The organism is Bacteroides gallinarum DSM 18171 = JCM 13658 (genome assembly GCF_000374365.1).
Classification (GTDB): domain Bacteria; phylum Bacteroidota; class Bacteroidia; order Bacteroidales; family Bacteroidaceae; genus Bacteroides; species Bacteroides gallinarum.
On sequence record NZ_KB894118.1, the window covers coordinates 57672 to 115342 of the forward strand.

At 49.4% G+C, this 57671-nt stretch carries 41 protein-coding genes and 1 pseudogene (2 of these 42 cut by a window edge); 21 read left to right on the forward strand and 21 right to left on the reverse strand.

Annotated features, from left to right (window positions below):
* From C233_RS0104005 to C233_RS0104015, 3 genes are all read right to left on the reverse strand, one after another.
* A protein-coding gene (locus C233_RS0104005; RefSeq protein WP_026314718.1) for a glycoside hydrolase family 28 protein crosses the window boundary here: on the reverse strand, positions 1–219 show its 5' end (the start). Its footprint begins 1140 nt before the window's first position; the window shows 219 of its 1359 coding nt (coding positions 1–219); its start codon is at positions 217–219; its stop codon lies beyond the left edge, outside the window.
* Positions 220–365: 146 nt separating this feature from the next.
* On the reverse strand, positions 366–1214 hold the full coding sequence (locus C233_RS0104010) for an exodeoxyribonuclease X C-terminal domain-containing protein (RefSeq protein ID WP_018666129.1): 849 nt from the start codon (positions 1212–1214) through the stop codon (positions 366–368).
* A 37-nt stretch (positions 1215–1251) separates the two neighbouring features.
* Complete coding sequence (locus tag C233_RS0104015) at positions 1252–2307, reverse strand: porin (protein ID WP_018666130.1); 1056 nt, start codon at positions 2305–2307, stop codon at positions 1252–1254.
* 490 nt (positions 2308–2797) lie between these two features.
* On the opposite strand from C233_RS0104015, the gene mnmA reads away from it, so the two are divergent.
* The 19 genes and pseudogenes from mnmA (at position 2798) to C233_RS0104110 (ending at position 27117) form a co-directional block, all read left to right on the forward strand.
* Entirely contained in the window at positions 2798–3871 is a 1074-nt protein-coding gene (mnmA, locus tag C233_RS0104020; protein WP_039747274.1) for a tRNA 2-thiouridine(34) synthase MnmA, read from the forward strand.
* A gap of 35 nt (positions 3872–3906) precedes the next feature.
* On the forward strand, positions 3907–5304 hold the full coding sequence (locus C233_RS0104025; protein WP_018666132.1) for a S8 family peptidase: 1398 nt from the start codon (positions 3907–3909) through the stop codon (positions 5302–5304).
* 57 nt (positions 5305–5361) lie between these two features.
* On the forward strand, positions 5362–6606 hold the full coding sequence (xseA, locus tag C233_RS0104030) for an exodeoxyribonuclease VII large subunit (RefSeq protein WP_018666134.1): 1245 nt from the start codon (positions 5362–5364) through the stop codon (positions 6604–6606).
* 10 nt (positions 6607–6616) lie between these two features.
* Positions 6617–6826 carry an exodeoxyribonuclease VII small subunit gene (gene xseB / locus C233_RS0104035; RefSeq protein WP_025068945.1) on the forward strand — a complete coding sequence of 70 codons (210 nt, stop codon included), beginning with the start codon at positions 6617–6619 and terminating at the stop codon, positions 6824–6826.
* A gap of 157 nt (positions 6827–6983) precedes the next feature.
* Complete coding sequence (locus C233_RS0104040) at positions 6984–7472, forward strand: sigma-70 family RNA polymerase sigma factor (RefSeq protein WP_018666136.1); 489 nt, start codon at positions 6984–6986, stop codon at positions 7470–7472.
* Positions 7473–7551: 79 nt separating this feature from the next.
* Positions 7552–8697: a FecR family protein gene (locus C233_RS0104045; protein WP_034777952.1), complete on the forward strand. Its 1146-nt coding sequence runs from the start codon at positions 7552–7554 to the stop codon at positions 8695–8697.
* Between the two features lie 161 nt (positions 8698–8858).
* Positions 8859–12446, forward strand: coding sequence for a SusC/RagA family TonB-linked outer membrane protein (locus tag C233_RS0104050; protein ID WP_025068943.1), 3588 nt, complete (start codon positions 8859–8861; stop codon positions 12444–12446).
* A 20-nt stretch (positions 12447–12466) separates the two neighbouring features.
* A complete protein-coding gene (locus C233_RS0104055; protein WP_018666139.1) occupies positions 12467–14044 on the forward strand; it encodes a RagB/SusD family nutrient uptake outer membrane protein in 1578 nt (525 codons plus the stop codon).
* A 13-nt stretch (positions 14045–14057) separates the two neighbouring features.
* Positions 14058–14990 (forward strand): zinc-binding metallopeptidase, encoded by a 933-nt coding sequence (locus tag C233_RS0104060; protein ID WP_018666140.1) that lies wholly within the window; start codon positions 14058–14060, stop codon positions 14988–14990.
* A 13-nt stretch (positions 14991–15003) separates the two neighbouring features.
* On the forward strand, positions 15004–16350 hold the full coding sequence (locus C233_RS0104065) for a DUF4302 domain-containing protein (protein WP_025068942.1): 1347 nt from the start codon (positions 15004–15006) through the stop codon (positions 16348–16350).
* A 7-nt stretch (positions 16351–16357) separates the two neighbouring features.
* On the forward strand, positions 16358–17407 hold the full coding sequence (locus tag C233_RS0104070; protein WP_018666142.1) for a BACON domain-containing protein: 1050 nt from the start codon (positions 16358–16360) through the stop codon (positions 17405–17407).
* 22 nt (positions 17408–17429) lie between these two features.
* The gene (locus C233_RS0104075; protein ID WP_018666143.1) at positions 17430–17816 is read left to right on the forward strand and encodes a hypothetical protein; all 387 of its coding nucleotides are present in this window, start codon (positions 17430–17432) and stop codon (positions 17814–17816) included.
* A gap of 33 nt (positions 17817–17849) precedes the next feature.
* Positions 17850–19400, forward strand: coding sequence for a hypothetical protein (locus C233_RS0104080; protein WP_018666144.1), 1551 nt, complete (start codon positions 17850–17852; stop codon positions 19398–19400).
* Positions 19401–20329: 929 nt separating this feature from the next.
* Positions 20330–21349: a branched-chain amino acid aminotransferase gene (locus C233_RS0104085; RefSeq protein ID WP_018666145.1), complete on the forward strand. Its 1020-nt coding sequence runs from the start codon at positions 20330–20332 to the stop codon at positions 21347–21349.
* 3 nt (positions 21350–21352) lie between these two features.
* Complete coding sequence (locus tag C233_RS0104090; protein ID WP_018666146.1) at positions 21353–22162, forward strand: MBL fold metallo-hydrolase; 810 nt, start codon at positions 21353–21355, stop codon at positions 22160–22162.
* Between the two features lie 10 nt (positions 22163–22172).
* Positions 22173–22931, forward strand: a complete 759-nt coding sequence (trmB, locus tag C233_RS0104095) for a tRNA (guanosine(46)-N7)-methyltransferase TrmB (RefSeq protein WP_018666147.1) — start codon at positions 22173–22175, stop codon at positions 22929–22931.
* A gap of 395 nt (positions 22932–23326) precedes the next feature.
* On the forward strand, positions 23327–24427 hold the full coding sequence (locus C233_RS0104100) for an Mrp/NBP35 family ATP-binding protein (RefSeq protein ID WP_018666148.1): 1101 nt from the start codon (positions 23327–23329) through the stop codon (positions 24425–24427).
* Positions 24428–24458: 31 nt separating this feature from the next.
* Positions 24459–26009: pseudogene (locus tag C233_RS22275) on the forward strand (Gfo/Idh/MocA family protein).
* 40 nt (positions 26010–26049) lie between these two features.
* Entirely contained in the window at positions 26050–27117 is a 1068-nt protein-coding gene (locus C233_RS0104110) for an SGNH/GDSL hydrolase family protein (RefSeq protein ID WP_018666151.1), read from the forward strand.
* Positions 27118–27205: 88 nt separating this feature from the next.
* Here C233_RS0104110 and C233_RS0104115 read toward each other — a convergent pair whose 3' ends face one another.
* The 9 genes from C233_RS0104115 to C233_RS0104155 all read right to left on the reverse strand — a co-directional run bounded on the left by C233_RS0104115 (position 27206) and on the right by C233_RS0104155 (position 42618).
* Complete coding sequence (locus C233_RS0104115; RefSeq protein WP_018666152.1) at positions 27206–27682, reverse strand: lipocalin-like domain-containing protein; 477 nt, start codon at positions 27680–27682, stop codon at positions 27206–27208.
* Positions 27683–27704: 22 nt separating this feature from the next.
* Positions 27705–28520 carry a DUF1573 domain-containing protein gene (locus C233_RS0104120; protein ID WP_026314719.1) on the reverse strand — a complete coding sequence of 272 codons (816 nt, stop codon included), beginning with the start codon at positions 28518–28520 and terminating at the stop codon, positions 27705–27707.
* Positions 28521–28533: 13 nt separating this feature from the next.
* Entirely contained in the window at positions 28534–30639 is a 2106-nt protein-coding gene (locus C233_RS0104125) for a S8 family serine peptidase (protein ID WP_018666154.1), read from the reverse strand.
* Positions 30640–30687: 48 nt separating this feature from the next.
* Positions 30688–32661, reverse strand: a complete 1974-nt coding sequence (locus C233_RS0104130; protein WP_018666155.1) for a BACON domain-containing protein — start codon at positions 32659–32661, stop codon at positions 30688–30690.
* A 23-nt stretch (positions 32662–32684) separates the two neighbouring features.
* Entirely contained in the window at positions 32685–35477 is a 2793-nt protein-coding gene (locus tag C233_RS0104135; RefSeq protein ID WP_018666156.1) for a DUF4458 domain-containing protein, read from the reverse strand.
* Between the two features lie 63 nt (positions 35478–35540).
* Positions 35541–37190, reverse strand: a complete 1650-nt coding sequence (locus C233_RS0104140; RefSeq protein ID WP_026314720.1) for a BACON domain-containing protein — start codon at positions 37188–37190, stop codon at positions 35541–35543.
* Positions 37191–37207: 17 nt separating this feature from the next.
* Positions 37208–38107, reverse strand: coding sequence for a DUF4984 domain-containing protein (locus C233_RS0104145; protein ID WP_026314721.1), 900 nt, complete (start codon positions 38105–38107; stop codon positions 37208–37210).
* 18 nt (positions 38108–38125) lie between these two features.
* A complete protein-coding gene (locus C233_RS0104150) occupies positions 38126–39658 on the reverse strand; it encodes a RagB/SusD family nutrient uptake outer membrane protein (protein WP_018666159.1) in 1533 nt (510 codons plus the stop codon).
* A 26-nt stretch (positions 39659–39684) separates the two neighbouring features.
* Positions 39685–42618, reverse strand: a complete 2934-nt coding sequence (locus tag C233_RS0104155) for a SusC/RagA family TonB-linked outer membrane protein (RefSeq protein WP_026314722.1) — start codon at positions 42616–42618, stop codon at positions 39685–39687.
* A gap of 431 nt (positions 42619–43049) precedes the next feature.
* Here C233_RS0104155 and C233_RS0104165 point away from each other — a divergent pair, with 431 nt between their 5' ends.
* The gene (locus C233_RS0104165; RefSeq protein ID WP_025068892.1) at positions 43050–45005 is read left to right on the forward strand and encodes a hypothetical protein; all 1956 of its coding nucleotides are present in this window, start codon (positions 43050–43052) and stop codon (positions 45003–45005) included.
* Between the two features lie 368 nt (positions 45006–45373).
* Here C233_RS0104165 and C233_RS0104170 read toward each other — a convergent pair whose 3' ends face one another.
* From C233_RS0104170 to C233_RS0104190, 6 genes are all read right to left on the reverse strand, one after another.
* Positions 45374–45649: a hypothetical protein gene (locus C233_RS0104170; RefSeq protein WP_018666162.1), complete on the reverse strand. Its 276-nt coding sequence runs from the start codon at positions 45647–45649 to the stop codon at positions 45374–45376.
* Between the two features lie 6 nt (positions 45650–45655).
* Complete coding sequence (locus tag C233_RS25020; RefSeq protein WP_341833454.1) at positions 45656–45793, reverse strand: Fic family protein; 138 nt, start codon at positions 45791–45793, stop codon at positions 45656–45658.
* A 76-nt stretch (positions 45794–45869) separates the two neighbouring features.
* Entirely contained in the window at positions 45870–47081 is a 1212-nt protein-coding gene (locus C233_RS22280; protein WP_025068893.1) for an ATP-binding protein, read from the reverse strand.
* Positions 47082–47682: 601 nt separating this feature from the next.
* A complete protein-coding gene (locus C233_RS0104180) occupies positions 47683–48984 on the reverse strand; it encodes an alkaline phosphatase family protein (protein ID WP_018666164.1) in 1302 nt (433 codons plus the stop codon).
* A gap of 7 nt (positions 48985–48991) precedes the next feature.
* The gene (locus C233_RS0104185; protein WP_018666165.1) at positions 48992–50422 is read right to left on the reverse strand and encodes a tetratricopeptide repeat protein; all 1431 of its coding nucleotides are present in this window, start codon (positions 50420–50422) and stop codon (positions 48992–48994) included.
* A 31-nt stretch (positions 50423–50453) separates the two neighbouring features.
* The gene (locus C233_RS0104190) at positions 50454–53450 is read right to left on the reverse strand and encodes a TonB-dependent receptor domain-containing protein (RefSeq protein ID WP_018666166.1); all 2997 of its coding nucleotides are present in this window, start codon (positions 53448–53450) and stop codon (positions 50454–50456) included.
* A 244-nt stretch (positions 53451–53694) separates the two neighbouring features.
* Between C233_RS0104190 and C233_RS22285 the strand changes: the two genes are divergently transcribed.
* Positions 53695–54645 carry a DMT family transporter gene (locus C233_RS22285; protein ID WP_018666167.1) on the forward strand — a complete coding sequence of 317 codons (951 nt, stop codon included), beginning with the start codon at positions 53695–53697 and terminating at the stop codon, positions 54643–54645.
* Between the two features lie 332 nt (positions 54646–54977).
* Here the strand turns inward: C233_RS22285 and C233_RS0104200 are convergent, their stop codons facing one another.
* The 3 genes in view from C233_RS0104200 to C233_RS0104210 are tightly spaced (at most 57 nt apart) and all read right to left on the reverse strand, a layout consistent with a single transcriptional unit that may run on beyond the window.
* Positions 54978–56243 (reverse strand): sugar MFS transporter, encoded by a 1266-nt coding sequence (locus C233_RS0104200; protein WP_018666168.1) that lies wholly within the window; start codon positions 56241–56243, stop codon positions 54978–54980.
* 1 nt (position 56244) lies between these two features.
* Positions 56245–57195: an ROK family protein gene (locus C233_RS0104205; protein ID WP_018666169.1), complete on the reverse strand. Its 951-nt coding sequence runs from the start codon at positions 57193–57195 to the stop codon at positions 56245–56247.
* A 57-nt stretch (positions 57196–57252) separates the two neighbouring features.
* Positions 57253–57671 carry the 3' portion of a CehA/McbA family metallohydrolase domain-containing protein gene (locus C233_RS0104210; RefSeq protein ID WP_025068894.1) on the reverse strand. Its footprint extends 1210 nt past the window's final position, so the window shows 419 of its 1629 coding nt (coding positions 1211–1629); its start codon lies off the right edge, out of view; the stop codon is at positions 57253–57255.

Here is a 57671-nt window from a genome sequence, read left to right on the forward strand (position 1 = left end):
AGCTTCGAGAATGGCGGGGCGGCTGTCTACCGTCGTGTCGTCTTTTGCACCGTAGTCGGTTACGTTATAAATCGTATCGGCGAAGGTGGGCGGCACGATGTTTTTCAATATTCCGGGAACTTTGCCCCATTCCCCGGTTTCTTTCCGGGTAGATGTGGTGGTGCATGCCCCTACCGTCAGCAAGAGGAATAAGCACCAGAGCGCAGATTGTTTTTTCATGGTATTTACAGTATCTAAAATGGTTTTACAGTATCTAAAATGGTATTTACAATATCTTAAATATGTACGAAGCAAAAATACGTGTTTCTATCCGGAGAGAGGTGGATGAATTGATGTTTGAAATGGAAATTTTGACTGGATTTGCCCTATTGGAGCTTTACATAGTTGAGCCGCGTCCACTTATGCCTACCGATAGTATATGTGCCGGCAATGCGTGCCGAGGCGATGTGCACGGTTTCGTCCGCGCGGTAGGCATGCTCCACCGCGGGCAACCGGCATGAATGCCGGCTCGCCGTGCGGGAGCCGATGCGGAAAGTCACGAGGTTGCCCGAGGCATCCTTCAGCTTCAGTACCTGGCGGACGTAGAAGTAGGGAGTCGTACCCTTGACCTGCGTCTTGTAAGGGTCGTCCTCCAGGCGTACGCTGAGAACCGTCAGGGTCAGGTTCTCTATCTTATCCCCTTCCTTGCCCAAGAAACGGCCTCCGGACGGCTGTTTGGCCTTCCGTTGCAGGATATCGAGATATACGGAATGGTATATCCTGGCAATCTGTGCGAAACGTTCCTGCTTGGGTATGCGTGGTGTAAATTTGAAGGCTATCCAGGTAAGATAACCGGGGTCTACCTGGAGGATTTCGTGCAGGTAATGCCCGTGATACTTCCCGAAGGAGATGATGTCGTCGCCTCTGTTCTGCATCCGCTTGGCGTTGTATTCTACCAGGAATAGGGGGCGGGGGGAGTAATAGCACAGGGTACTCGCCATTCGCAAGGCTTCGTGCACATCCTCGCTCAGCTCGAATAGATAGAATATGGACTGTCTTTCGGGCAGGGGAGAATAAACCCAGAGGGAATACCGGGGATGCCCCGGCCGCGGTAATACCGCAAGATAGGCGCCCGCTTCTTTGAAAGAAGCTTTCTTCTGGTTGTACACATTCAGTTTCTGATACAACGAGTCTTGCTCTGCGGCGCTGACGCCTGGAATAAGCGGGTTTGCCATACATCCGGTTGCTTATTCCAAATATACGGAATTTTATTTAGAACCGCACCATTAATTCCAATACAATTTTGTCCTGTTCAGATTCTTTTGCAATGCTGTTCCTGGCATAGAAGTACTTTTCGTAATTCAGGCGCAGGTCTGTGCGGAATGCTTTGCTGAGGCTCAGGGTGATGCCGCCCGTCAACCGCTGGCGTTTGTAGTCGGTGATGATTAATGCGCCGGTTTCTTCGTCGGCGGTCTTGGCGTCGCTCTGGTCTGTCATCATGTCGTAACGCAGCAGGAAGGACATCTTGTTGAACACTTTCCGCAGGGGCAGGTCGTAGTTGACGAATGTGTTCACCGCTTGTACGTCTCCGAAAGCGTTGTCGGAATATTGCTTGTACAGATACTCCCCTTCGATGTGGAAACGGCCGGATTCATAGTACGCGCCGATGTCGTACGATTGCATCCGCACCTCCGCCGGCTGGATGCTTTGCACGCTCAGCGTCAGGTTCAACCCTTCGGTGAACAGGAACTGGGCTTTGGCGGAGTAGTTTACCTCCTTATGCCACTCCTTCTGGTTGGTCAGTCCCGAACCGTTGTAAAGCCCGCCTTCCAGCGTAATGGGCAGGTCGGTAGGCAGGGTATATCCCAGCGTGATACCTACGTCGCGCACGTTGCCCACCTGCTTGGCAATGAACGAGCGGTTGGCGAAGTATTGCTGGTGCGGCGAGCGGTGCGCGTCGATAGTGAACGGTACACGCATCTGGCCGGCGGTTACGGTCAATCCTTTTGCCGGGAACAGGCGTGCATAGGCATCCAGCATCTTGATGCTTCCTTCGTCCGAGAGGTCTATTTCGGCTTTGTAGGCAACGCGCGGCAATATATTGCCGGTAATGCTGACGCGCGCGTTGCGCACCTCGAAACGTCCGGCTCCCATGCTGGTCTGGTATTCGTATTTGGAACGGATTGTCCCGTGTATTTCGGGCAGGTAATCCTTGCTTTCCAGCTTTTCCTTGTCTATTCTCTTTCCGTCCTCGTTGTTGCCGGAACTCTGTGCTTTTGCCGTAAACGGCAGCATAGCGGCGAGCAGTATCAATGCGCCTGTTCTCATAAGTTGTCGTCGGTTTATTTACGGCGGCAAAGATACGGTAATACGTGTTGTATTTTTATGTCATACGTGTTTCGTTTCTGTTACAAAAGGGGCGGTTTGCCCTATGCTTGCGGCAAGCGGTTTGTTTTGCCCTGCGAAACAAGTTGTTTTCCTATGCGAAACACTTTGTTCCACCGTGGAGAACACTTTGTTTCCTTTAGGTGAACACTTTGTTTCACCGGTAGAGAACACTTTGTTTTTATAGGTGCGAACACTTTGTTTTATCACTATGTAACAAAGTGTTCACCCCTATGAACTAATGGTTTGCCTACGTTGCCGGTGAAAAAAGGGCGCAGGTCGCCGCCCCCGCCTAAGGGGGTGTCCTTGCCGTTGCTTTATAGGAGAGAAATGCAGGCGGCTGTGTGAAGGCATGCTAAAAAGGTGTGCCTTTTCTCTCTCTTCTCCCCGAAAACCAGTATTTTTGTAGACTGAAGCAATGAATGTCCGTGAAATGAAGAAAGCAGAGAAGCGAGTGTTGGTAGGCATGAGCGGCGGTATCGACAGTACCGCTACATGCCTGATGTTGCAAGAGCAGGGTTACGAAATAATCGGTCTTACGATGTGGGTGTGGGGAGACGAGCCGTCGGATGCCCGCCAGCTTGCCCGTAATATGGGTATCGAGCATTATGTGGCGGACGAGCGCGGGGTCTTCCGCGAGGTGATTGTCCGGAACTTTATCGATGAATACCGGCAGGGGCGTACACCCAATCCTTGTGTGATGTGCAACCCGCTGTTCAAGTTCCGTATCCTTACGGAGTGGGCGGACAAGCTGGGCTGCCGGTATATCGCCACCGGGCATTATACCCGCCTGGAGGAGCTGAATGGAAAGATATATATTGTTGCCGGGGACGATGACAAGAAAGACCAGTCCTATTTTCTCTGGAAGCTGGGGCAGGATGTTTTGAGGCGTTGTCTTTTTCCGCTGGGTGCTTATACCAAGTTGCAGGTACGCGATTACCTGCGCGATAAGGGCTATGCGCTGAAAGCCGCGGAGGGCGAAAGCATGGAGGTCTGTTTCATAAAGGGAGATTACCGGGACTTCCTGCGCGAGCATTCTCCGGAGATAGACCGCGAAATCGGTACGGGGTGGTTTGTAAGCCCGGAAGGGGTGAAGCTGGGAGAGCACAAAGGCTTTCCTTACTATACTATCGGGCAGCGGAAAGGGCTGGAAATAGCATTGGGCAAACCTGCTTATGTGCTGAAAATCAATCCGCAGAAGAATACGGTCATGTTAGGGGATGCAGAACAGCTCAAGGCGGAATATATGCTGGCAGAGCAGGATTGCCTGGTCGATGAGGCGGAGGTTCTCGGCAGCGGAGAACTGACGGTGCGTATCCGTTATCGCAGCAAGCCTATTCCCTGCTCGGTAAAACGCTTGGAGGACGGGCGTCTGCTGGTGCACTTCCTGGCGGAAGCATCCGCCATTGCTCCCGGGCAATCTGCGGTGTTCTACATCGGGAAGCGGGTGGTAGGCGGTTCGTTCATTGCTTCGCAGCGCGGCATCGGCATGTATTTGGGGAATTGAATTAAGAATCGGAAATTAAAAATAAAGGGAAAGAAATGGGGAAGAAATGGATTATCCTTTCGGTTTTAGTGCTGCTTGCGGCGGGTGCGTCGGCACGGCAGGATACATTGAAGTACCGTATCAGTTTAAGGGACAAGGCAGCCACTGTTTATTCACTGGAACGGCCGGAGCAGTTTCTTTCGCAAAAGGCCATTGAAAGGCGTCGGAAGCAGAACCTGTCAATCGACTCTACCGACCTTCCGGTGTGCGGTAAGTACATCGATGCGATACGCAGGCAGGGGGTGCATGTCATTGTTACGGGCAAGTGGGAGAATTTCGTTACGGTTTCCTGCAACGATTCTACTTTGATAAGCCGCATTGCTGCATTACCGTTTGTACGTGCCGTGGAGAAGGTGTGGACGGCTCCGGAGGCGGATAAGGAAACGGTGTCTGCAACGCGCGATTCTGTGATTAATGCCCCGAAGATATATACCGACAGCATTTACGGACCTGCCGTTACCCAAATCAGGCTGAGTAACGGGGATAAGCTGCATGATGCCGGCTTTAAGGGACAGGGAATGACGATTGCCGTAATCGATGCCGGGTTTCATAACCTGGATAGGATAACGGCGATGCAGAATATCCGTATTTTGGGAACGAAAGATTTTGTCAATCCCCAGGCGGATTTGTTTGCTGAGAGCAGCCACGGGTTGAGCGTGCTTTCCTGCATCGGCATGGATAGTCCCGGTATCATGACGGGTACTGCTCCCAAGGCTTCTTTCTGGCTGCTTCGCAGCGAAGATGAATATTCCGAACATCTGGTAGAGCAGGATTATTGGGCTGCCGCCGTGGAGTTTGCCGATAGTGTGGGCGTCGATGTCCTGAATACTTCTTTGGGGTACTATGCTTTCGATGACAAGTCGAAGAATTACAAATACAGCGATTTGGACGGACGTCATGCCTTGATGTCCCGCCAGGCATCGCATATAGCCGATAAGGGCATGGTGCTGGTGTGCAGTGCGGGCAACTCGGGTATGTCGTCGTGGAAGAAGATAACTCCGCCGGGAGATGCCGAGCATGTACTGACGGTAGGCGCCGTGAACAAGCAGGCGGTGCTGGCTCCTTTCTCCTCTATCGGCAATACGGCGGATAACCGGATTAAACCGGATGTGGTGGCTGTGGGCGAGGGGGCGGATGTTATCCGTACCAACGGAAACCAGGGCAAGGCGAACGGCACTTCTTTTTCATCGCCTATTATGTGCGGCATGGTGGCTTGTTTGTGGCAGGCATGCCCCGGGCTGACGGCGAAGGAGCTGATTGAACTTGTCCGCTCCTGCGGCGACCGTGCCGGCTGTCCGGATAATATTTACGGTTACGGTGTGCCGGATATGTGGAAGGCGTATAATAGTTATAAGTTGAAAACGGAAAATAACAGAACGGAAACGGGAAGGTAGGAGAATGGCAGATGAATGGATATAGCCCGTTATTGTTTAATCTTTTGATTCTTTGATATGGATGCATTATCGCTATACGACCTGAATGTCCTGGTGCGCCGCAGCTTGGAACAATGCCTGCCCGATACGTATTGGATACAGGCGGAGTTGAGCGATGTACGTACCAATAGTACCGGACATTGCTATCTGGAATTCGTGCAGAAGGATGCGCGTGGCAATAATCTGATAGCCAGGGCGAGGGGGACAATCTGGTCGAATGTGTTCCGCCTGCTGAAACCTTATTTCGAGGAGGCCACGGGGCAGGCGTTCGTATCGGGTATCAAGGTGCTGGTGCAGGTTACGGTCAGTTTTCACGAGCTCTACGGGTACAGCCTTACGGTGCAGGATATCGACCCTACTTATACCTTGGGCGATATGGCACGCCGGCGCAAGGAAATCTTGAAGCAACTGGAAGAGGAGGGTGTGCTCACGCTGAATAAGGAGTTGGAGATAGCCCGGTTACCGCAACGTATCGCCGTTATATCTTCTCCGACTGCCGCCGGGTACGGTGACTTTTGTCACCAGTTACAGAATAATCCGCGGGGCTTTTACTTCCATACAGAGCTTTTTCCGGCACTGATGCAGGGCGAGCGTGTGGAGGAGTCGGTATTGGCTGCTTTAGACAAGATTAATGCCCGCCTGGATAAATTCGATGCGGTAGTCATTATCCGGGGCGGCGGGGCTACTTCCGACCTTTCCGGGTTCGATACTTACTTGCTTGCTGCCGCCTGCGCGCAGTTTCCTTTGCCTATTATTACCGGCATCGGCCATGAGCGCGACGATACGGTACTCGACTCTGTTGCCCATACCCGCGTCAAGACGCCTACCGCCGCTGCGGAATTCCTTATAGACCGTATGAGCGATGCCGCCGATGAATTGGAGGTACTTGCCGGTCGTCTGTACGACGGTGTCAGGAGTTTGCTGGCGCAGGAGCATCAGAAGTTGGTAGCGTACAGGAACCGCATTCCTTCTGCCGCTTACAGGTATATATCGGATGCGAAACTGGCTTTGCTTACCGTGCGGAAAGACATTGTGCAGGCGTCGGCTTTGTCCTTGTCCCGCCAGCGTCATCGGCTGGAACTGCTTCGACAGCGGTTGGTAGATGCCTCACCCGAAAAACAGTTGTCCCGCGGTTACAGCATTACATTGAAAGACGGGCGGGTGGTGAAGCACGTATCTCTCTTGCACGAGGGCGATGAAATCACTACTCGTTTATACGGAGGAGAACTGATATCAGTAGTAACTAATAAATCATCAAAATAATAATACTCCTATGCCTACACCCAGAAAAAAAGAGACTTATTCCCAGGCAATGGAACGCTTGGAGAAGATTGTCAGCCAGATAGACAATAATGAGTTGGAAATAGACATACTTGCCGAAAAGATAAAAGAAGCGAATGATATCATTGCGTTCTGTAGTGATAAATTGACTAAGGCAGACCGGGAGGTCAAAAAGCTCTTGGCAGATAAACAGGAAGGATAGGACGTACCGGGGCTATCCTTTTATCAGCCCGATTTTCGTTGTATTAATATTATATAACTCTTTTGGAGATTGAAAGAGGTGATTCCGCTTTTTTGGTGTTATTATAATAATTATATTCGCCGATAATTTTCTTTAAGATAAATAATAATTTGCAAAAGTGGAGGACTTCGCCGACTTCGATTTCTTTTTTAAAGAGTATTATGTTCCTCTTTATTCCTATGCACATTCTCTCATTAATAACTGGGAAGTAAGCCGTGATATAGCGAGTGATGCTTTTGAGTATATATGGAAGAATTTCGGCAGGATAGAGAAGGCTACGGCTAAGTCGTATCTCTTTATTTATGTGCGCAACCGTTCTATCGATTATCTGCGGCATCAGGATATACACTATGCTTATGCTGAGTTTTCTCGGAAGTTGTACGAAAATTATACCGAGACAGAGTTTTGGGAGCAAGACGAGCGCATGCTGAAAATTCAGAAAGTGTTGGACGGAATGGCGCCGCATACGAGACATATTCTGGAAGAATGTTATCTGCACGAGAAAAAATATAAGGAGGTTGCCGCCGAGTTGGATATCAGTATAAGTGCGGTTAGGAAACACATAGTTAAAGCCTTGAAAGCGATTCGGGAAGAATTTACTAAATAAATCTAAAAAGTAGGCTAAACGGTTCAAAATAAGTTTTATAAACGCAATTATAATAGAGTATTAATTAATTAGCGGATTTATGAATAATCAGGATAGTACATCTGAATTTGAGAAAGCACTGGATTTAATGGAAAGTTCTGCCGATGTTTCCGATAAAAAGTGGGAGGAGTTGGAAGATGCGGAGACATTGGATGCTTGCAAGGATTTAATGGATGTCAGATATCTTTTGCATAAGCGCCAGGCTGCCGGTATGGTAAATGTAGAAGCGGAATTGGCGCGTTTGAAAAGCAGGCGGAATAAAAAGAAATATCTCAAAATGTTCTGGGTATGGAGTGGTTCGGTTGCAGCTATCCTGGTAGGAGCCTTTTTTTCATTTAATTATTTGTTCAATATACCGGCTGCTCCTCCGAAATCGGTCACGGTATTTGCTGCCGACCCGCACGAGCAACGTATTGTCTTGAAATTGAACGACGGTAAACAGTTCTTTCTGGACGATGAACCTAAAAAGGGGAATAAGCCGGTAGAAAAACGGCGGACTCTCGATTATACCAACCTGGCAACCGCTTCCGTTCCGGTAGTTAAAAAGATGTTGCAGACCCATTCTATCGTAATCCCCCGGGGGGAGACATTCAAGTTGATTCTTTGCGACGGTACGGAGGTTTGGCTGAATGCTAACAGCAAGCTGGTTTATCCGACGGCTTTCGTAGAGAAGGAACGTACGGTTTTCCTGGAAGGAGAAGCCTATTTTAAGGTTACTAAGGATACGAAACCTTTTATCGTAAAAACGGATTATTTGCAGACCAAAGTCCTCGGAACGGAGTTTAACGTGAAAAGTTATACGGCCGAGGATAGCCATGTAACCTTGATTAGCGGTAAAGTGCAGGTACGCAGCCGTGAAAATGAACGTTTTGTCGATTTGGAACCGGGCAAGGATGCCATGCTTCTTTCCGACGGCCTGTTTGAAGTGAAGGAAGTGAACAGCGAGGCCTACACTTACTGGAGAGACGGCTATTTCTATTTTGACGAGCTGCCTTTGGCGGATATTATGCAGTCTATCGGACGGTGGTATAATGTGAATGTCATATTCAGGAATAAGGAGGCCATGGCGTATCGTATCCATTTCATGTCTAACCGCCAGGGTGGAATTGAAGAAACTATCCGTCTGATGAATCGTTTAAAAAAGGTAACGTTAACACTTTGCGATAATACGGTCTATGTTGACTAAATGAGTGCATATTTTATGTAAGTTCTTCCATATTGTAGATGCTTTTTAGAGAAAAAGTTTCATGAACCGAAAAAAATAGGGAAAAGAGGTGTCTTGTTATTCAAGTCGTACGCACTATTAATAAATGAAGCTTCGCTAATATTATTAAAAATAAACGTATGATGAGAAGAAAGAGGTACTTATTATTTCCGCTTTTCTTTTTCCTATTTTGGCTTCCGTTCTATGCGGAAGCTCAAGTGAGTGAGAAGAAACTTACGGTAGAGTTCAAGAATGAAGAACTATCATCTGTATTTAAACAGTTAAGCAAAATTTCAGGTTATAAAATCCTTTTTACGTATGATGATGTGAAGCCATATACATATAGTGGCGTAATCAAAGATAAGAATATCCGTGAAACTCTGGATATCGTACTGTCCGGCAAGAAGCTCGAGTACAGTATCGATAAGGAGTTTATCACCATTACGACAAAAGGTCCTTCCAAGCAGGCAAAAGTGTACACCGTAAACGGAGTCGTATTATCTGCCGACGACGGTGAACCGCTTATCGGGGCTACCGTTATGGTAAAAGGTACTTCTACCGGTGTACTGACGGATATGGACGGCAAGTTTACGTTGCCCAACGTTTCCAGCCGTTCCAAGTTGGAATTCTCTTACGTCGGCATGCTTCCCCAATCGCTTTCACCCTCACCGACCATGAAAGTTTCCTTACAGTCGGATGTACAGACACTGTCCGAGGTTGTGGTAACCGGTATGCAACGCATGGATAAGCGTATGTTTACCGGTGCTACCGACCAGTTAAAGGCGGAAAACATAAAAATGGACGGTATGGCAGATATCAGCCGCGGCCTGGAAGGACGTTCGGCCGGCGTGTCCGTACAGAATGTGTCCGGTACTTTCGGTACTGCACCTAAGATTCGCGTGCGCGGTGCAACCTCTATCTACGGCAGTTCCAAACCTTTGTGGGTGGTTGACGGAGTAATTATGGAAGATGCTATCGAAGTAGGAGCCGACGACCTTTCCTCCGGCGATGCCGAGACGCTTATCAGCTCTGCTATCGCAGGTCTGAATCCCGATGATATTGAAAGTTTCCAAATCCTGAAAGACGGTTCGGCCACTTCCATTTACGGTGCACGCGCTATGGCAGGTGTAATCGTCGTTACAACGAAGAAAGGTAAAGCGGGAGTACACAAAGTCAGTTATACAGGCGAGTTTACCACCCGTATGAAACCCAGTTATAAGGAGTTCAACATTATGAACTCCCAAGAGCAAATGGGTATTTATAAAGAGCTGGAACAAAAAGGTTGGCTGAATAACAGCGATACCTATCGTGCAAAAAACAGCGGCGTATATGGCAAGATGTACCAGTTGATAAATCAATATAATGAAACCACCGGGCAGTTCGGCCTTGCCAATACGACAGAGGCACGCAATGCCTATTTGCGCCAGGCAGAGATGCGGAATACGGATTGGTTCGATGTCTTGTTCTCCAACAATATTATCCAGAACCATTCGGTCAGTATTACTTCCGGTTCGGAAAAAGCGTCTTACTATGCTTCATTGAGTGCTATGTCCGACCCGGGCTGGTACAAGCAGAGCGAGGTGAGGCGCTATACCGCCAATCTGAATACTACTTACAATATGTATCAGAATCTGTCTATAAACATGATTGCCAATGCTTCGTATCGTAAGCAGAAAGCTCCGGGAACATTGAGCTCGGAAGTCAATGCTGCAAGCGGTGAAGTAACCCGGCAGTTTGATATAAATCCGTATTCTTATGCATTGAATACGTCCCGTGCATTAGACCCTTCGGTAGACTATACCACAAACTATGCACCGTTCAACATTTTGCATGAACTGGATAATAACTACATTGATTTGAATGTCGTTGATGTGAAATTCCAGGGAGAGATGCGTTGGAAAGTAATTCCAGGATTGGAAATCAGTGCTTTGGGCTCGGTAAAATATCAGGCTTCTTCACAGGAGCATAATATAATGGATGCGTCCAACCAGGCAACCGCCTATCGCACCGGTATGGATGACGCAACTATCCGCGATGACAATAATCTGCTTTATACCAATCCCGACAATCCGTATGCATTACCGATAACTATTTTACCGGAAGGCGGTATCTATCAGCGTAGAGATTACCGCATGCTCGGAATAGATTTCCGCGGTACTCTATCGTGGAATCATCTGTTCAAAGAAAAACATATGACGAATTTGTTTGCCGGGCTTGAAGTCAACAACCTGGAACGTTCCCAGAATTATTTCCAGGGTTGGGGTATGCAATATACCATGGGAGAGATACCCTATTATGTATATGAATATTTCAAGAAGGGCATCGAAAGCGGCGAACCTTATTATAGTTTGAATCATTCAACTACCCGTAGCGTAGCCGGTTTCACTAATTTGGCCTACTCATACGACGGCCGTTATACATTGAACGGCACTTTCCGTTATGAGGGAACCAACCGTATGGGACGTAGCCGTTCTGCCCGCTGGTTACCTACCTGGAACATCTCGGGTGCGTGGAACGTGCATGAAGAAGATTTCTTTGATAAAGCCTTTGCATCTGCCTTGTCCCACTTGACGTTGAAAGCCTCTTACTCACTGACCGCCGACCGCGGTCCGGAATACGTAACCAATTCACAAGCTATCATCATGAGCTATTCCCCTTACCGTCCTTTTACAGACGGACAGGAAACCGGGCTGTACGTATCCGACCCCGAGAACAGCGAGCTTACCTATGAGAAAAAGCATGAGTTGAACATCGGTGCGGATATGGGTTTTCTGGATAACCGCATCAACTTCGCGGTAGACTGGTACAAACGCAATAACTACGACCTGATAGGTATCATAGCTACGCAGGGAGTGGGCGGTACTATTTATAAATATGCCAATATCGCATCCATGAAATCGCATGGGGTAGAGTTTACCCTCTCTACCAAGACCCTAAAAGCAAAGTCGTTCTCATGGAATACGGATTTCATCTTTTCATATGCCAAGAATGAGGTAACCGATTTGAAATCGCGTGCCAGCATGATGGAACTTGTTTCCGGCAACGGCTTTGCCATGCAAGGCTATCCTGTACGCGGCCTGTTTTCCATTCCGTTTGTAGGGCTGGACAAGAACGGTATCCCCCAATACTCGATTAATGGAGAAGTAACCAGTACGAATATCGACTTCCAGACCCGTGAAAATCTGGACTACCTGAAATACGAAGGACCTACCGACCCTACCATTACCGGTAGCTTGGGCAATATCTTTACCTATAAAGGTTTCAAGCTGAATGTTTTCATAACCTACTCGTTCGGTAATGTAGTCCGTATGAATCCGGTTTTCAGTTATCATTATTCGGATTTGTCCTCCATGCCCCGTGAGTTTAAGAACCGTTGGACGGTATCGGGCGACGAGACGCGTACCAGTGTCCCGGTTATCATTACCAAACGCCAATATAACGGAAATCAGGATTTGGAATATGCTTATAACGCCTATAATTATTCTACGGAACGCATTGCCAAAGGCGATTTCATCCGTATGAAGGAAATTTCCCTTGCTTATGAATTTCCAAAAGCTTGGATAAAGCCTGCCAAGATATCCAATTTGTCATTGAAGTTACAAGCTACCAACCTTTTCCTCATTTATGCGGATAAGAAATTGAACGGGCAAGACCCGGAATTCTTTAATACCGGCGGTGTTGCTGCTCCAGTGCCCCGCCAGTTTACATTGACACTGAGAATAGGTTTTTAATTATGATAAGGAGAGAGAAAATGAAACATAAACTTTTATATATAGCCGCATTCTATGCAATGGCTTTGTTTGCTTCCTGTTCCGATTTCTTGGACGAATTGCCGGATAACAGGACCGAGCTGACTACGGAAGAAAGCATCACCAGAATATTGGTTTCTGCCTATCCCACAACGACCACTTGTGAAATCGCTGAGTTGCACAGCGATAATATCGATGAAAACAGCAACCTGTACACTTACCTTTTCCGTTTGAACGAGCACATGTACCGTTGGCAGCAAACTACCGAGGAAGACCAGGATTCTCCTCATGCCTTGTGGATTGACTGCTATAATGCCATTGCTTCGGCCAACCAGGCATTGTACGCTACCGAAAAAATGGGAAATCCCGAGAACCTGCAACCGCAAAGAGGAGAGGCATTGCTCTGCCGCGCATACAGCCACTTCCTGCTTGCCACAATTTTTTGCAAAGCATACACATCCACTCAGGCCAGCCAAGATTTGGGTATCCCCTATATGGACAAACTGGAAACCACGGTAAATCCGAGCTACGACCGGGGTACACTGGCTACAACCTATCAACGGATAGCCGCAGATATCGAAGAAGGACTTCCCCTGATAGACGACAACATTTACGGCAAGGTGAAATATCATTTCAATAAGAAAGCGGCGTATGCCTTTGCCGCCCGTTTCTACCTTTATTATATGCAACCGGATTTTTCCAACTGCCGGAAGGTCATAGAATATGCCGAACGGGTATTGGGAAGCAATGCGGCAGAGAGCCTGCGCGACTGGAAATCGCTCGGGATGCTTTCTTCCAACCGCTCTGTACAACCTAATGAATATGTAAATGCTGATAATCAAGCTAACTTACTGCTGATTTCCGCCAATTCGTATTGGCCTCTGGTAGCAGACCCCGGATACGCCCCCTGCGAAAAGTATTGCAACAATGACGTTACAGCGGCCGAAACCTGTAAGTCTACCGGACCGTGGGGAGCACAGACCAATTATTGGCAAGAACCTTTCGCTCCGGGCGGTTCCATTAAGAACGGTTTCCGCCGTCTGGCTCTGTACCAGGAATACTCATCATCGGGCGATAGCTACATAGGACACATGATGCTGCCCGCTTTCACTACGGACGAAACGTTGCTTTGCCGCGCCGAGGCATATGCCCTATTGAAACGGTATGACGATGCCGCCGCCGATGTCGATACATGGCAAAAGGCGTTTACCAAAAACACGGTTACGCTTACCAAAGAGTCTATTCACAGTTTCTATGCGGCTTTAAATTACTATGAGCCGGAGAAGACGGTTAATCCTTCCGTAAAAAAAGAACTTCATCCGGCATTTGCGGTGGAACAAGGAATGCAGGAGAACCTTATTCATTGTATCCTGCATGCACGCCGTATCCTGACACTCGAGGAAGGATTGCGCTGGCAAGATGTAAAACGCTACGGAATCGTTATTTACCGCCGCTATTTCGAAGGGAGTACCCTGGTACGTATTACCGATACTATGGAAGTGGACGACCCGCGCCGTGCCATTCAGTTACCTTCCAATGTCATATCGGCCGGTATGGAACCTAATCCCAGAAACGACTAAAACATCGAAAAGTATGAAAAGATACATTGTATACAGCTTATTGGTACTGGCCGTTTCGGGGCTGTTCGTCTCCTGTAACCAAGATACGGACATCGACTACGGGAATAGTATTTTCGAAGGGGGGAGCGAAACTGCACAGAACGCTTTCGACCGGTGGATACAAAACAACTATACCGGCCCTTATAACATCCAGTTGAAATATCACATGGAAGATAAGGAAAGCGATATGACACACGTACTTGTTCCGGCTACCTATGAAAAGTCGGTGGTACTGGCAAAAATAGTTAAACACGTATGGCTGGAGGCCTATGATGAAACTACCGGAAATCCGGACTTCCTGCGTCACTATGTTCCTAAGATACTACATTTTGTAGGTTCCCCGGCTTTTGAGGATAACGGGACAATGGTGGTTGGCACGGCAGAAGGCGGCATGAAGATTACCCTCTATAATGTGAACGACGTAGACCCGAAAAACATCAGCATCGACATCCTGAACGAATATTACTTCCAGACCATGCACCATGAGTTCGCCCATATCCTGCACCAGACCAAGAGCTTCGACCCCTCTTTCGAGCGGATTACGGAAAATGCGTATGTGGGAGCCGACTGGTACATAAAAACCGACCCGGTAACCGGAGCATCGAGCTCCCGCTCCGATAAAGACGCCTGGTTGGAGGGATTTGTCACGGCGTATGCCATGAGTGAACCGCGCGAGGACTTTGTGGAGAATATCTCCATGTATGTCACCAATACGGAAACCTACTGGGACGATATGCTTACCAATGCCGGCGACACCGGCAGGGCACTTATCCAGCGTAAGTTCGATATCGTGTACAACTACATGCTGCAAACCTGGAATATCGATTTAGACCGGTTACGTGAGGCCGTTCTTCGCCGGCAGAACGAGATTGCAAAAGGCGAAGTCGATTTAAGTGTAATTCAATAAAACAAACGTGGAGATGAAACAAAGATTATTCTTTTATACCTTATTGCTTCTTACCGGCTTCTGTTGTCAGTCGTGCCTTTTCCAGGAAGACGATTTGTTCGGAGAACCCTCGGCGGTAAGGTCTGCAACGGCGGTAACCGGAGTGCAGGAGATATTGCAGAATGTACCGAACGGTTGGAAACTCGAATATTATGCAGGTACTGGCTATTCGTTGGGCGGTACTACCCTTCTGATGCGTTTCGCAGACGGACATGTCGATATGGCGGCCGGAACCGGGCCGAGCGCTTATAAACCGGGAACGGTGGTCGGGTCGTTATACCAGGTCACTGCCGAGCAGGCTACGATGATTACTTTCGACACCTGCAACCTGCTGCTGCATAATTATTCGACTCCCCTGGATGCCAACATGAGCCTGGAGGGAGATTACGAATTTATCGTAATGAGCGCTTCCGAGGACAAAGTCGTGCTACAAGGTAAGCGGTATGGAAATATAATGGAGATGACACCGGTTCCTAAGGACATTCCATGGCGTATCGTGCTGGACGATATAGACGTCATCGAACAGGATGCCGGCGGACGGGCATACCGGTTGGAGAAAGACGGAAAGCTGCAAAAACTCTTCCTCCGCAATAACGGTACGTTTGCCACGTTCTCGGCGTACGATGTCGCTACGGGAGCCGAAGAAATCGTATCGTATATATACACGGAGAAAGGGTTGAGGCTCTATACCGGTTATGATGCGGGCGGAACAAACGTACAGAATTTTGAATGGGATAAGAAAGAGCGCCGGTTCGTATGCGTAGATGCAGACGCTTCCGGTGTGGTCCTTGTGGAATATGCTTTGGACAACCGTACCCCTTACGAGACATATGTAGGCAGTTATGAGGCTGCGGTCAGCCGGGTGGGCGAGGATGCCCAGGTCGTTACGGAAAACCTTTCCGTTACCATAACTCCCGATGTTGCCGGAGAAAGTTATTCGCTGAAAGGGCTGGTCGTGATAGAAGACCTCAAATTGTCGTTGGATATACCGCTCTTGTACGATAAGACTACCGGCGAGCTGATACTGGACTCCCAGGTAATCGGCAATTATAATAACTATTACTACTTTGCCTGCGTGGCGGGCAGCGGCAATTACGCCCATACCGAGCTGAACATGCCTGCCCGTCTGCGTGGCGGATTGGTGAGCGTTGTCGACGACCAGTCGCCGTTGAAGCTGCATTTCGTTGATAAGCTGAGCGCTACCGATACTTCCATGCTCGTCTGGTTATATGATTCGGAAGAATTTTCCATGTCGTCCGCTATGGGATACTGGTACTATTACACATTTATTTCGCTTACGAAGAAGGACCCTCAAAATTAATACGATTATGACGAATAAGATAAATATATACTTGCTGCTTGCCGTCCTGGCAATAATATGGTCGGGGTGCGATAAGGACGAAAATTCCGTTCCCGGGCTGGAGGTCATCTCTGCTACGGTCAATTTCCAGGCAACGGGAGGAGAAGGAGTAATCGAGTTGCGGTCGGCGGGCGAGGTAACTGTACAGGCAGATGATACGGACTGGTGCTCCGTCAAGGAAGTAGAGGCATCCCGGATAACCTTCGGCGTGAAAGAAAATTACGGCATCGCAGGCAGGAACATGTCTCTCACGGTCAGATGCGGAACAGCCAGCGAAACCCTTTATATCAGCCAGGCGGGAGCCGTTTTCGGCTATTTGAATGATGAGTGGATACTCCGTACCTCCAACGAAGCGGCCGAAATACCGTTTACCCTATACGGGTCGTTGGACTTCGAAGTGAAAATCCCGACGGCATGCCAATCCTGGCTTTCGTTTGTGTGGGACAAAGATGCAAGGAAAGGCAAGTTCATTGTCGGGAAGAACGTATCGGGCTCTATGCGCGGCACTGATATCAGTGTGGTTTCCGGAAAACGCTCCGTTCGTTACCAGGTCATTCAGTACGATATGGATAATATGCTGGGAACCTGGCAGGGACAGTTCAGTGATATGGAAGCCGACTATGCCCTGACCGATGTGGACATACGGAAAGATGCCGACGGAACCTACACAGTGTCTAATATGCTGACAGGTTCGCCTTTCGTATTGCACGCATACGCTTCCGGAAACTGCCTGGCTTTTCCTGCCGGACAGAATACCGGTTCGGACGGCGGTTTGTATTTCTTCTTCGAACTGGTCGATGCAAAAGGCAATTTTGTAAGCAACCCGTCCCAAGCCATTACTTTAGGTCCGGTCATGCAGGCAGACGGCAGTTTCATACTTGCTTTCGGCGGAGTGAAGGAAGCCGACCCGCTTGCTTTCGTACTGCGGGCGTACGAGGATGAAAATATGGAGAACCTTTACGAAAGTCCTTTTATGCAGACCACCTTCTACTATATCCATTGCGCATTGTATAAATAAGAAGTTCAAATATATCCTGTTTATGAAACATACATTATCTATATTATTCCTGTTCTTCGTTAGCCTGTCGGTTGCCGGCTGCCACGACGACGATACGATAAGTTCCGAGCCCGTAACCGGGCAACACCTTACTTGCAGGATTTTCCTGCCGGAAGACGGTTCGGCGGTCAGCACGGACGAAAAGCTTATTATCCGCGGCGAAGGTACTGCCGATAACGGTAAAATCATTTCGGCCGAACTGAAAGTAGGCGGAATTACTATCTCGGATATCTCCTCCGTACCGTTCTATTATGAATATATCTTTACGAACACCTTGCCGGGAGAGTTGAAAATCGAGCTTCAGGTAAAGGGAGACGCAGATGCCGTTGCCGCTACTTCGGTAACGGTACATACGGTGGCGGGAAAATGAAACATTTATTATTAATCAAATAAAATTCAAGTTATGAAGAAGTTAAGCTTATTATTATGTATAGCCTTAGGGCTATGGGCGTGCGGTGACGATGACCCTACGACGGAACCGGTTCCCGCACCGGGTACGGAGACACATGCTCCGGCGGTTAAAATCGAGAAGGTAACACCCTCTGAAAACTCGGTAGACATAAAGTTTACAGTAGAAGATGCCGAGAAAGCTGTGTATAAGGTCCTTTTAAGCAACGCCGCGCAACCTACCGCTGCGGAGCTTTTGGCAGACAAGGAGGCATCTCCCGTTAATGTGGCGGGCGAAACCGTACAGAAGTCAGGGTTGGAAATCAATAAAGAGTATGTGATTGTTGCGGCAGCCTCATACGGCGAAACCGTTTCCAAATTGGCGGTACAGACATTTAAGACGGAAACCATAACCTTTGCCGTAGAATTCTCCAACATTAAGTGGAACAGTGCGCAATACAAGATTACGCCGTCTAAAGAGACAGCTACTTATGTACATCTGTATGCCAAGAAGGCCGATATGGATAAGTACGAGGGCAAGGACAATGAATTCCTTACGTTCTACATAGAATACCTGGAAGAACTGGCAAAAACACTTCCGGAACTGACTTTTGCCGATATGCTGGATACAGGAGTAAAGGGCGAAATGCTCGCAACCCTGGAAGAAGATGCGGAATACGTAGTGGTAGCGTTCGGTTTGACGGCCGATAAAGTTGTAACGACCCCGTTGTACAGATTCGATTTCCGAACGACTAAATTCGAAGTGGCGGATGACTGTACGTTTGAGTTCGAATTCTCGAATGTCCTTCCCAATAATCTCGATGTAAAAGTTACCCCGTCCAAGGAAACGACACGCTGGTATGTAAGTGTGTCTTCCGCCGAACGTTTGGACGAATATACTGCTGAGGCATGGGCCGACCGTCTGATATTGCAGGAAACAGGGTATTTTGGCATAGACTGGGCAGGCGATAACTATATTTATACCGGTACGCGAACCTTGAATGTCATGAATGATTTGAACCTTACGGAATTGAAACCCGAGCAGGAATATTTTGCTATTGCTTTCGGTGTGGATAAGAAAGGCGTACGTACAACCAGGGCTTTCGTTTCCGAAATGCAGAAAACACCGGCTCCGAGTACGGTTACAGGACTTACTATCGGCATTAACATCGATTTGAATGGAGCGTACGGAACAGCTATCACATATACTCCTTCCGACCTTTCGGCAGGGTATATGCTCGGAACGTTCTCAAAAGAAGATTTTGTAAAGCATGGAGCGACCGATGAGGAGTTCATCCAATATTTTATCGAAAACTTCGGATATCTGTTAGGCTATGCTTATACGGGGGAATACACTGACAATGTCACTTATGTAGGTACGGTTTATCCCGGAGAAGAATATGTTACATGGGCTTTCGGTTACACACAGGAAGACGGAGCTACGACAGGCTTATTTAAGCAAGAGTTTACGGAACCGGACAGAACCAGTACCCCGGCAACTTCATCATTAAAGAGCGCGAAGAAGAAAAATATGAATTTTACGGAAAAAATGCTTTTTCATTTTTAATACTCTCCCCAAAATAGCTTCGGCTATCTAATTTTTTTTTGACAAGTGACCATAGGATGTACCGGATGTGAATCGGGTACATCCTTTTTTTTCTCATAAACAGAAGCTATCCATACCGTTTGCTTATCCTACCGGAATTAGGGCTTATATCCTGGTTCACAGTATGAAACACTTTGTTTTCCCCTTTGGAACAAAGTGTTCACAGCATGAAAAACAAAGTGTTCACAACATGAAAAACAAAGTGTTCGCAGCGTGGAAAACAAAGTGTTCGCAGCGTGGAAAACAAAGTGTTCGCAACATGAAAAACAAAGTGTTCGCAGCATGGAAAACAAAGTGTTCATGCCTATGGAACAGTTTGTTTCAAAGGGTGGAACAAACTGTTCCGACAGGGCGAACAATTAGTTCCAACTGTTGAAACACCATTCACTCCACATGCCGAATCCGGTAGGAAGCCTATTCTTTTTGTCTTATTCAGTGCCGGCAACTCCATGATATAATGCTAAAGGATACGGATATCACGGTATTTATCAGCTTATATCCCGTTTCCATACACTTTTGTGTGCGGTGCGTTCCCTGCCTCTTGTGTAGTGGACGGAAAAAAAGGCATAGGCAATCTTGTGCCGGAAAAAATAATACTTCTTTAGGAAATATGAAGAATAACCATTACTTTTGTTGCAAATAGTTAGTTTTGAATAATTAATAGATAAATATCGAACGGACGGGTATTGATAAACGGACGATAAACGGACAATAGACAGACTATAAACGAATAATAAACGAGCAATAGATAAGGCAATAGACAGATATAAACAGGCAATAAACAGAATAAACGAACAATAACAGACTATAAACAGATAATAAACGGATATCTGAATACGCAGGTATTCGATAAGCGAATATAAATAACCGAATAATTAAATAAGCGAGATATGAAAGAACTGGATTGGGCTAATCTGCCGTTCGGCTATATGAAGACAGATTACAATGTGAGAATTTACTATCGTAACGAACAGTGGGGCGCATTGGAAGTATGCAGCGAGGAAACTATCCCTATGCACATGGCAGCCACCTGCTTGCACTATGGCCAGGAAGCATTCGAAGGCTTGAAAGCATTCCGTGGCAAAGACGGTAAGGTACGCATCTTCCGTCTGGAAGAAAATGCGGCGCGCCTGCAATCTACCTGCCGCGGTATCCTGATGCCCGAGCTGCCGACAGAACGTTTTAAGGAAGCCATTCTCAAAGTCGTGAAACTGAACGAACGCTTCATCCCGCCTTACGAATCGGGAGCCTCCCTGTATATCCGTCCGCTGCTAGTGGGTACGGGAGCGCAAGTCGGAGTACATCCGGCAAAGGAATACCTGTTCGTTGTGTTCGTAACGCCGGTAGGACCTTACTTCAAGGGAGGGTTCTCTACCAATCCGTACGTTATTATCCGTGAGTTCGACCGTGCCGCACCGCTGGGCACAGGCATTTATAAAGTAGGTGGTAACTACGCGGCAAGCCTGCGCGCCAATAAGAAAGCGCACGACTTGGGCTACGCCTGCGAATTCTACCTGGACGCTAAAGAAAAGAAATACATCGACGAATGCGGTGCAGCCAATTTCTTCGGCATCAAAGACAACACCTATATCACACCGAAATCCACATCTATCCTTCCGTCCATTACCAACAAGAGCCTGATGCAACTTGCCGAGGACATGGGCATGAAGGTAGAGCGCCGTCCGGTTCCGGAAGAAGAACTGCTGACCTTCGAAGAAGCGGGCGCTTGCGGCACGGCAGCCGTTATCAGCCCTATCGAGCGCATCGACGATGTGGAGAACGGCAAGTCGTACGTCATTGCCAAAGACGGCAAGCCGGGACCCGTCTGCACCAAGCTGTACAATAAGCTGCGCGCTATCCAGTACGGCGACGAGCCCGATGTACACGGCTGGGTAACTATCGTGGAATAACGCATGAATATAAAGATTACGACCCTCGTCGAAAATTCGGTTTACGGCAAGGGATTACAGGGAGAGCACGGGCTTTCCCTGCTTGTTGATACGGGTGGGCATCGCCTGCTGTTCGATACCGGGGCTTCCGACCTCTTTATACGCAACGCCCGGGTGCTCGGCATCGATTTGAGAGAAGTGGACTTCCTGGTGCTGTCGCACGGACATCGCGACCATACGGGCGGGCTGCACCACTTCCTTGCGCTGAACGATAAGGCGGAGGTTATCTGCAAGAAAGAACTTTTCCGTCCGAAGTTCAAGGAGGAACGCGAAAACGGCGTGATACAGCCCGATGCGTTGGATAGCACCCGTTTCCGTTTTGTGGAAGAAACCACAGAGTTGTGCCCCGGCGTGTTCATCTTTCCGCAACTGGCGATAACTGACGAGGAAGATACACACTTCGAGCACTTCTTCACAACAGCGGAAGGAGGAGGCAGGCAAGCCGATACCTTTGCGGACGAGCTGGCGCTGGTGCTGAGGCAAACCGGCGGAATATCCGTTTTGAGCGCCTGCTCGCACCGGGGGATTACGAATATCGTCCGCACGGTGCAGGACAACTTTCCCCAGCAACCGTTGAGGCTGGTGCTGGGCGGCTTCCACATCCGTAATACGGAGAGGGAGAAATTCGAGGTGATAGCCCGTTTCTTTGAAAACCGCCTGCCGCAACGGTTGGGCGTTTGCCATTGCACGGGCATCGATAAATACGCATTGTTCCGTCAATGCTTCGGCGACCGGGTGTTCTACAACTATACCGGTCGGGTAGAAACACTTTAATACATACCGAATGGGAAAGAATAAATTAGAGAAATTCGCCGATATGGCACGTTATCCGCACGTTTTCGAATACCCGTATTCGGCGGTGGACAACATTCCGTTTGACATGAGAGGGAACTGGCACGAACGGTTCTTCAAGAACGATAATCCGATTGTGCTGGAACTGGGTTGCGGCCGCGGAGAATATACGGTGGGGTTGGGACGCATGTTTCCCGATAAGAATTTCATCGGCGTAGACATTAAAGGCGCCCGCATGTGGACGGGAGCCACCGAGTCGCTGGAGGCAGGCATGAAAAACGTCGCCTTCCTGCGCACCAACATCGAAATCATAGACCGCTTTTTCGCACCGGGCGAGGTGAGCGAGATATGGCTCACTTTCTCCGACCCGCAGATGAAGAAAGCCACTAAGCGCCTTACCTCTACCTACTTCATGGAGCGCTACCGCAAGTTCCTGAAAGACGGCGGTACTATCCACGTAAAGACCGACAGCAATTTCATGTTCACCTATACCAGATACATGATAGAGAAGAACGGGCTTCCGGTAGAGTTCATCACCGACGACCTCTACCACTCCGGGCTGGTGGACGATATTCTCGGTATCCGCACCTATTACGAGCAGCAATGGCTTGACCGCGGTTTAACCATAAAATACGTCAAGTTCCGGCTTCCGCAATGCGGCGAACTGCAAGAACCCGATGTGGAGATAGAGTTGGATGAGTACCGCAGCTACAACCGTAGCAAGCGCAGCGGCCTCCAGACAAGTAAATAACAAACGGGTTAAGCACAAGCGTTTACCGTTGAATACAATTTTCGTCGAATAGCAAATAATCAATATCTATAAAGTAACCGCTACATAACAGATAATCAATTAATAGCAAATAACCAATATCTATAAAGTAACCATTACATAACAGATAATCAATTAATAACAAATAATCAATATCTATAAAGTAACCGCTACATAACAGATAATCAATTAATAGTAAATAACCAATATCTATAAAGTAACCGCTACATAACAGATAATCAATCAATAACAAATAATCAATATCTATAAAGTGACCGTTACATAACAGATAATCAATCAATAACAAATAATCAACATTTATAAAGTAACCGATACATAACAAATAATCAATCGTAAATCGTCAAATAGTAAATAACATGACTCTCTATCCTAAATTAATCTTAGACGCACTGGCAACCGTGCGCTATCCTGGCAACAAGAAGAACCTCGTAGAGGCGGAAATGGTTGCCGACAACCTGCGTATCGACGGGATGAAAGTCAGTTTCTCATTGGTATTCGAGAAGCCGACCGACCCCTTTATGAAGTCGATGATAAAGGCAGCCGAGACAGCGATACACACCTATGTATCGCCGGAAGTGGAAGTAACTATTACCACGGAAAGCCGTCAGGCAGCACGCCCGGAGGTGGGCAAGCTGCTGCCGCAGGTAAAGAACATCATCGGCGTATCCTCCGGCAAGGGAGGCGTGGGCAAGTCCACCGTTGCCGCTAACCTGGCGGTTTCGCTGGCTAAGTTGGGCTATAAGGTAGGACTGCTGGATGCCGACATCTTCGGGCCCTCCATGCCCAAGATGTTCCAGGTGGAAGACGCACGTCCGTATGCCGAGAACATCGGCGGGCGGGATTTGATTATCCCCGTAGAGAAGTACGGCATCAAACTCCTGTCTATCGGTTTCTTTGTAGACCCCGACCAGGCTACCCTGTGGCGTGGCGGCATGGCGAGCAATGCCCTGAAGCAGTTGATTGCCGATGCCGATTGGGGCGAGCTGGATTACTTCCTGATAGACCTGCCTCCCGGAACGAGCGATATCCACCTCACCGTGGTGCAGACGCTTGCCATGACGGGGGCAGTCGTTGTCAGCACCCCGCAGGCGGTGGCGTTGGCGGACGCCCGCAAAGGTATCAACATGTTTACCAACGATAAGGTGAACGTACCCATTCTCGGGCTGGTAGAGAATATGGCATGGTTTACGCCTGCCGAGCTGCCGGAGAACAAATATTATATCTTCGGCAAGGAAGGCGCCAAGCAACTGGCGGAGGAGATGAACGTGCCTTTGCTGGGACAGATACCCGTTGTACAGAGCATCTGCGAAAGCGGGGACAACGGCACTCCCGTGGCGCTGGACGAAAATACGGCGACGGGGCGCGCTTTCCTGCAACTTGCCGCTGCCGTCGTTCGCCAGGTAGACCGCCGGAACATGGAAATGGCGCCCACCAAAATCGTTGAAACACATAAATAAAAAGCAGTTATAAACTTTAAACCCCAGAAATATGAAAGGCTTGAAGGCATTATTACTCTCCGGCATGTGCATCGCACTGTGCGCATGTTCGTCCAATACATCCACTGTGCAGACAAACGACAAGGGAACCCGTTGGCAATGGGAGAACGGAACGATTGTCGTAGAAACTCCCCAACGCCCGGCAGACCAAAAAAGCGTAATAGGATTGGCACTTTCCAAAATGGAAGCCGTGCGTGTGGGCTTCGTAGGGCTGGGCATGCGCGGTCCCGGAGCGGTGGAACGTTTCACCCATATCCCCGGCACGCAGGTCGTGGCGCTCTGCGATTACGAACGCGAACGGGCGGAACAGTGCCAGGAATACCTTAAACGGGCATCCCTGCCGAAAGCCGCCGTATATTCCGGCGAAAAGGGATACGAGGAACTTTGCAAGCGCGACGATATAGACCTGGTTTACATCGCCACCGACTGGCTGCACCACTTTCCCGTAGCGATGTGCGCTATGGAGAATGGCAAGAACGTGGCTATCGAGGTTCCCTCCGCCATGAACCTGAAAGAGTGCTGGGCGTTGGTCGATATGAGCGAAAAGACCCGCAAGCACTGCATGATTTTGGAAAACTGCTGCTACGACTGGTTCGAGATGAATACGCTGAACATGGCGCAGCAAGGAGTGTTCGGCGAGGTAATCCGTGCGCAAGGCGCTTATATCCATAACCTGAGCCCCTTCTGGGACCATTACTGGAAAAACGGCGAAGGCGACAAATTAGGCTGGCGCCTGGACTATAACATGCGGCATCGCGGAGACGTGTATGCCACTCACGGGCTGGGCCCCGTGGCGCAGGTGCTCGATATTCACCGCGGCGACCGCATGCAGACTTTGGTTGCCATGGACACCAAGTCGGTAGTAGGGAAATCGTTGGTGGAAGCCAGGACGGATTCCGCCTGCAACAACTTCCGCAACGGCGACCACACTACGACGCTGATTCGTACCGCCAACGGCAAGGTAATCGAAATCCAGCATAATGTAATGACCCCCCAGCCGTACAACCGGCTGTACCAGTTGACCGGTTCGAAGGGGTTTGCCAATAAATATCCCGTCGAGGGCTATGCGCTCGATGCCGACCAGCTTACCGCTTCGGGGGTACAGCCTAAGGTAGACGACCTGAACTCGCACGGCTTCCTGCCGGAGGCGGAAATGGAAGCGCTTGTCGCTAAATACCAACATCCTATCTTGAAGAAATACGGCGATATGGCAAAAGAAGTGGGCGGTCATGGCGGCATGGACTTTATCATGGACAGCCGCCTGGTTTATTGCCTGCAAAACGGTTTGCCTTTAGATATGGATGTGTACGACTTGGCGGAGTGATGCTGCCTGGCAGAATTAGGCGAGCTTTCTATGGATAACAATTGTGCTCCGGTAGCATTCCCCGATTTTACCCGCGGCGAGTGGAACGTTGTAAAAGGGTACAAGCATGCTTATGCAAGCCCTGAGGAAGAAGCCGCCGCAATGGAAAAGGCGAAAGCGTTCACTGCCAAACTGAAAGAGCAAGGTGCTAAGGAATGGGCGCAGGTTGAGAAGAAATAACGCTTTTCGATTTTGGGAAATACTTGACATCATCTATCGCATGAAAACAAAATCTTTTCTTCTGTCCCTGTTCCTGGCTGTATCCGCTAATGCACAAATCGTCTATCACGACGCTTCCGCTTTTCCTCTTTTAGGAAAAGCCACCGGGACAGCCCTTACACGCTACGAACGTTTGCCGGACTCTTTACAGCATATTTCCCGTAAACCTTTATGGGAATTGGGGCGTAACAGTGCCGGACTTGCCGTACGTTTTCGCTCTAATTCTACCCGGATTGCAGCCAAATGGAATGTATTGCTCGACAGGAATATGAACCACATGACCCCCACAGGCATTAAAGGACTTGATTTATATTGCCTGCAAGACGGGAAGTGGGTATTTGCCGGGAGCGGACGGCCGCAAGGAAAAGCGAATGAGGCAACGATAGTGAAAGATATGCTGCCCGAAGAACGTGAATATCTTTTATACCTTTCTTTATATGACGGGGTAACCTCTCTTTCTATCGGTGTCGATTCGCTATCTCGAATTAGCAGACCGGCAGTGGAATTACCGGTACGTAAGAAACCGGTTGTATTTTACGGGACAAGTATTCTGCAAGGAGGCTGCGCTTCCCGTCCGGGTATGGCACATACCAATATCTTGGAGCGTTGGCTCAATCGGGAGTGTATCAATCTGGGATTTAGCGGTAATGCTTTGTTGGATTTGGAGATAGCGCATGTGATAGCGGGTGTGGATGCTTCGGTATTTGTATTGGATTTTGTTCCGAATGCCAGTGTGGAGCAGATAAAGGAGCGTGCAGATAAGTTCTATTCCATTATCCGTAGCAAGCATCCTGATACGCCCGTACTTTTTGTGGAGAATCCTATATTTACCCATTCCCGTTTTAATAGAACCGTTGCCAGGGAGGTGAAAGACAAGAACGAAACTTTGCACGCTGTTTTTCAATCCCTAAAGAAACGGGGAGAGAAGAATATCTATCTGCTCTCTTCTAAGGATATGATTGGAAACGATGGAGAAGCTACCGTAGACGGTGTTCATTTTACGGATTTGGGTTTTATGCGTTATGCGGAGATGCTCTACCCGATACTGAAAAAATACATGAAGGAGTAGAGACTATAAGCACCTGTGGGGAGTCCTCACGGATTCCCCACAGATTTTTGTTAGAATAAAATTTATGAAAAAAAAATACTAATACGTTTTATTCCTCCTTGTCCACCTTCGCTTCCGCAATGATGTCCTCGGGAACCGCCTCGCAACGCACGTATTTGTTTACGTCGTTTTCATTGTCTTTGGCAGTCCATATCATGGAGCCCGTTTCCAGTAAATCGGTTACGATGTACTTATTGTTCCATTCTCCGTTGCCATAATCATATACTCCGTCGATAACGGAACCCAGATAAGGGTCTTCCTCGATGCTGAAACCTCCGGTGATGTGCCGTGCGTACATGCTGTCGAATTTCTGGTACATCTCGAAAGTCTGCTCTTTCCTGTCGAAAGTCACATAACAGTACGTACCTTCCGCCAGGGGTTGCCCGTTCCATTCGGCAAGTTCCCATGTCCCGTTCAGGTTGGCAGGAGTTACTGCAAGTGTAGGAATTACCGCTTCATCGTCGTCGCAGGCGGAGAAGCAGCACAGGAAGGCAAATAAAGCCATTAAGTTGAAAATATTCTTCATATTCGTTTTCTTGTTTTTATCGTTACTTGATACAGTTTACTTTGATGTCGAGCGTCCGATCTGACGGCCGTGCGTCCAGTCCCTCTATTATAACCGGAAAGCTGAACTGCCCTCCTTTCCCGTGGGGAATCTTCGAGGCATCGACGGTTATTACGATGTCCGCCTCCTCTCCCGGGTTTATAACTTCGGGCTCTGTGCGGAACGTGGCGAAACCGGGTATGATTACTGCGGACAGTCTCAGTGGCTTTTCCCCGCTATTTCCGCATAAAATCCTTTCGGCCTGCCTTTTTCCGGGCGCTACTTCCTTGAACTCCATTCGCTTCTGTTTCAGCCTCAGTTTCCCCATTGCGTAAGGGTATCTTGCCCATTGTCCTGCCGCCGGCAATACGTTGCCTATGAGCGTCAGCTTCGCTACGGGGGCTTTTTCTGATTGTGCGAGATATACGAATGCATTCGTATCCACCGTTCCCGGATGATTTTTGGGGTTGTACACCAATGTGATGTCCCTCTTTCCTCCCGGTTCTATGTCTCCCGCCTCTACGTGTGCAACCGCACATCCGCAGGTTGTCCTCACTCTTTCCAGTCGGACGGTCTTTTCGCTGATGTTGGTGCATACGAACCTGTATGTTCTCGGTTCATCGTCCTCCGTCAGTGTTCCGATGTCCTGCACCGTCCTGTCGAAGCGTATTATCTGCTCCGCCTCTTTAGCGAGGAGAGGGTTTACCAGCGAATCCGCCCTCGACCGTGTAAGGAAGCGGGTATCCTGGGCATTGGCTGCCCAGGAATAACCGAATCCCATACAGAATATAAATAACTGTATTCTATTAACTGGTTTCATTAAATCGTGAAAATTACATCCAACCGTTGTCGTTTGCGTTCTTGCGCACCGTAACGGTGACTGTCTGTTCGCTTCCGCCGTTTACTTTTACGGTAATCTTGGCAGCTCCGGTTTTTACTCCGGTTACGCTCATAATCGTGCCGTCTACGGTTACCGTGGCTATTGCGGCATCGGATGATGTGCAGGTGTAAGCCAGTTGTTCGCCGTCTACGAAGTAGTAAGCCAGGTTGAGCCTCGATATGGCATTTTCCGCTACATATATGTTGGGAACCTTCATATCCGAGCCGCTTCCTGCGATGTTGTTCAGCAACGCTCCGGCATCCACGACTCCCGCACCCATTTTGCCGATGTACTTGGACAACTCCATGATAGTGGGAGAGGCGGCAGGCGAGATATGGTTCTGATAATAAACCTTCTTCTTACCGTTCTTGTAATAGTCGTCTACCGGTTTTGCCGAGCTTTTCAATAACTGTATGAACTCGCTCGCCTTGAAGTGGCGCCGCTGCTGTACGGCATACGACAGCCCCAATGCCACTACGCCGGAGGCGTGCGGGCATGCCATGGAAGTACCTTCCATATACCCGTAGGCAGCCCTGCCGTTCTGTATCAGGGTAGAGAGGATAGAGCCGGAAGCTGCTGCCGTGTTGTCCGACGGGTCGATGAACTCCGTATCTTCTTCTCCGATAGGATTATAGTATTCCGTATCTCCGCCCGGTGCGCAAACATCCACTTCCACACCGTAGTTGCTATAACAGGAAGGAGTAAAGTCGGCTGCTACGGCGCTTACGGTGAGGCATTTGGAATATGCTCCCGGATAACCGGGAAGCCCGGCGTATTCGTTGCCGGCTGCAAAAATGGCGATACCGCCGTCTATTACGCCGTTGGGCGAACCTGCGTTGTTGATAAAGTAATCCAGTGTCTCCTTTTCCAGCGGATAGGTGGTAGCCCATTCCTTTTCGGTGGCGGGGCCCAGGACGTATCCGTCCACCTCGTTGGCCTCTGCGGAGTTGTATCCCCAACTGCATTGCAGGATAACCGCTCCGTTGTCGGCGGCATACTTGATAGCCTTTGCCTCTCCGTTCAGCGAAACGCCGCTTTCACCGGAAAATACCTGGCACGACATGATTTTCACGCCGGAATTCTTCGAGCCGTCTCCTCCGGCAATGCCGCATACGCCTATACCGTTGTTATTGGTGGCGGCAATCGTTCCGGCAACGTGCGTGCCGTGTCCGCTGTCGTTTACATCCGTCCACGAGATGATTGCGGTGTTGTTTACAAAGTTATATCCATACCTGTCGTCCTTGTATCCGTTGCCGTCCGCGTCTTTCTCGGCATACAGCTCTTCTTCGGGGTTAGTCCAGATGTTGTCCTTCAGGTCGGGGTGGGTGTACATAACTCCTTCGTCCAGTACGGCAACGATGATAGAAGGGTCGCCTGTACACTTTTGCCATGCTTCGTAGCAGCCTACGTCGCATCCGGCTATCGAGCCGGCAAGCGTTTCGCCCTTGCTTACTTTATCGAATATATTGCTGCCCGAATTATGGTAGTGCCATTGGTAGGCAAGCCCCGGGTCGGAAAATACATTTCCCGATGCCCCGCTGCGGGTTACCGCTTTCCGTTGCAAAACTTTTTCGCTTACATAAGTGCGGTGCGCTTTCGTGCTGTAAGCGCGTTTGATGTGGGTATTGCCCTGCACTTTGGATATTTCTCCCAATTTACCGAGGCGGCCGGCAGCTTCCTGCAAGTCCGTGTCCTCGTCGAATTTCACCAGATACCACAGGTGAAGCCCGGCGATACGGGTACGTTCTTCGTTCAGGGCGTCTACCGGGAAGATGCGTTCGAAATGGTAACCGCCCAGTATATCCAGCACCTCGTCGGTGGAGGGGATACCCGAACGGGTCATTACACCGCCGCTCTTTGCCGCCCTTGTCATGGTCTGGTCGAGGATGTCGGTCATCTCCGGCTTGAACTTAATCAGCAACTCGCCCGAGGTGACATCTGCCGGAAGCCGAATTTCCGTCCCCCCCGTAGGGGTAGACGGTTGTTCTATGATTTCCTGCTCCGTACAGGCTGTCATCGCCAGGGAGAAGAGTGCTATATAGATGAATCTTTTCTTCATTGTTTCTTTTTAAAATTATTGCTTGTTAATGATTCCGTACCGGATTCCTTAGTCGTTGGACGACACGTATTTGTAATGATACAAGGGGTAAGCTACACCACTGACGACCGCACCGGAGGGTTTCTCCTTCGGATAATAGTAGTCGAAGCTGAACTTCTCGTCGTCGACGTTGCTGAATCCCACTTTCTGTCCGGCAGAGTTCTTTCCCTGGGTTTGCTGGGTGAAGAACAGACCGGTAGGATACCATTTCACGAAGTACGGGTGGAAAAGCACCCAGTTCGGAATCGGTCCTGTGAGGAAGTTCAGGTTGAGGTGGAAATCACGCATTCTCGGCAATACGCGCGGTACATCCTGCCCTATAACATCTTCGCTGCTCCCGTCTACGGAGGTAAATGTTACCGGGTTGTCGCTGGTCTTTAGCCATATGCAGGTGTCTCCAACCAGTTGCTCCAGGTAATCGTCCTCGTCGGTCGAGAAGTCGCTTTCGTCGTACCGCGTCCGTCTGCCTGCTGCTTTCAGTGCGGCATCCATTTCCGCATCCGTGGGCAACTGGCCTTCGATGTAGTTGTAGGAGAATTGCAGGGCTCTCAGGTTTTCCCATGTCATTAATTTCAGGAAGGCGTCTTTTTCCCTTCCGTTGCTGATGTTGATATCCAGGCCGAGCGGACGTCCTTTGGAACTGTGCCCCTGGCTCAGGTCGGTGTATCCATCGACACGCCGGCAAGTGGTCAGGGTAAACGTATGAAGGTGCGGGAAATTCTCTTCATTCACCACATCGATTAGGTCTGCAAGGCTTGTAAAGTTGTTGCTCGACATATTCAGTGTTTCCAGCCCTTTATAACTCTTGTCCGTGCCTCCGCCCAGCTTATAGAAGTCCTCGGGCAGTGTTTCCAACCCGTAAGCGCCTATGAACAGGTGTTTCAGGTTCTTCAACTCGCATATTTCATCGCATAAGGAGACGATACGCGTCTGGTGGTTGGTGTTGCTCTGGATTTCGAGGCTTTCCAGGTACTTCAGGTAACGTATCTCTTTGGGGAACGTTTCCTTGTCGCGCAGGTTAAACAGGTAGAATGTCACTGAACGTATACGTCCGGCAGCTCCTACGGGCATATCCTTGTCGGTGGCTTCCCATAGCGTTACATTGCTCCAGTTCTGTAGGTTCTCGCTGGTGTTGAAGATTATCATGCTCTGGATTTTCTCGTTGATAGTCACGATAGCCAGGGAGTCGCCGGCACGGTTGTCCTCAATCTTCACGGCGGGTTTCTGGGTAACGGTCAGGACAACGGCGTCAACCGGTTTGCCGTTGTCGTCTACCAACTGGTCGGTTTCCGGATTCTGTGCAACCAGCTTTATTTTGGCTATACGGGTATAAGGCGCCGTATTCATCTTCCAGCGGAAGCGCACTTTGATAGTACGCGGGCGCGCCAGGCGGTCGAGGTTCACTTTCAGGTCTTTGTCATTGGGCATTTCCAGCCAGGCGGTACGTTCGCTTTCCGCTTCCGTCTTTTCTTCGGGCGTCATCGTTTCCGTCTCGGCAAAAGAGTAGTCTATGTTTTCGCTGTCTATCCGGAAGTTGACGTTGCTCGAAATGGTGGCTTCAAGGTAGCGTTTCTCATAATCTGCCGAATTCTCTATTTCCACATCCGGTTCTTTCAGTATGATTTGCTTTCCGAAACCGAACTGGGTGATGCTGATAAGCTTCGCCTCCCGTCCTTCGGGAGCAAAACGGATTTGCGCCGTACGTTGCGTATTTTCCAGGGTAGAGTCTATGGCAAGGCTGCAATCCGCCGAGCTCGACCCGTTTGCCGGAGATACGAAAATCCAGGGCTGGGAGGAGCCTGCCACCCAGTTGGAGTTGGCGAGGACGGCAATCGTCTCGATACCCCCTTCGGGGCCGATTACGATTTCTTCTTTATCCACTGCAATGCCACCGGAGATGCTCGTTTCTTCATCATCCTTGCAAGAGGCGATAAGCCCTGTGCAAAGTGCCAATCCCAGTGTTATCTTACTTATGTATTTCATTGATAAAGTTTTTCTTGTTATTGTTATCGTTTAATATCCAACGCATCGCAACCGCGGATGTCCTGCGTCTTGTCGTAAATCAGCTTGTACATGCCTGCCTTGATATAGGGACATACACTCGTCATGTCGATAGAGATGTTGGGGTTGTCCTTGATATCTACAATCCAGAGCTTCGAAGTCATTGTTTCGTTCACCTTGCGGATGTCGTTCGAACCGATTTGCAGTTGCAACAGGCTGGGGCAGGTAGTGATACCTTCAGGCCATTCGCGCAGGATGCGGTTACCGTCCGCATCGCGCTGGTGGCGGATGCCGATAGCCTGCAACTGGCTGCTGTTCAGGGGAGCCTTCGGGAACTTGGAGAAGCAGTTGTAGCCGAGGTCCATGTTCCGCAGGTAAGGCAAGGTCGTCGCACGGAAGTCGTCGGACAGCTTGGTCAGCTTGTTAAAGCGGAGGTCTATCGCCATGAGCAGGTTCGTGTTCTTGTAGTTGCCCTCTTTGGGTTTCAGGGAGTTCTCCGGAATTTCTTTCATCAGGTTGTTGCTGATGATAAGCGTCGTCATCGGCGAGCCGGACGAGAACAGCTCTTTCGGGAAGTCCTTTATCAGGTTGTTGGACAACGTTACCGTAGCGGCGTTGATGCCCTTGAAGTCTGCCTGGCTGCACTCAATGTTCGTGCCGTTTACACCGATACGGTTGTACGAGAAGTCTACGGCTCCCATTATATATATGGATTTGGCGTCGAAGATGTTGGGGATGTACTCTATCTCGTTATGGGAGAAGTTCAGCGTTTCCACCTGGTCGGTGAAGCCGCAGAAGTTGTCCGGTATCTTGGTAATATGGTTGTAGTCCAGGTCCAGCGTCGTAATCTCTATCTCTTTGCCGAATGCCGATAGCTCGCCGGTCAGGTTGTTATGCATACAGTCCACCAAGCCCAGTTTACGCATCTTGTTCAGGGATGAATAAGGAGGGAATTCCTTCAGGTTGTTATACCCGAAGTATAGGATTTGCAGTTTGGCTCCTACGGGGGAGTCCGCCAGCTTTTTCCAGTCTGCGGTAAACTGTGCGCCCGTGCCGTCCTTAGCTCCGTTCAATCCGTCGATACCCTTGTTGCAGGCGAAGTTCAGCAGTTCCACATTGGGAAGCTCGAACAGGAAGTCGGGCATCCTCGTCAGTTTGGGACAGTTGTAGAGTTCTACGTCCTTCAGGTCTTCGAACTTCTTCCAGCTCCATGAGGCACTCTCGTCTTTATACAGGAGGGCGTACTCGGAGCCGGGGTTCTCCCAATCCGTGCAGATGTCTTCCGCTTCGAGGGGAGTATTCGCGATATAGAGCTGTTGCAGTTGCGTCAGGCGCTGCAAGGCTTTCGATACGAAAGTGATGTTGTTGGCTACGTAGCCTATCTGGGTATCCTTCAGGTGGATGCGCGTGCTTTTCGGAATTGCCTTCATCTCAGGGTCGTTGTTGATACTCTCTTTCAGGAAGTCGGACAACTGCTCCCGCGGGTCGTAGTCTATGAACTGCTCCTTGTAGTGCATGCGCATTTTCTGCCGCTGGGCTTCGCTCATATTCGCAGAGATGCCGCTGGTTCCGAACAACCTGCCGCCCAACTGCTCGTTGTGCGAACCCAGGGAAAGTATCCGCAGCTCGGTCAACTGCCCGATAGCGTCGGGTATTCTTCCTTTGGCTCCGAAACCTTCCAGGCTCAGGGTTACTACACGCCCCTTGTCGTTAATCTCTACGCCCGGCTGGTCGCCCCACATATCTATTTCCTTGTTGAAGTTCCAGGTCGAGCCGGCAGGCTGGGTGTCGCCGTGGTAGCTCCAGTGCTGTCCGTCCAATGCTTCCCAGATAGCTTTCAGTGCCATGTAGTCCTTGATGTACTCGGCTGTCGGAGACATCTGTACCGGTACGATAGCGTCGTCGGTCTGCTTGTTGTCCTCGATGCTGAACGTTTCGCCAGCAAGCTGGGTACGTTCCTCCAACTGCGGGTAGGTACTGCCGCTCTGCTTGTAGGTAATGTATCCCGTAACTTGGTAAGTTCCTGCAAGGAGCCACAGTATGGAGTCGCATTTGGCTGTGCCGATATCCATATACTTGTCCTTGTTCAGGTTGTCGTCGGTATAGTCGGGGTTCGGGTTTTCCTTATACTCCTCCTTATAGGTCACCTTCAGGTCTTTGAAGGTAGTCGAGGCGCGTGTGAAGGTGTTGGTTACGGTAACGTCTACACGGCTGATGTCGCTGAACAGGTACGACTTGTCCGTAGAGGCTGCCGCACGCGTAAGCCCCGACTTGATAAGCTTGAAGGTTACCGTTCCGCGCGATTGCGTATCGACAACGAGGTCTTTCATGGTCAGTCCGCGCGGTGTTACCTCGAACGTATTGTCGGAGCCTGCGGAAATACCGGTCACTACCTTATCCAACCTGTCGAGCAGCTTGTAGCCGATGATTTTGTAGTCGCCCGTAAGCAGTTGCAACTTGTCGCTGCGCATGCCGTATTCGGCGTTGTTTTCGCTGTAAGCATTCAGTACTAAGGTCTGGGTGATGCTCATGCCATTGTATTGCATTTCGATTTCCACCTTCTGCGCTTCGCTCAATTTGTCCAGCTCGTCTGCGGCACGCGTTCCGGCTGCCTTGGACTGAACGGACGATTCTCCTGCGTAGGATGTAGACTTATAAAGTTTGAACTGCACATAGCCGTACTGCTTTCCCTGCAATTCGTCTTTATCGTCGGAGCATCCGCCCAGCGCCATACCCGAAAGTATGGCGACCAGCGCTGCAAGAAGAATTTTTCCTTTTATAGTTCTCTTATGGTTCATTTATTTTTCCTTTTCTGTATTTTGGATTACAGTTATTTGTCTGCACTTTGCCGGATGCCGGGGTCAGTTGCTGGCAATCGTGATGATGCAGAGTGCTATGATATCGCCGTTCTCTCCCTTGACTATCAGTTTATAGTCGTTTGCGTAAGTGTCGGGATTGCTGAAATAGATACCCCAGCCGCTTATTTTCCTGGGATTTCCTTTCAGGTCGAACGTATTGCCTTCCAGTTTCAAGCCTCCGGCATTGTTATTGCTTACCTGCTCGGTTATCTGCTGGCCGGTTGCCATACCCACACCCTCGAACACCAGCTTAAAGCTATTGAGTGTGAAGTTCGAAACGATGCTTTTGGGAATGACGGCTTTCCATACGTTGTTCCCGGTTACGTTGTAATCGGTAACGTTGCTTGCGTTCTTCATATCCTCGAATGTTACTTTCGAACCCATATTACTTTCCAATTCGGGATATTTGATTTCGGTAGGATTGGTGGTTTCGGGGTTATAGTAATAATCCGCGCAGAACGTAATCCTGTCCGCCTGTTCCTGCCGTGCTTCCTGCTTCAATGTAGCCAGGATATTCACATCGTATATGGAGAGGAGGTCGTTGGTTTCGCTTTCGATAAGGCTGCCTTCCAGGTTTCCTTTAATCTTGTCGTAAACGGCCTGCGGGAACACCATGACGGTAGCTTCCCTTACTTCGCCGGTATTGTTGTCTACGCTCACCGTTACCTGGTCTTTGTTCGTACCCGTACCGATAGAGGCGTGTAGCCAGTCCATATTGCTGTTGAAATCGTAAACGTACTTGCCGTCCTGCTGTTTCTGGCTGAACGTTACCACCTGGAACGCGTCGTTGTAGGCGGTAATGGTGGATACCAGCTTGTCGGTCGTTTCCTTATCGCCTACAATCTCCTTGCCGTCCACGCTTGCCGTTACATTCATGTAAGTCGGGGCTGTTTTGATAGCATCCTGCTGCAATCCGGCATAAATCAGGGGGATTTCCACCTTGCGTACCTTGTCGGTCTTGGCGGTGGCGGCATCTGCCGTAGTGAAAGTCAGCACGTAGTTGCCTTTGGCAATCGGGTACTTCTCGCTCAGCCCGCTGGTGTTCTCCTGGTTGAAGGTGAATTTGTACGCTCCGTTCTCGTCGATAGTGAAGGCGAGCCATTCCGGGTTGGTGAAACCGATTTTCATGCCGGCTTCCGCCTGTGCCTTGACTACCGTGTAGATAGCGGTAGCGATGCTGTTACCCTTAATCGTGAGCGGGTGGTCTTTATCGTATACATTACCGTCCTCGTCGGTAACCGTGAGGTCGGTATATTCTTTGGCGGCACGCGTCACCTTACAGATAACCTGTGACTGGCTTCCCATTTTCAGGGTGATTTCCGCTACGGCAGCCTCGTTGTAGTTCTGCCCGTCGGCGGATGCCACAATGGTAATCGTCTGCTTCCCGGCTTTGCCGTTCATCAGGCTTTCAGAGAACTCGCCGTTCTTGAACTTGCACCACCCCGCATTGCTGGAGATTTCCCATTCCGTGTTCGCTTCGAAAGAAATCTCGGCGGTTTCGCCGGCGGCGCAGTTGATGTCTTTCAGTTCCGGAAAGACCGGAGCGGTTGCTCCGCCTTCGTCGTCATTGTCCGAACATCCGGCAAATGTTACGATGAACATCGCTGCCAATAGCATAAACCAACTCTTATTCCTTAAATTCAATGTTTTCATTATTATATGGTTTAATGTTAATATCCTTGTTCCCTTAGTTTCTCGGCTTCAGCTTCGCTAATCCATTCTACGACATTGGCAGGGGTATCTACCACGCCGTACAGCGAGCCGTCTTTGTTATCTACCCGTACGTTGATGTACATGAAGATGAACTTATCGCAGGTGTTGTAATAGGCGGGATAGCCCGAAGGTTGCGTCATCATCATCTTGCCGTTGCCGTAAATCGTGCCGAACGCTTCGCTCGTGCTGCCGCATACGTGCTCCTCTATCTCGATATCCGCTTCCTCAATGTTGTCCGGCTTGAATTTGACCTTCGTGTCGAAGCCGTCGTAGAAGAGTCCGTGCAACACAATCGTATTCTCCTCGTCTTCTACCACATCGGAGGTTATCAGGCGCAGCTTGATGCCTCCCAAGTAACTGGAGAAGTAGGTGGACGTGACTTTGCAGAAGCCGCTGTAATTGTTGATGTCGAACGGGCAGTATTTATGTATCACCACTTTGGTTTTCGTTCCGTACATTTCCCATTGTTCCGATTCGGGAACGACCAGGCGCAGGGCGAATCCCAGGGAGTCGCGCTTGTCGATGTTCTCGTACATACTCTCTACCTCCACATTGGCAGCCATTTCGCCCGCCTTGATAGTGACGGTGTTCGAGAGGAGCTTATAATGTTTCCCCTCGACGGCGTTGCTCTCCTTGTCTATCACCTCCACGGCGAACGTACGGTCGTAGCCGGCGCGTGCGGTTGCCGATACGGGAATATCGAATTTCTCGTTACTCTCCTGCACGATGTATTCGTAGAGGGTATCGGAGAACATCAGATAACTGGGTCCGCTATACATCACCCGGTTCTGGTCGCATCCGGCAAGGCTTGCCAGGACAGCAATGGCTGCCACGCATCCGATTAATAGTTTCTTCATTATCATAAATCTTTTATCTTATTTGTTACTTTCATTAGGTTGTATTTCCGAGCCCGGAGCATCGAGTTCGTGCTGGGGTATCGGCCATACGAACAGCGGGTCGTCCTTCTCCACTTTCAGGCTGCTGCCGTTGTCTAGCGACTGGTCTTGCGGCTCGCGCTTGAAGCCGTCGTGCCAGCGTTTGAGGTCGTGCAGGCGGAAACCTTCCATATACAGCTCTTTCACACGTTCTTTCTTGATAACGTCCATGGCATTGTCCTTGCTCATGGCGGTGGAGCCGCCGTAAGAAGCATAACGCGCCAGGCGGAGCTTGGAGATGTCGCTTCCGGCTTTGCCGTAATCGGGCTGTGCCTTCTGTACATAAGCCTCCGCACGGATAAGGTACTGTTCGGACAGGCGTAACACCTTCGGCATGGTTACATGCAGGATGTTGTAGCTGGTGAACGTTTCGTTGCCGAAGTACTTGACGAGCAGCGGCCAGGTAAGCCCGTGGCTGTAACCGGTGGTGAACGACTGGAAGATAGTGGATACGCGCAGGTCGCTCGTTTCGTATAGGTTGATGACCCAGGTGGCGGGAACGTAGTCCGGGCGTACGCTGGTAAAGTCGTAGTTGGCAAAGATACGTCCCAGTGCGCCGCCGTAGGAATTGACGGTGAAGCCTACCTTCCAGATAGACTCGGTGGAAGAATCGTTGGTCCACATATACTTATAATAGCTGACACCCGTAGAGGCGGTTTGCGTACAGCTCGACAGGATGTAGTATCCGCTTTCGATAACTTTGGTGGAATACTCGATAGCTTCGTCCCACTTCTTCATATAGAGGGCTACGCGGGCGCGCAGGGCATATACCGTATATTCGTTGAAGTAGATAGAGTTGTACAGTACGCCGTCTTTGGAAGGGTCGAAGTCCTCCTCCAGTTTCAGCAGTTCCGCCGCACGCTCTAGGTCGTCCAGTATGAACTGGTAGGAGTCTTTGAGCGAAGCGCGCTTCATCTCTTCGTTGCCCTGGTAGTGCTGGGATAGGATAACGCCCAACTCGTTGGCTGCTTCTTCATCGCTTTCGTAAGCCTTGCAGAACAGCTTCACCAGTTCGGAGTAAGCCAGTGCGCGGGCAAAGTAGGCCTCTCCGCAACATTGGTCTAACTTGTCGAGTTCCTTGTCGTCGTTGGTCTTTTTCCGTACGTTGTCTACCCGGTCAAACAGGAAGTTACAGCGGTTGATAACGGTGTACAAGTCGCCGTACACGGCTTCGATGTCGGTATTGGTAGGTTTGATGTCCTTCCAGCGCCAGATTTCGCCGTAGATATTGGTATTTCCGTTTATTCCGTACACGAAGTCGGTCTGCAGGTCGGGCAGCAGCGTCAGGTTACCGGAATAGAGGTATGCGCTTTTGAAGGAATCGTATATGCCGATTACCGCCAAATTCACGTCGGATACCGTTTGCAGGGATTCGTCGAAAGGAATTCCGTCCTCGGGCATCTTGTCCAGGCAGGAGGTAACGGACAACGCCACGGCAGCCGACAGTATGTATAATTTGAATTTCTTAATCATTTTCTTGCTAACTTATATTGTTCTGTTTAGAATGACACTTCGATACCCAGTGTAAACTGGCGCGAAGCCGGATACTGCGCCCTGTAAACGTTGTCCGCCATTTCGGGGTCCAGCCCGGAAAATCCTGTAAAGGTAAGCAGGTTCTGTCCTTGCAGGTATATGCGGGCGGATGTGAAGAAATTGGTTTTCTTCAACAACGTCTGCGGCAGGGAGTAGGCGAGCGTCAGGTTTTTCAGGCGGAGGAAAGAGGTGTTCTCCAGGAAACGGTCGTCGAGCTGTGCCACTACGCCGTAGCGCGGGATGTCCGTGATGTCTCCGGGTTTCTTCCAGCCGTCGTACAACAGCCGTCTGGACTGGTTGTAAGTGCTGTACAACCCGTTACTTTCTTCGAAGAAGCGGTCGTTGTTCATCACCCAGCGGTCTGCCATCCAACTGAACTGTGCCGACAGCGAGAGGCCTTTCCACGAAAGGGTCGTGCCGAAGCCGCCCGTCCACGGGGAGTCGAACGACTTTCCGGTCATCACCTTATCGTCCTCCTTGAATTCGGTGGTCAGCTCTCCGTCTTTGGTGTACCAAAGGGCATCGCCGTTGGCGGGGTTCACGCCGGCATAGCGGTTCATGAAGTATTCGTGCACGGGATGTCCCACTACGTATTTCAGTCCGGTGGTGGAGTTGACGTATTCCTGTACGCCGTTGTAAAGCTCTACCAACTCATTCTTATTATAAGAAATGTTGGCGTTCAGGTTCCAGGTAAAGTCTTTGGTACGTATCACATCGCCGTTGACCGAGATTTCCACACCACGGTTTATCATGGCGCCGATGTTCTCCCAACGGTAGCCCATACCGCTAATGGCGTAGGATTCGGGTACGTACATCAGCATGTTGGTGGTCTTTTTGTGATAGAAGTCGATGTCCATATGGGCGCGGTTGAAGAAGTCCAGGCGCAACCCGATGTTGTTAGACCAGGTCTGCTCCCAGCTCAACTCCTCGTTGCCGCTCTGTTTGGGATAGATGCCGGCTTCGTCGTTGTACTTGGCTCCTCCGGAAACGAGTGCGAGGTGGTCGTAGTAGGGGATATCCGAGTTACCGGAAGTACCCGTACTGAGTGCGATTTGCGCTCCGGTAAGCCATTCGATGTCTTTCAGGAATGATTCGTTCTTGATGTTCCACATAAATCCCAGCGACCAGAATGCACCCCAGCGGTGGTCTTTACCGAAACGCGAGGAGGCGTCGGTACGTGCGGCTACCTCTGCATAATAAAGGTTTTTGTAGTTGTACTCTCCGCGGAAGAAGAACGAAAGGTCGGCATATGCCTCATTGGAGTCTACCCATGAGGAGGCGCGTGTACCGGAACTTACGTTCGTCAGGAAGTCGTTAGCCTGTCCTTTGGTTACTACCTGGAAACCGGTAGACTGGAAATCCGTGGCTTCCTGTCCCAGCATGAAGTTGAAGGAATGGTCTTCGTTCAGTTCCCAACGGTAGTTGGCAGTGGTCGTTTCGCTGAGTTTCAGGGAGAAGGTGGAGTTACGTCCTGCCGTTCCCTGCTGGTTGTTGATAGCATAGCTGGGATAAGACTGTATGAAAGCAGTGGAGTGCGAGTAGTCGGCGCCGAACTGCGTGCGTATCGTCAGGTTCTTTATGGGTGTTATTTCTGCAAATACGGTAGACAGGATTTTGTATTTCTTGTAATGTATCGGGTTGTTCGTCATCCATTCGATAGGATTCTGCCCCGTACCCTTCCAAGTACCGTCGTTCTGCGATGCCAGCGAGCCGTCTTTGTTGTAAGGACTCCAGTAGGGGAGCATGAAGCGCGAGCCGGCTATCGGGGTATAAATCGTCATGCTGCCTTCTTCCGTCTGCTCCACTTCCTCGTAGGCTGCCATGGAACTCGTGCCAATCTTTAGCCAACTGCTCGCCTTCACCTCTGCGTTGGCGCGCATGTTATAGCGGCGGAAGGATGAATTCTGGGCGATACCGTCCTGGTCGTAAAAGCCGCCTGACACGTAATAGTTGAGGCGGTCGGTAGCCCGGTTTACGGAAAGTTCGTAGTTCTGCAACGGCGCCCGGTCGTTGAACACTTCGTCCAACCAGTTAACGTTGGTACGCGACAGGATAGTGTAGTCCTGTCCGTCCGTCAGTCCTATTTCCTTTTCGAACTGGATGCGCTCGGGCGTATCCATAAGCGTCCACTTGTCGTTGGATGCCAGTTGCGAGAAGCCGTACTGCGCGCGCAGCGTTACCTTCGCCTTGTCCATGGCAAGCCCCCGCTTGGTGGTGATAACTACGACGCCGTTTGCGGCGCGTGCTCCATATATAGAGGTGGAGGAGGCATCTTTCAATACGGAAATCGATTCGATGTCTCCCGGGCTGATTGTGTTGAAGTCCGAGCTGGCAATGGGCACTCCGTCCAGAATGAACAGCGGCGATGTGCCCGAGTTGATAGAATTCGTACCGCGGATTTTGAATACCGACGCCTTGCTGGGCTCTCCCGAATTGGAGATAACCGACAGTCCGGGCGTCTGTCCCTGCAATGCCTGGTCGAAACCGGCAGCCGGAACATTCTCCATTTTATCCGACTTTACGGTAGATACCGAACCGGCGATAGTCCCCTTTTTGCGTACGCCGTATGCCACTACCACTACTTCGTCTACCATTTCGGTATTCGGTTCTAAGATTACGTTGTAACGGGCGGCGGCCGTAAATTGCTTTTCTACCGTTCTCATACCGATGTACGAAAACTGCAATGTGGCCGGAGACGTGGTTACCGTGATACTATAATTACCGTTAATATCGGTAATTACGCCATTTGTTGTGCCTTTTTCAACTACAGATACTCCTATTACCGGCTGGTTGTCCTCTGCCGACAGGATAAGACCTGTTATTCTAAATCCCCCCTGTGCCAATACATACGGGATTTCGAATAGCGTTAAAAGCACAAACAAGAGAGTTGCTTTTCTCATCTTTGTTCTTTTAATGAATTAGTTAATAATTTGGTTTTGATTTCAGTTTCAAACGGGAAGAGACATTTTGGGGATGTATATTGCCGTTCGCATATTTATTTTTGACAGTGATTATACTTGGGAATGGTTGTTACATACTCCCGAACATCGGCAAACACTGGAAATATCTTTTTAAACATGCTGAATAAGTTTGTAATAATGTTAATACTTTATTTTACAAAAGATACCCCGTGTAAAACTTTCTTTGGATATATTTGCAACAAATATAAAGAAAGTTTCGAAAAAAAATATATATTCTATATTGTTTTTATAAAATATTTATAATTTTGCAAAATAGTAACAGTGTAATACGAATCTCTCTTTAACTGTTTTTTCTCAATTTTTATTCTCTGTTTACTTTTCCCTATTATTAACTAATTATTCAATAATGTATGAAACACATTTTTAAGACAATGGTCCCCTTATTGGCATTTGCTACCTTTATGTGGACAGGTTGCTCGGACGAGGACGACACCGAACCGACACCCCAGAAACCGGCGATACCGACGATTAGCGTAGGCGAGCCTGCACTCAGTACGGACAATACCAAAGCGGTAGTAACGGTTACTCCGTCCGAGGAAACGGAGAAGTGGTACTGGAAGTGCGAAGAGAAAGGAAAGGCGGCTGCCGAGTACACGGCGGTAACGGGAAAAGAGGCTGCCAAGCTGGAGATTCCTATTACTATGGACCTTACTTATACGCTGACCGTGTATGCAGAGAATGAATCGGGAAAGAGCAAGGAAGCCGTGAAGGAATTCATCTTCAAGTATGAGGATATCATGGCGGAGCTAGTAGAATTCGAAATAAAGAATGTTACCGCGTTCTCTATGGATGTGGATGTGAAGAAAAGCGCCAAATGCGCCAAGTATGTGATAGGTGCAGTATTGACGGATGTTTATACCGAAAAGACTTTCGTAGAGGCTTCCGAAACTTCATTGAAGCCGAACGAGAGTTATCCGCTGCAACCGTATAACTGGTCGGATGTAAATGCCACCTTTACGGAAAGAACGGTATCGAGAGCTACCATGCAAGGTGAAGATATTGACAAGAGCCAGGGCGTACGTCTGGTTGCCGGTTCGGAATATACCGTAGCTGTTTATGCAGTGAATGCAGAAGGTGCAGGAACGGTCTTTACGAAAACCGTTACCATTCCGGCTGCGGAATTCAAGGGTAACGTAAAGGTTGAAATCGACATTCCGGAAGCTAAGTTGACTATGGAGAGCTTCGATGCCGTAATCACCGCAGACGAAACGTGCAGCAGGATGATTATGGGCTTCTCTACTCCGACGCTTGTGGCAAGTGCGATAGAGGACAATTCGAAATCATTCGACGAAATGTCCGAAGCAGAGATTAATTCTGCTCTGGCAAACTTGGGTGCTGAAACTCCTACGGCTTATACGGGAGCGATAACGAAATCGTATACTTATAATATAGAGCCGGGAAAAGAATATTTGGTTTATGCAATTCCTATCGACAAGGAAGGACACCTGGGTAAGGTTACTTATAATAAGTTCAAGACACTTTCTCCACTCTTCGACGGAGAAGGAGAGATTACATCCGTAGAGATTCCCGAACAGACTTCTATCAATGCATTGGGAATTAAACTTGGAGTGAATGATAAGGTGAAATCGGTTCGTGTACTGTGTTTGCCATATGCTTCGTTCTATAACTTGAATGTAGAATGGGCGATGTCTTCTGAGCAATCGAGAGGTATTTACTGGACTGAATATGCAGTAGAGGATTTGAGTACTTTGGAGAATACGGGAGAGATTATTAATCATCCGGGCGATACATATTATTTGAGGGCTACAACTGTAGATGTGAATGGTAAATTGAGCCCTATTATTGATTTAGTGGAAAAAGCTGGTAATGGAACTAAAGGAATGGTAACCAAAGAAGAAGAACAGGAGCAAGTTACTACCGAATTTAAGGGTAAAGGTAAAATTACTTTGGCAGTAGCAGATGCCGGTGACGACGGAATTAAACTGACCGTAACCAAGGGTAGTGATACCAAGCTTGTTTATATGGTGAAATATGCAGCCGATGCAGTGCCCGACGGTGATACTTCAGTTCGTGGCGGTGTACAGATTACCGATTGCGTAAAGGATAAAGACTTCTTCAAAAACTTTGATGCAAGTGCCACACCTTCTGGTGGTGTAAGCATCGTGCTGGATGAAAATACGAATACAACGGATGTTGTCGGAAGTATGTCTAATGAGTATGATGGTGATTACGGCGGTGATGCCCGTATCTTCGTAACATTGGATAACGACGGTAAGTTGAGTATTGCCGATTACTATATTCATGGATACGGTACAAAGGATGACCATGTTGAGGTAGCTCCTTAAAAACAAGAAATCAAATAGTAAAGGGCGTAATGAGCAGGTAGGAATGCCTTTCATTACGCCCTCTTTTTGTTGTCCTTTCCTTGTTTTATGCAGATTTCCTACGGAGAGGGGGATGCTTGGGTGTCGGAGTTTCCTTACTGTGGTATTGGTACTCCTTTGCTTTGGTGTCGGGGGCTTCACTTTGATGTCGGAGTTCCCTCATTGTAATACTGGGGCTTCGTTGTGATACCGGAGTTTCCCCGCCAGTGACCGAAAGCAGGGGTGTTATGGCGCTATCTTTCAGAAACTTGTATCCTTATTACGATGTTAGTCCCTTGAATAAGGTTTTCTATATCTTGGATATAATTCTGAATGCAAAGCTTAGTATATTATAATGAATCAATATAATCAAAAGCTACTTTTTTCAATTTCCATTTTGGATATCCTTTATTATCAAAACTTGTAGATACAAAATTCATTTTTTCAAGTTTTTCAAAAAAATCTTCCCACTTCGCACTTTCTCTTACAGTTGAATAGTCATATTGCTTATTACCTATAACATAAGTACCTCTACCTCCAATTAATCTTATAGAATAACTCATTGCGTTGTTTGAATTAATCCAATCTTTAAGTATTATAGTGTTGTAAACAGTTGCAAGATACATATATAATTATTTAGTTGTACAATACTGCTGCAATGGGCTATTTGGTTTATCAGGAATAGTCATAAAAAGAATACCCTCCTCTAAAAGAGGATTTATTATATTTTTTTTGAATCTACTTCGGTTTGTTTGTCCTACAATCCCCATTATTTCTTGAATAGAATGAGGTTCTGAACAATATGAAATAATTTGTTCTGCTATAGGGATGTATCGCGTATTAAGCTTAGGACAAGCTTGGGACAAGCTTAGGACAAGCTTGGGACAAGCTTAGGACATTCTCTGTCTTATGCTTGATATGGACACTTCTTTTGAACACTGCCGTAAACATCCCCTCCGTGCGAAATTCCGGTTCGGGCAGATTCGCTTCCCTCATAGCTTTCTGCATACGAGGAATACCGGATGCAACTTTTTCAACCAAGTGCATACGGGTGAATAGACCGAAGATTAACGGATTACGTGTCATACTTTTATGCCCGAAATCTTTAGCTACAATGGGCAAAAGTCCTCCGGGATTGGAGATTTCTACTCTGTCATCAAACATCTCTATCATAATGTTTGCGCCTTGTTCGTAGTAATCACGGTGTGACAGGGCATTTATAATGGCTTCCTTAAATACGGTCAGAGGTATTTCCCAAATTTCCTCTCTTGGTCCTGCTCCCTCTATTTTGTAGGCTACCTGCAGTTTGCTTTCCAGCCAACCCATAGCATGTAGATATTGCTGGTACAGTGAACCTCCGAAAATTTTATCATCTATAATATAGACTTTGTTTGTTCCCTTGAAAAGAACACATCTCGTAATAGCATGCGGAAACTTCCGTTCAAGCTGTTTGCCAAAAAACATTGCAGCCCCGTTCTTTGCCGTTCCATTTCCGGTAAACAGTTCCAGGTTCTCAAATATTTGTTTGTCGGATGTAGACGGACTTAGTTGGGCTTCTGTTCGGAAATCCTTTATCATCTGTTCGTCTGTATCCGTATAGATATTGAACCAATGGCAGGGAATATGGTCGAAAAAGATTTTGTTGCACTCCTGAAAGAAGCTGCGCATTTCTTCGACTGTGTGAAGTTTCTGCGAATTTGCTCCCTCCCGCACAAAGATAGAGCCGGAGAATATGTACGGCTTGTCTTTACCGGACGGAACATCAATCACCCAAACTGTTTTATCTCCAATGTTCACCGAATACAATTCGCAGTGAAGTGCAGGAGATATTTCGCTGATAGAGCCTTGAATAGCAGAACGCTTGTCGTTTTCTAATTTAGTATCGACCACTTGCCCATTATCATCCACTCCAATAAGCAAATACCCTCCGTCAGCATTAGCGAAGGCACATATTTCCTCTGTCAGCTCACGCACTTTTGAGGGAACGCGTACTTTAAATTCCACATTGTAGCCCTCTCCACTATCAATGAGTGATTGTATGTTTTCGGTGTCTAACATGATTTTGTAATAGTACCACAAAAATAGTTATTTGTTATGATTGTAAGTCATTAGTTTCGTTTTATTTATGGCGAAAACATTTCTTTTATGAACTTGGAATCGAAGAGGCAGAGATTGACGGACTCAATGTAAGAGTATATGACCTGGAGAAATCGGTATGCGATGCCATTGAGTACCGTAACAAAATAGGACTGGATGTAAGCTTTGAGATATTCAAGAGCTATTTAGCGCACAAAGACCGTGATATCAGTCGTCTCTATGAATATGCTTATAAGCTGAGAGTGGGAAAAAGATTGATGAACTGATAAAATTCATGCAATAATGAGTAAGATGCATTCGGCAGAAGCCGTCAAGTCTACATTCGGCAACTGAGAGAGGTTGCACCAGTATTTTGCCCTCCTTTTTGCATCGTTTTTCTTTTCTTAAAAAGTGGTGTCCAGGGAAAACAGAAGTTTCTACGCATTGAAACCGGAGTTTCCTACAATAAGAAACTAAGATTTCCACGCTTTGAAACCGGAGTTCCTACGGTAGGAAACTGGAGTATTCACGCTTCGAAACCGGAGTTGTCACGGTAGGAAACCGGAGTATCCGGCGTTGAACTTTATTCCCTGAAGTTAATCCCCAATAGGTTCATTACGAAAGGAGCTATGTCTGTTTGGTTCATAACCTTTATCTCCTTCTTTTCGATGCCGCAACCGAATGCTACCAGGGTGGTGGGGTCGATGCCGGACAGATAACCGTGCTTACCTCCGGACTTTTGTATCACATCCGCTCCGGTACGTGCGGTTGCCACGGCTACCCCTTTTATGGGTTCCAGTGCAAGCGCTACTTTGGGGTCGCAACCGACAGCCGTCAGTTCGTCCTTTTCTACGATGCGGAATAAGGCGCGGGTAGAAGCTGGCAGCGAGTTCAGTTTCTTGCGGATTTTCTTTAGGGTAGCCCCGTCGTTTTCATCTTTCAGGTAGAGAAACATCATCGCACCTGCTCCGTGGAAGCATGCTTTCCATTCGCCTCCGGGCTTTTCGCTCAACAACCCTTCCTGCACCAGCCAGATGTTGGGGGCGATGCTTTGGCTGTAATCTACAAAACCGTGGTCGCCGCATACAATTACGGTCGTGCTGTCCAGCAGTTTGTTGCGCTCCAGGTTTTCGAGAATCAGCCCCACAGCATGGTCGGCTCCCCCTACGGCTGCACTTACCCTGTCCGATTTCAACCCTGTGGCATGCTGGGCATAGTCTGTGGTAATCAGGTGTACGGTCATTAGGTTAGGCTTATAGGTATTCATCAGGTAGTTTGCCATGGCAGCGGTACGGGCATCCCGGTTCATGGAGCCTGCACCGAAGTTCTCGTGGTTCAGCTTGCCCGTTGCCTCCCGCTCCAGTTCGTCCAGCAGTCCTGCCGGGGTACAGTAAGGCTTGATGTACTCCAGTTGGTTGGCAACCGGCTTTACCGACCAGTATTCGGGGATGTTGTAGCGGATAGCTTTTGCACCTACCGATACAGGCCAGAATAAGGATGCCACGGTTAGCCCGTTACGGCTTGCCGATTCCCAAATGGTGGTGGCTTTGATAGAGTCGGCATACCAGTAGCTTACTGCTTCCTGCCGGTTGTCCGTGAAAGGCGAATTGTAATAGATACGGTGCTGTGCCGGTTTTACCCCCGTGATGATTGTGGTGTGCGAGGGGTAGGTGGCTGTGGGGGTAATTCCCTTGATGCGTTCCACGAACATGCCGTCCCGCTTCATCCTTTTCAGGTTGGGCGAGGGCATGGTGCTGTCGGTCACCATTTCCGCCCTCATGCCGTCGATAGTGATGAGGATAACGTGTTTGGAACGGTCGGCTGCCACGACGGAGCCGATAAAGCAACTGCATAGCAGCACGGTTGCTGCTTTTTTCAGATTCATTGTTTGATTAATTAAAGAAAGGTGCCACATATTCTGTCGATTTGTTTTGTACTATAATCCGGTTCATATTGTATTTAATCACTACTGTCTTGGTTTCCTTATCCATTTGGAAAGCGTCCATTTCCTGGTTCAGGGGGATGAAAGGTGGAATCTGCGCAGCGGTATAGTCGGCTGCCGACGGGGTGTTGGCGGCTTCCGTTTCGCATACCGGCAGGCGGATACCCAGGTCTGCCGCACGCCGTCCTTCTGCCATGAAGATTTCCTGCCGCATCAGGTAGAGTATTTCCAGCAAGCCGTCTACGCTGGTGGGGGCGTCTATCATCGTTTCCGTAACGGAAGTGCCCGATATGTAAGGAATGGAAATGAGGTTGGGCGCCTGGCGGTCGAGCACCAGCCCGCTCCTGAATTCATCCTCCGGGGAGGCTGCCACTTTGTATTCCGAGCTGTTGGGATATTCCTTGTAGCCTCCGTTGTAGCGTCCCTCCAACTGGTCGTTGATGCCGGTTTCCACCGGGCGGCTCTTTACGAGTGCCAGCAAGGTTTTCATCAGGCTTTTCGCACCGTTTATGTCATTGTCCGCCAGGGCGGCTTCCGCCAATATCAGGTAGGGTTCTTCCGCTTTGGCTATACATATGGGGCGGGCTTCCGTAGCGCTGTTTTTCTGGAAGTATTTCGGGTCGAGGAAGTCGAGCCGGGGTAGGGGCTGGAAATTCGTTCCGTAGATGTAGCCTTGTATGGAGCTTACCACGTCGTTGTCGCCGTCGTATTCCACTTGTTTCACAAAGGTCTTGGATAGAGCCAGTGCGTCGTTGGCATACCGCACGGCATTCGCCTTGTCTCCCAGCCGGTAGTAGGCGCGGGCTATCAGTGTGTTGACGAATGCTTTTTCCTCGGTATCGTCCGTATAGTCCAGCGACTCGGTGAAGGTGGATACTGCCAGCCCCAGGTGCTCTCTCCAGCCCTTCACCTCTCCGCCGTTCTCCGTGGGGAGTGCCAGAAAGTATTCTCCTGCCAGCAGGAAGGAGAAGCCTTTTATGTAGTAGAGGTTGAAGCGCTGGGCGTCTGTGGTGGCGGCATCGGCGGCAGCCACCGTTTCCAGTCCTTGAATTGCCGTTTCGCGCAGGGTTCCTACGTAGCGTTGCAGGTTGGTTACATCCAAATCGGTGTATAGGATTGTGGGGAAGTCGAATACTTTGCTGCTCTGGCTGTAGTTATTGAAGTAGTTGTCGGAGAGGATTTCCGTGAGCTCCACGTAAGAGCCCATGATAGTGGCGAACGAACGGTTGGCTCCGTTTACCCACGTAGTCATGGCGTGGGGCGTTTGCAGGAATGTTTCCTCGTCTACGTTGGGGTTGATGATGTCGCCGGGCTGCAACAGCTCGCAGGAGGCACACGACAGTGCCAGGGAAGTGAGTAGTATGTATTTCGTTATTTTCATCTTATGGTCTGTTTTTGGTTGGACGATTGGGTTAGAAAGAAATGCGGATAGTCCCTACATATTGGCGCGGGGTGGAGTAGGAGGAGTAGTTCAGCCCGCCTACGGCTACCGCGCCCTGGGAACGTGCTCCTGCCAGTGCTGCCTCGGGGTCTACGGAGGAGGCTGTGAAGGAGAACGGGTTGTAGACGTTGAAGCCCAGGTTGATGTTTTTCAGATACTTCTTGGGCTTGTAGTCGTAGGAGAGCCCGATGTTCCTGATTTTAACGAAGTCCGACTTCTCTACGAAGAAGTTGGTGAAGTTCAGCCAGTTGGCTCCCTGGTCCAGCCCCTCCAGTGCTTTTTCGGGTATGGCGTTGTCTTTCAGCCCTTTCGAGAAACGGAACTGGCGGTCGAAGGAGTGTACGTATGCTCCGTACTGGTAGTCGCCGCTAACCGTCAGCGACAGGTTTTTGTAGCTGGCGTTAAGGGAGAAGTTACCATATCCGGTGGGAAGCGTAGAGCCCAGGTTCTGTAGAGGCAGGACTTCTTTCAGCGAGTTGTCGGGGTTGAGCACGGCTTTGTAACCGCGGATAAAGCCTACGGGCTCGCCTTTGGCAACGACTGTCTGTACTGTTCTCGACGAGAATCCGCCGATAGCGAACGGAACCGCCGTGCCGATACTCAGCACCTTGTTGTGGTTGGTGTTGTAGGAGGCATTAAGGCGTACATTCCAGTCTTTGGTGTCTACCAGTTGGAGCCCTACGCTCAGCTCGATACCTTTGTTTTCGATTTCGCCTACGTTGGACAGGTAATTGGCGGACTGTCCGGACGAGGGAAGGGAGGGAATGCTGAACAGGGCGTCTTTGGTAAGGGCGTAGTAATAGGTGAAGCCGAGGTTCAGGATGCGGTTAAAGAGTACGGCGTTGAAGCCGGCTTCGTAGGAGTGCTTCTTTTCCGGAGCCAGGTCGGGGTTACCGTATTTGCCGAATGAGGCTGCCTGCTGTCCCAGGAAGGAATTGAAGTCTACCGTGCGTTGGTACTCGAATGCCGGCGGATAGCTTCCTGCCACGCCGTAGTTGGCGAGGATACGCAGGCTGCTGAGCATGCCGCTTTCTTTCAGTTTTTGCATGAAAGGTTCCTCGGAGAGTACGTAGGAGAAGCCTATCTTGGGATAGTACTGCCAGCCTACGTTGTCGCCGAAGGCTGTGTTGTAGTCCGAGCGCAGTCCCAGGTCGATGTAATAGCGGTCGAGGAAGCCGATGTTCTCCTGGATGAAGTAGCCGTAGTTGTACAGGTAGCTCAGCCATTCGTTGGAGGTCAGCGTGCCTGCGCCGGCAACTATCTGCGCACCGTCGCGCACGTTGCTTCCGTTGTACACGGACTGGTGGTCGTAGGTGCTGAAGAACTGGAAACCGGCTGTGGAAATCAGGCTGAATATGTCTTTGTAGCGGTATTTGTGTTGTCCGTTCAGGTCGATAGTCAGCCCGAAGTAGTTGCGGTCGAAATTCGAGATGCTTCCTGCATCCGATGTGCCCTCCGGCTTTTGCTGGGTGTGGATGAGGTATTCGTTGGTGATGATGTTTTTGTTGTTGTTCAGGCGGTAATCTACTCCCAGCACGCCTTTGAAGGTGAGGTTGGACAGCGGGGCGTAGCTTAGGGATTGCGAAGTCTGGAAGCGTTTTATGGACTCCCGGTTGTTTTGCAGGGCTTCGGCTTTGGTTACGAAGGCTTTCATCTGGGCAAAGGCGTAATCGTCGAGTGCATCCAGGTCGGCGCCGTAGTTTACCAGGTTGCCTTCGGCATCCGTGTATTTGAAGTTGGTGGAGGCGGCGCCTTCGGCAAACCATAGCCCGGTGTATCCTCCCTGGTTACCGTTGCGGCTTCTGGAGAAGTCCTGGATTACCATTCCGAACGAGTTCTGGTATTCGAAGTATTTGTTGAACTTCATCCTGGAGCCGAAACGCAGGTCGTACTTGCGGTCTTCATTGCCGTTTTCAATCAGTGTACCGGTGCTGTTGCTCATGCTTGCTCCGAAGCTGTAACCGTACTTCTCTGTGCCGCCGTCGAAGCCGATGCGGTATTTCTGGGTAAATCCGGTTTGGTGTAGCAGCTCTTTCGTGCGCTTGAAGTGGTAGAACTGGGAGGAGGCTACGTCTGCTTCCAGTTGGGTTTCGGCAAAGAAGGTGGTTTTTTGGTTGGCTCCTTTCTTGGTGAATATCTGGATAACACCGTTGGCGGCGTCCGAACCGTAGAGGGTGGTGGCGGCTCCTCCCGTTACATATTCTATATGGTCGATGTTTTCCATGGGGATGTCGCCGATAGAGCCTGTTACGGCGCTGTTGCCGCTTAAGGAGTTGTTCAGGGTGGCGCCGGTGTTCATGTTGTCTACCCGCACGCCGTCTACGTAGATTACCGGGGTGGAGTTGGAATAGGCGGACGACAGTCCTCTGGACTTAACCAGGGAGGTGGCTCCTGCCTGGCCGCTTGCCATGGTAATCTGTACGTTGGGCAACGCGTTCTGCAATATCTGGTCGATTCTGCCTTGTTTCATGCGTTCCAGTTCTTTGCTGTTGACGGTCGTTACGTTGGACGACAGGCGGCGTTTCTGGACTTCCGCTCCCTGGCCGGTTACTACTACTTCGTCCAGCTTGAAGTTGTCCTGGTCGAGTTCTACTTTCATCTCGTCGGTATGGTCTACCGTGATTAGCTGTGTTTCGTATCCTATATAAGATACTTTCAGCTTGGAGCCCCGTTCAGCGGTTATCTGGAATACGCCGTCCATATCGGTGATAGTACCTACCGACGGGTTGTCGTTGAGTATTAGCGTAACTCCTGCCAGGCGTTCCCGGGTCTTTTTGTCGAGTATGATTCCTTTTATCCGTACGGCGGTTGCCTTTTTGCCGGCTTCTTCTTTGAGTGCCGGAATGAAGCTGCTTTCAATCTTGTCTTTCAGGGGTACGTTTTTGCCCTTTAGAGTTGATTTCTGGACTGCTCTTACGGGAGCTATGCCCAGAAAGGCGATTAATGCAATCAAAATACTTTGTTTCATCGTTGATGTTGAATGGTTAATGAGATTATTGTGATATGCTCTTTCCGGAATAGGGTACTTTTGTTATGCGGCACAAAGGTAGAGGGGAGATGTAAGGTTTCGGTTACAGCGGGGATTCATTTCGGTTACGGCAGAGATTCATTTCGGTTACGGTGGAAATACATTTCGGTTACACGAAAAATATCGGTTCCGGGGCTGTCAAAGCGGAGAATTAGTAGTATTTTTGCAGCCAAAATAAAAAGTTATGAATGTAAAAGCGAAAGGGTATTTGTTGGGAGCGATAGCCGCTGCTACGTACGGTATGAATCCGTTATTTGCACTTCCGTTGTACAAAACGGGTATGAATCCTGATTCCGTCTTGTTTTTCAGGTATCTGTTTGCACTTCCGTTGCTGGGGATTATGCTGAAAGTGAGGGGGCGGAGTTTCAAGGTGAGCCGCCGGGAGGTGCGGTCTTTGATTGTAATGGGGTTGCTTGTAGCCCTTTCGTCGCTGACGTTGTTCGAGAGTTACAACTATATGGAGGCGGGCATAGCGTCTACGCTGTTGTTTGTGTATCCTATTATGGTGGCTCTGATTATGACGTTTGTCTTTAAGGAGAAGTTGAAGCCGGTAACGGCGCTGTGTATCCTGCTGGCGCTGGTGGGCATCGGGCTGTTGTACAAAAGCGGCGACGGCACTACGCTCAGCCTGGTGGGGACGGTCATGGTGTTTGCGTCCTCGCTTTCGTATGCCATTTATATCGTAGGAGTCAATCAGTCTGCTTTGAAGGATGTGGCAACGCTTAAGGTTACTTTCTACGTTTTGCTGTTCGGCCTGACGCTGTTCGTGGGCAGGCTGTGCTGCGGAGAGGAGCTGATAGTTCCCGGCCGTTGGTATTTATGGGGTAACTTGGTGGCGCTGGCTGTTTTTCCTACGGCTATCTCCTTTTTGTGTACTACGAGCGCCGTTCAGTATATCGGCTCTACACCCACTGCCATTCTCGGGGCATTGGAACCGGTGACTGCCGTGTTCTTCGGCATTACGATTTTCGGTGAAAGCCTTACGGCAAGGGAGTGCGTGGGGTTGGTGCTGATTATAGTGGCTGTGACTTTCGTTATCGCCGGAGGAAACATCACGGCGCATCTGGTACGTTTCAGGAAGCTGTTCCCCAGACTAAGCCCGCGGTTGGTGGGTAGGCGCAAGAGGAAGGCGTGATAAAAAGAGGTGTACCTTTCTTTCCTCACAGATTGCACGGATTGACACAGATTTTAATTTCTCAGACAAAGGAATAGGAATAAGGGTTCGGGCAGAAGAACAAAAAGACAAAAGAGAAAAATTGTCTTTTTGTTCTTCTGTCCGAACCCTCGTTCTTCTGTCCGAAATAAAGCCTATGAAATCTATATCGTCCGCGAAGAAATTAGAAATCCGTGTCAATCCGTGCAATCTGTGAGGAAAGAAAGGCACACTTTCTTCTTTCTATCGTAATCCTTGCTTTTATCGTAATCCTTTGCTTTTATCGTAATCCGTAGTGTGCAGCCTTGCCTCTCTTATTTCTTGAAAAGCTCTTTCAGGCTTACCGTCTTATTGTTGATAAGCGGGTGTGCCCAGAAACCGATGAAAGTGATATAGCCTACGAATACGAGGATAATCAGCATGCCGGTGCGTAGCGATGTGGCATCTGCCAGCGTACTGATAATCATCGGCCCGCCGGCGCCGCCCACGATAGCCGAGCACAGTATGCCGGCAAACGAGCCGTGGTGTTGCGATGCGGAGTTCAGCGCCAGCGAGAATACAATGGAGTACATCATGGAGATGCTGAACCCGATAGCCGGGAAAGCGATGATAGCCGCTCCCTTGCTTCCGAAAAGGGCGGTGAGCAGCAGGATGATAGTGAGCCCTCCCGATAACTGGAGCAGCCGTTTGCTGTCTATCAGCTTCAATAGTATCATGCCTACCACGCAGCCGGCGGTCATCAGTCCCCAGAAGTAGCTTACCGCCTGTGCGCCTTCTACCTGCGGGTTTACACCGTGGTATTGCTCGAGGAAGGTGCTCATGAAGATAGAGGTTCCCTGCTCGGTGCTTACGTAGCAGAAGATGCCCAGGAAGAACAGCCATACGTACTTCTGCTTGAACAATGCCAGGTAGGAGGCTTTGGAGCCGCTCTTTTCGTCTTCTTTCAGCTTGATTTTCGGGAAGCGTGAAACGCTTACGGCAACCAGCATTACCAGTAACAGCAGTGTGAATACCCAGTAGAGGGATACCCAGGGCAAATCGGGCGGTGTGATGCCTGCCAGCAGGTCGATAAAGAAGTTTTTGCCTTCGGTGTATATCTCCGGGTTGAGCTCGTGAATGAGGTAGGTATATACCAGGGGGCTCAGGAAAGAAGCGATGCCGAATACGAACTGGGCTACTTCGGCAACGAAAGCGTAGTTCTCTTCTCCGCCTACTACACGTTGCAGCGGGTTAATGACGGTTTGCAGCATAGCCATGCCCAGGCCTATGATGAACGAGGAGGCGAGCAGCACGGGGTATGTGTGCATGCAGGCAAACAACGTCGTGCCGATGAACGGCATCAGAAATCCCAGGAACAGTACCGGCTTCTCGCCGAAGCGGTCTATCATGAGCCCGGCAGGGATAGACATGATAGCGTAGGCAAGGAAGAAGGAGGTGGGGATGAACCCCGCCATTGCCAGGTCGCTCAGGTTGAAGTTATGGATAATGTCCGGAATGAGCGGTCCCAGGATGTTCGTGATAAATGATATGGTGAACCAAAACGCCATTATCAGCGCTAGCATTCCTAAATTCTTTTTCATACTATTTCGTGTTTAATGAGAATACCAGCGATGCAGCGCCGATGCTTCCCGCTTTGTTACCTAATGATGCAGCCATGATGCGGGTGTTGGCGGCACAGTCGGCGATAGCGTAGCGGTATGCCTGCTCGCTGACTTTGCGGATGTAGAAGTCGCCGGCTTCGGACAGCCCGCCGCCTATTACGACGCGTTGCGGGCTGAAGATGTTGATGAAGCCTGCAATGCCGTGCCCCAGGAAGTTGCAGTGTTCGTCCAGGCATTCCGTTGCCAGCGCATCGCCTTCTTTATAAAGGCGTACGATAAGCTCTCCGTTGATTTCTTCGCCCGGATAGGCGATGCCTGCCTCGCTTGCCCGCTTGCTGAAACGGCGTACCAGTGCGGAGGTGGATGCGTAATGTTCCAAACAGCCCACGGAACCGCAGGCGCAGGGCTCTCCGTCGGCTATCAGGGGTACGTGTCCCAGCTCCGTACCGCGGTTGGCAAACCCGTTGAACAGCTTGCCGTCGATAACTACCGCGCCGCCGATGCCCGTCCCCACGGTGAGGAACACCACGTTTTTGGCGCCTTGCCCGGCGCCGTACATGGTTTCGCCCAGTCCCATAAGGTTGGCGTCGTTGCCCATTTGCACGGGCAGCCCCATTGCTGCCTCGATGCGGTCGGCAAGGTTCAGGTTTTCCCACCCTTTGATGTTCTCGGCTCCGCCCAGCACAATGCGGTTCGTTTCGTCCACAATGCCGGGTGTGCCGATGCCTATCCCCTCTACCGTTACTCCGAGTTGCCGTGCCGATGCCATTGTTTCCTTGCAGGCTGCCGTCAGTTGCCCGATTACCGCCTCTGCCGATACATCGGCTTTGGACGGCAGTTTTCCTTGAAAGTGAAATACGCCTTCATGGTCGATAAGGGCGTATTTCACGGAAGTTCCGCCAAGGTCAATTCCTATCGCGTATCTACTCATAAGTCATAAGTTATGAATGTAATGTTATCGGTCTGAAATTGTAGGTTATCAGTCCTTTTATCCTCTTTCTGCCCAAATCGGCGAGCTCCATGCCCATTGCCCGTCGCGCTGGCGTACACGTACATAGTAGTAGTCGGTGTCGCGCTGGGGCTCTTTGTCTTCCATATAGTGTTCTAGGGTGAAGCAGCTTTCGGGCATGGCGCGGTTAAAGAGGATAGCCTCGCTCAACCAACCTATCATGAAGTGCGAGCGTGAACCTTCGAGCAGTTCGCCCAGGGTGTGCTGGAACTTCTTGCCGTTGAAATCGGCGGTAAGCGTGCCGTCCTTGGGCATTTCCAGTTCGAGGATGACTGCCTGCGTGGCAGGGGTCGTGGTGTTGGGGTTCTTGCTGCTGTACATATCCAGCTCCGTGTCTTTCTCGCTTACGGAGAGGATGCGGTTGACGTGTGTCTTGAATTCCGTTTCGCCTTCCTGCG

Coding starts and splice junctions, on each gene's coding strand:
- C233_RS0104075 (WP_018666143.1), top strand. CDS start 17,430: ATGAAACATACATTATCTATATTATTCCTGTTCTTCGTTAGCCTGTCG.
- C233_RS0104135 (WP_018666156.1), bottom strand. CDS start 35,477: ATGAACCATAAGAGAACTATAAAAGGAAAAATTCTTCTTGCAGCGCTG.
- C233_RS0104125 (WP_018666154.1), bottom strand. CDS start 30,639: ATGAAGAAAAGATTCATCTATATAGCACTCTTCTCCCTGGCGATGACA.
- C233_RS0104165 (WP_025068892.1), top strand. CDS start 43,050: ATGAAACACATTTTTAAGACAATGGTCCCCTTATTGGCATTTGCTACC.
- C233_RS0104120 (WP_026314719.1), bottom strand. CDS start 28,520: ATGAAACCAGTTAATAGAATACAGTTATTTATATTCTGTATGGGATTC.
- C233_RS0104070 (WP_018666142.1), top strand. CDS start 16,358: ATGACGAATAAGATAAATATATACTTGCTGCTTGCCGTCCTGGCAATA.
- C233_RS0104185 (WP_018666165.1), bottom strand. CDS start 50,422: ATGAAAATAACGAAATACATACTACTCACTTCCCTGGCACTGTCGTGT.
- C233_RS0104045 (WP_034777952.1), top strand. CDS start 7,552: ATGAATAATCAGGATAGTACATCTGAATTTGAGAAAGCACTGGATTTA.
- xseA (WP_018666134.1), top strand. CDS start 5,362: ATGGATGCATTATCGCTATACGACCTGAATGTCCTGGTGCGCCGCAGC.
- C233_RS0104180 (WP_018666164.1), bottom strand. CDS start 48,984: ATGAATCTGAAAAAAGCAGCAACCGTGCTGCTATGCAGTTGCTTTATC.
- C233_RS0104065 (WP_025068942.1), top strand. CDS start 15,004: ATGAAACAAAGATTATTCTTTTATACCTTATTGCTTCTTACCGGCTTC.
- C233_RS0104200 (WP_018666168.1), bottom strand. CDS start 56,243: ATGAAAAAGAATTTAGGAATGCTAGCGCTGATAATGGCGTTTTGGTTC.
- C233_RS0104110 (WP_018666151.1), top strand. CDS start 26,050: ATGAAAACAAAATCTTTTCTTCTGTCCCTGTTCCTGGCTGTATCCGCT.
- C233_RS0104025 (WP_018666132.1), top strand. CDS start 3,907: ATGGGGAAGAAATGGATTATCCTTTCGGTTTTAGTGCTGCTTGCGGCG.
- C233_RS25020 (WP_341833454.1), bottom strand. CDS start 45,793: ATGGGGATTGTAGGACAAACAAACCGAAGTAGATTCAAAAAAAATATA.
- C233_RS0104100 (WP_018666148.1), top strand. CDS start 23,327: ATGACTCTCTATCCTAAATTAATCTTAGACGCACTGGCAACCGTGCGC.
- C233_RS0104050 (WP_025068943.1), top strand. CDS start 8,859: ATGAGAAGAAAGAGGTACTTATTATTTCCGCTTTTCTTTTTCCTATTT.
- C233_RS0104015 (WP_018666130.1), bottom strand. CDS start 2,307: ATGAGAACAGGCGCATTGATACTGCTCGCCGCTATGCTGCCGTTTACG.
- C233_RS0104080 (WP_018666144.1), top strand. CDS start 17,850: ATGAAGAAGTTAAGCTTATTATTATGTATAGCCTTAGGGCTATGGGCG.
- C233_RS22285 (WP_018666167.1), top strand. CDS start 53,695: ATGAATGTAAAAGCGAAAGGGTATTTGTTGGGAGCGATAGCCGCTGCT.
- C233_RS0104115 (WP_018666152.1), bottom strand. CDS start 27,682: ATGAAGAATATTTTCAACTTAATGGCTTTATTTGCCTTCCTGTGCTGC.
- C233_RS22280 (WP_025068893.1), bottom strand. CDS start 47,081: ATGTTAGACACCGAAAACATACAATCACTCATTGATAGTGGAGAGGGC.
- C233_RS0104090 (WP_018666146.1), top strand. CDS start 21,353: ATGAATATAAAGATTACGACCCTCGTCGAAAATTCGGTTTACGGCAAG.
- trmB (WP_018666147.1), top strand. CDS start 22,173: ATGGGAAAGAATAAATTAGAGAAATTCGCCGATATGGCACGTTATCCG.
- C233_RS0104155 (WP_026314722.1), bottom strand. CDS start 42,618: ATGAGAAAAGCAACTCTCTTGTTTGTGCTTTTAACGCTATTCGAAATC.
- mnmA (WP_039747274.1), top strand. CDS start 2,798: ATGAAGAAAGCAGAGAAGCGAGTGTTGGTAGGCATGAGCGGCGGTATC.
- C233_RS0104060 (WP_018666140.1), top strand. CDS start 14,058: ATGAAAAGATACATTGTATACAGCTTATTGGTACTGGCCGTTTCGGGG.
- C233_RS0104140 (WP_026314720.1), bottom strand. CDS start 37,190: ATGAAAACATTGAATTTAAGGAATAAGAGTTGGTTTATGCTATTGGCA.
- C233_RS0104010 (WP_018666129.1), bottom strand. CDS start 1,214: ATGGCAAACCCGCTTATTCCAGGCGTCAGCGCCGCAGAGCAAGACTCG.
- C233_RS0104055 (WP_018666139.1), top strand. CDS start 12,467: ATGAAACATAAACTTTTATATATAGCCGCATTCTATGCAATGGCTTTG.
- C233_RS0104150 (WP_018666159.1), bottom strand. CDS start 39,658: ATGATTAAGAAATTCAAATTATACATACTGTCGGCTGCCGTGGCGTTG.
- C233_RS0104205 (WP_018666169.1), bottom strand. CDS start 57,195: ATGAGTAGATACGCGATAGGAATTGACCTTGGCGGAACTTCCGTGAAA.
- C233_RS0104145 (WP_026314721.1), bottom strand. CDS start 38,107: ATGAAGAAACTATTAATCGGATGCGTGGCAGCCATTGCTGTCCTGGCA.
- xseB (WP_025068945.1), top strand. CDS start 6,617: ATGCCTACACCCAGAAAAAAAGAGACTTATTCCCAGGCAATGGAACGC.
- C233_RS0104190 (WP_018666166.1), bottom strand. CDS start 53,450: ATGAAACAAAGTATTTTGATTGCATTAATCGCCTTTCTGGGCATAGCT.
- C233_RS0104170 (WP_018666162.1), bottom strand. CDS start 45,649: ATGTATCTTGCAACTGTTTACAACACTATAATACTTAAAGATTGGATT.
- C233_RS0104130 (WP_018666155.1), bottom strand. CDS start 32,661: ATGAAATACATAAGTAAGATAACACTGGGATTGGCACTTTGCACAGGG.
- C233_RS0104085 (WP_018666145.1), top strand. CDS start 20,330: ATGAAAGAACTGGATTGGGCTAATCTGCCGTTCGGCTATATGAAGACA.